Here is a 56,271-nt window from a genome sequence, read left to right as displayed (position 1 = left end):
GGGGAGGGCAGGAGCCAGAGGACGGAGGTGAGAGCGCCGATGGCGGCCACCCACAGGGTGGGGCGCAGGCCGATGGTGGCGGCGAGGGCACCGCCGACGAGCGAACCGAGGGGCCGGGTGCCGAAGTTGACGCAGCGGTAGGCGCCGAAGACGCGGGAGCGCAGGTTGTCCGGGATGATCGCGGCGAAGATGGAGGCCCCGGCGACGTCCAGCCACATCACTCCGAGTCCGGCGCCGAACTCGGCCGCGAAGAGAAGCGCGAGGACGACGGGGGTGGTCCCGTGCGCGGCGGGGATCAGCAGCAGGGAGGCGGGGTAGAGGGCGGTGCCGAGGATGAAGGTCGGCCCGACGCCTATGCGCCTGGTGACGGCGGTGGCGCAGAGCGCCCCCAGGAGTCCGCCGACGGCCCCGGCGCCCAGCACCGCGCCGAGCAGGCCGGGGTCGAGGCGCAGCACGGTGGTGGCGTACAGCACGAGCAGGGCGGTCAGCATGAAGGTGAAGAAGTTGGCAGTGGCGGTGGCGGCGAGCGAGGCGCGCATCATCGGCGACCCGAGCATGAACCGTGCGCCTTCGGCGAGTTGGCCCCGGGCCTTGCGTTCCGCCGGGGGTTCGACGGGGGCGATGCGGGACAGGGCGAAGGCGGAGGCCGCGTAGGAGAGCGCGTCGGCCAGCAGGGCGAGCGGGGCGGAGAGGACCTGCACCAGCACTCCACCGATGCTCGGTCCGGCCACCTGGGCCATGGCGCGGCTGCCGCTGACCAGCGAGTGCCCCTCGACGTACCGGTCGGGCGGGACGAGGGCGTTGAACAGCGGTGCGTCGCAGACGTCGAAGAGGACCGAGAGGGTCCCGGCCGTCAGGGCCACCGCGTACAGCTGGGCGAGGGTGAGCGCGTCGAAGGCGTAGGCCAGCGGGATGGTGGCGACGAGGGCGAACCGGCCGAGGTCGGCGGCGATCATGACCCGGCGCCGGTGGCTGCGGCGGTCGGCCCAGACGCCCGCGTGGAGCGCGAAGAGCAGGTTCGGCAGCCAGGTCGCGGCGGCGAGGTAGCCCATCTGGAGGGCGTCGGCGTGCACGGCGAGGACCGCGACGAGCGGTATCGCGAGGGAGGAGATCTGGTCGCCGAGGCCGGATATCGTCTGACCGGTCCAGTAGCGGCGGAAGGCCCGTTCCCGGAGCAGGACCGGCAACCAGCGCATCCGCGTCCCGGCGGGAGTCCGGTCGGGTGCCGCCGGTGCCCCGTCCGGTACCGCCGGTACCCGGTCCGGCGCCGACCGGCCCGGGGCGGGCCGGTCGGGGGCGGGCGCGGTCACGGGGTCGGCTCCTGGTCGCTCCGGCCGTCGGCGCGGGTGGGGAAGGCCAGCTGCAGCACGGTGACCGGGCGGGAGCCCTCGGGGCGCTTGCCCGCGTCGTCGAGCCGTTCCAGGTAGGGCCGCATCAGGTCCTGGATCCGCCCGCCCAGCTCCTCCAGCTCGGCTGCCGTCAGGTGCAGGAGGGTGTCGCCGAACTGCGCGGCCTGCCGCCACTCGGCCGACTCCTGGGCCTGCCCCTGGACCCAGCGCGTGGTGAGCTCGAAGTAGCGCTCGGCGATGGCCAGTTGGAGCGCCTCCGTGGCCGCGGCCGCCGCCGGGTCCGCGATGGCGCCGGAGTCCCAGCTGGTGAACATGGCGGTGGCCTGCCACGGCTTCTCCCGCCCCCGCCCGCCCCCGGCCTCCTCCACCAGGCCGTACTTCGCCAGCTGGCGCAGGTGGAAGGAGCAGCTGGCGACGCTCTCGCCGGTGGCTTCGGCGGCCTGGGTGGCCGTCATCGGGCCGTCCCGGCGCAGCAGGCCGACCAGCACCAGCCGGGTCGGGTGGGCGTAGGCGCGCAGGGCGCGGGGGTCGGTGAGGCGGATGGAACGCGGTGAGTTCTCCTCGGGCATGCATGTAAAGCTATCTTTAGAAAGAACTCTTTACAAGGGTCGGGGCCGGAGGCTGTACGCCCCCGGCCCCAGGCCCTGACCCTCGCCCCCGCCCCCGCGGCGGCTACGGCCGCCAGATCACCGCCACCCGTGTCGAACCGGTCGACGCCGAGGACCCGATCCGGACCCCGACCGCCAGGCCGGCGTTGTTGACGGCCACGGGGTAGGAGTAGCCCTCCGGCGCCACGTTCAGTTCCGTCAGGGCCCCGTCGGCGCCCCAGCGGAGGGCGTGGCGCTCCTGCGCCTGCGGCACCTTCGTCCCGGTGTACCCGACGGAGACGCCGGCGTCGTTGACGGCGACGGCCGTCGTGTACTCGTAGTCGGCGCCGATCGTCGTGGCGGCGCCGGCCGGGCTCCAGCTCGTGGCGGTGTAGTCGATGCCGTCCGCCCCGCCCTGCTTGCCGACGACCGTGCCGCCGGCGTTGAGGGCCATCGCCGTGGAGTGCCGGCCCAGGTCCGTGACGGTGCCGTCGGCGTTCCAGGTCATGGAGCGCCACTGGTCGTTCGCGGCGCCGGTCGGCGTGCCCTTCCCGAGCACGGTGCCGGCGTCGTTGATCTGGACGACCCAGACGCCGCGGTAGGCCGAGGCCGGGTCGAGCGCGGTGGGGGTGCCGTCCGGGCTCCACTTCACGGGGTGGGCGACGCCGGAGGCCGAGTAGGACAGGCCGGCCACCGCGCCCGAGGCGTTGACCGAGACGGCGGTGCTGTTGACGTCCCCGCTCAGCGGGGCGAGCGGGACGGCCCGGCCGTCCGGGCCCCACTTCACCGCGTGGGAGGCCGTCCCGGCCGCAGAGTGCCCGACCGCCGTACCGGTGCGGCTCATCGCGTAGATGTAGCCCCAGCCGCCGGTGTCCGCGGGCAGCAGCGGCAGTGCGGAGACCGTGCCGTCGGGGGCCCAGCGCACCGCGTGGTTCCCCGAGTAGCCGACGGCGGCACCGTCGGCGGCGACGGCCACGGCGCGGCCGCTCGGGTCCCCGGGCAGCAGGGGGAGTGTCGTGGCGCTGAGGTCCGCGTTCCAGCGGACCGGACGGTCCTGGTTCTGCGGATCGGTGACGTAGCCGACGATCACCCCGTCGTCGTTGACCGCGGCGGGATCGCTCCCGACGGCGCCGGGCGGCAGGGGCAGGTCGACGGCCACGCCGGCCGCCGGATCGGTGTCGGCCGTCGCGCTGCCGGCCGTACCCAGCGCGAGGGCGCCGACGGTGGCCAGGGCGACGGTGGTGGCGGCTGCGGACCGCAGGGCTCGGATGCCGATGCTCATGACGTGCGTTCCTCGTCTCGTGGACTTCCGCGGAATGGCACTGTGCTGATGCTGTGTCATGTTTCGCATGGAGAGTTCCCGTACGCCACACCGTTCGGCGCACGGGAACTTCACCCAGTCTTCACGATTCGCGGCACGGGCGCAGCGGAATCCGGAGTCGGGTGCCCGGATCCCAGGGTCCGGGGTCCGGGGTCCGGAGTCCCGAGGGCGGCGCCCGGCTACTGCGGGGTCACGTACGCGCCGGAGATGCCGCCGTCGACGAGGAAGGTGTTGGCGGTCATGAACGAGGAGTCGTCGGAGGCGAGGAAGGCCACCGCGGCGGCGATCTCCTCGGGCTCGGCGAAGCGGCCCAGCGGGATGTGCACCAGGCGGCGGGCCGCGCGCTCCGGGTCCTTGGCGAAGAGCTCCTGGAGCAGCGGGGTGTTCACCGGGCCCGGGCACAGGGCGTTGACCCGGATGCCCTCGCGGGCGAACTGCACGCCCAGCTCGCGCGACATGGCCAGCACGCCGCCCTTGGAGGCGCTGTAGGAGATCTGCGAGGTGGCCGCGCCCATCACGGCGACGAACGACGCCGTGTTGATGATCGAGCCCTTGCCCTGGCGCTGCATGTGCGGGATCGCGTACTTGCAGCACAGGTAGACGCTGGTGAGGTTGACCTCCTGGACGCGCTTCCAGGCCTCCAGGCCGGTGGTGAGGATGGAGTCGTCGTCCGGCGGGGAGATGCCTGCGTTGTTGAAGGTGATGTCGAGGCGGCCGTACTCGTCGACGGTCCGCTGGAAGAGGTCGCGGACTGCGGCCTCGTCGGTGACGTCGGCCTGGATGAACAGGCCGCCGACCTCGTTCGCGGCCTTGGCGCCGGTCTCGGCGTCGAGGTCGACGCAGACCACCTTCGCGCCCTCGGCGGCGAAGCGGCGGGCGGTCGCCAGGCCGATGCCGCTGCCGGCGCCGGTGATCACGGCCACGCGGCCGTCGAGTCGCTGGGTCATGGTGATCATTCCTCCGTGGAGATGAAGACGTTCTTGGTCTGGGTGAAGGCGTCGAGGGCGTCCGGGCCGAGCTCGCGGCCGAGGCCGGACTGCTTGAAGCCGCCGAACGGCGTGGTGTAGCGCACCGAGGAGTGCGAGTTGACGGAGAGGTTGCCGGCCTCGACGCCGCGCGAGACGCGCAGCGCGCGGCCGAGGTCCCTGGTCCAGATGGAGCCGGACAGGCCGTACTCGGTGGCGTTGGCGATCCGCAGCGCGTCCTCCTCGTCGCGGAACGGGACGACGGCGACGACCGGGCCGAAGATCTCCTCGGTGAAGGCGCGGTCGTCGTGCCGCACGGGCGCGAGGACGGTCGGCGGGTACCAGAAGCCGGGCCCGTCGGGGGCGTTGCCGCGGATGGCGACGGCCGAGGCGTCCGGGACGTACGAGGCGACCCGCTCGCGGTGGGCGGCCGAGATCAGCGGACCCATCTCGGTCTTCTCGTCGGCCGGGTCGCCGACCCGCACACCGCGCACGGCCGGCTCCAGGAGTGCCATGAAGTCGTCGAAGGCGGAGGCCTCGACCAGGATCCGGGAGCGGGCGCAGCAGTCCTGGCCGGCGTTGTCGAAGACGGCGTAGGGCGCGGTCGCGGCGGCCTTGGCGAGGTCGGCGTCGGCGAAGACGATGTTGGCGCTCTTGCCGCCGAGTTCGAGGGTGACGGGCTTCACCTGGGCGGCGCAGCCCGCCATGATCCCCTTGCCGACCCCGGTCGAGCCGGTGAAGACGACCTTGCGCACGTCGGGGTGGGTGACGAAGCGCCCGCCGACGACCGGTCCGCGGCCGGGCAGGACCTGGAGCACGCCCTCGGGGATCCCGGCCGCCAGGGCGAGTTCGGCCAGGCGCAGCGCGGTGAGCGGGGTGAGCTCGGCCGGTTTGACGATGACGGTGTTGCCGGCGGCGAGCGCCGGGGCGAGGGCCCAGGCGGCGATCGGCATCGGGAAGTTCCAGGGCACGATGACCCCGACGACGCCGATCGGTTCCTGGAAGGTGACGTCGATGCCGCCGGCGACGGGGATCTGCCGGCCGAACAGCCGCTCGGGGGCGGCGGCGTAGTACTCGATGACGTCCCGCGCGTTGCCCGCCTCCCAGCGGGCGTTGCCGATGGTGTGGCCGGCGTTGGCGACCTCCAGGGCGGCGAGGTGCTCGCGGTCGGCGTCGACGGCGGCGGCGAAGGCGCGCAGCAGCCGGGCGCGGTCGGCGGGGGCCACCCGGCGCCAGGTGTCGAAGGCGGCGCGGGCGCGGGCGACGGCGGCGTCGGTCTCGGCGAGGCCGGCCAGTTCGACGGTGGTGATCACCTCCTCGGTGGCGGGGTTGACGACCTCGAAGAGGTCCGGTTCGGTCATCGGGGGCTCTCCCTCTGGCTGGTGCCTCGGCCGGCGGGCGGGCCGCCGGTCCGGCCGGTGGTCCGCCCGGCTGTCCGGGCGGCGTTGATGAAGGTGTGGAACAGGCGCAGGTCGTCGGGGTCGGTCTCCGGGTGCCACTGGACGCCCAGGACGAAGCGGTGACCGGTCAGTTCGAGCGCCTCGACCGTTCCATCGGCACTGTGCGCGGTGACCTGGAGCCCGGTGCCGATCCGGTCGACGGCCTGGTGGTGGTAGCAGGAGACCTCGGTGGCGGGCCCCAGCACGGCGGCGAGCCGACTGCCGTCGACGACGTCCACCCGGTGGCGGACGAAGCGGGCGGGGACGCGCTGGTGGCTGCCGTCGGGCAGGTGCTGGACGAGGGTGCCGCCGAGTTCGACGTTGAGCAGCTGCATGCCGCGGCAGACCCCGAGCACCGGCAGGTCCCGGGCGAGGGCGGCCCGCAGCAGCCGGCTCTCCCAGTCGTCGCGGGCGTGGTGGGGCGCGCCGGTGCGCGGATCGGGGGCCGCCGCGTAGCGGGCCGGGTCGACGTCCGGTCCGCCGGCGAGGACGAGTCCGTCGAGGACGTCGAGCAGGTGGCCGGCCCCGCCGGGCTGGGGCGGCAGCAGCACCGGGATGCCGCCCGCGCGGACGACGCTGTCGACGTACGTCTGGGGCACGAGCGAGGCGCGCTGGTTCCAGACCGACCAGGCGGCGGCGTCCTGGTAGCTGCTGATGCCGATGAGGGGCGGTCGGCGGTCCTCGTGGGTCACAGCCGCTCGAATCCGCGGCGCCGCTCCCAGTCGGTCACCGCCCTTTGGTAGGACGCGAGTTCGGTGCGCCCCGCGTGGGTGTAGTGCCGGACGACGTCCTTGCCGAAGGCCTCGGTGGCGACGGCGCTGCGCTCGAAGGCGTCGACCGCGTCGCGCAGGGTGGCGGGCACCCGGGGTGCGTCGGAGGCGTAGGCGTTGCCGGTGAACTCCGGCTGGAGTTCGAGCTGTTGCTCGACGCCGTGCAGTCCGGCGGCGATCAGGGCGGCGACCGCGAGGTAGGGGTTGACGTCCCCGCCGGGGACGCGGTTCTCGAAGCGCAGCGACTGCCCGTGCCCGACGACGCGCAGGGCGCAGGTGCGGTTGTCGCGTCCCCAGGCAATGGCGGTGGGCGCGAAGCTGCCGGGGACGTAGCGCTTGTAGGAGTTGACGGTGGGGGCGAACAGCAGGGCGAAGTCGGCGAGACAGGCGAGCTGGCCGGCGAGGAAGTGCTCCATGGTGCGGGAGAAGCCGTACGGGCGGTCGCCGGCGAACACCGGGGCGCCCTGCTCGTCGCGCAGGCTCAGGTGGATGTGGCAGGAGTTGCCCTCGCGTTCGTCGTACTTCGCCATGAACGTGAGGCTGCAGCCCTCCTGGGCGGCGATCTCCTTGGCGCCGGTCTTGTAGACGGCGTGGTTGTCGCAGGTGGTGAGGGCGTCGGCGTACTTGAAGGCGATCTCGTGCTGGCCGAGGTTGCACTCGCCCTTGGCGGACTCGACGGTGAGGCCGGCGCCGGCCATGCCGTTGCGCAGGCGGCGCAGGAGCGGCTCGATGCGCCCGGTGCCGAGGATGGAGTAGTCGACGTTGTACTGGTTGGCCGGGGTGAGCCGGGTGTAGTCCTTGTCCCAGGCCTGTTCGTAGCTGTCCCGGAAGACGATGAACTCCAGCTCGGTGGCGGCCTGGGCCTGCCAGCCGTAGCCGGCCAGGCGGTCGAGCTGGCGCTGGAGGACCTGGCGCGGGGAGACGGCGACCGGGGTGCCGTCGTGCTGGACGACGTCGCACTGGACCATGACGGTGGCCGGGTGCCAGGGGACGGACCGCAGGGTGGCGAGGTCGGGGCGCAGCGTCAGGTCGCCGTAGCCGTTCTCCCAGGAGGAGACCTCGTAGCCGTCGACGGTGTTCATGTCGACGTCGACGGCCAGCAGGTAGCCGCAGCCCTCCGCGGCGCCGGTCACGACGTCGTCGAGGAAGTACTGGGCGGCGACGCGCTTGCCCTGGAGGCGGCCCTGCATGTCGGTCATGGCGAGCACGACGGTGTCGACGGACCCGTCGGCGACGAGGGTGCGCAGCTCGTCGAGGGTGAGCCGGGGGGTGGTCATCGGGTCTCCTGTTCGGTGTCCCGGGTGCCGGGGGCGGACGGGGTGCCGTGGACGTGCGGTGTGTCGAGGACGTGCGGTGTGTCGAGGCCCGACAGCGGGGACATCGCGGACGGCGCAGCGCCGACGTGCGGCCCGGTGAACCAGTTCCGGGCGGAGGCGAGCCACCAGACGCCCGCGAAGCCGACCACGACGGCCACGGCGACCGGGGTGTAGTTGAAGCTGTCGACGGTGATCGGGCTGGCGGTGGGCAGCATGAACAGGACGGTGATCACCGCCGTCCAGACGACGGCGACGATGCCGATCGGCCGGCTCCAGCGGCCCAGGTGCCAGGGGCCGCGCGGGAAGTCCTCGCCCTGGCGCAGCCGCAGGTACACCGGGATGACGTAGGAGATGTAGAGGCCGATCACGGAGATCGAGGTCACGGCCGTGTAGGCGGTGTTGTTCCAGAGCGCGGGCAGTCCGAGCAGCAGGGCGCCGCCGGTGGCCAGCCAGACCGCGTTGGTCGGGGTCTGGGTGCGCGGGGAGATGCGGTGCCAGAGCCGGGAGCCGGGCAGCGCGCCGTCGCGGGAGAAGGCGTAGATCATGCGGGAGTTGGCGGTGACGGAGGCCATGCCGCAGAAGAACTGGGCGCCGATGACGATGAGCAGCAGGAACTGGGCGCCGCCGGAGCCGATCGCGTCGATGAAGATCTGCGCGGGCGGGACCTGGGTGTCGCTGTTGAGCGCGCCGTCGTAGTCGCGGATCGCGAAGGTGATGCCGAGCAGCAGGATCCAGCCCGCCACCAGGGAGACGGTGATCGCGTTGACGATGCCGCGCGGGCCGGAGCGGGCCGCGTCCTGGGTCTCCTCGGTCATGTGCGCGGAGGCGTCGTAGCCGGTGAGGGTGTACTGGGCCATCAGCAGGCCGAGCATCGCGACGTAGAACTGGCTGTGGAAGCCGGTCCGGTTGACGAACTCGGTGAGCACGAAGGAGGCGGAGGCGTGCCGCTCGGGGAGCAGCGCGAGCGCCCCGACGATGATCGCGACGCCGACCAGGTGCCACCACACGGAGACGCTGTTGAGGACGGCGACCAGGCGCACCCCGAAGGTGTTGAGCAGGCCGTGCGCCAGCAGGATGACCGCGAAGATCTCCATGGTGTGCGCGGGGGTGGCCGCGACGCCGAAGCGCAGTTCGAGGAACGCGTTGGTGAAGAAGGCGGCGCCGTAGTCGACGCTGGCGGTCACCGCGACCTGGCCGAGGAAGTTGAACCAGCCGGTGAACCAGCTCCAGGCCGGGCCGCTGCCACGGCTGCGGGTCAGCTTCGCGGACCAGTAGTAGAGCCCGCCGGCCGTCGGGTAGCTGGAGCAGATCTCGGCCATCGCGAGGCCGACGCAGAGCGTCAGCAGGCCGACCACCGGCCAGCCCCAGATGATCAGGGCCGGGCCGCCGGTCTTCATGCCCGTCCCGTAGAGGGTCAGGCAGCCGGACAGCACCGAGACGATGGAGAAGGAGACGGCGAAGTTGGAGAAGCCCGACATCGAGCGGGCCAGCTCCTGGGTGTAGCCCAGTTCGCGGAGGCGTTGTTCGTCGGCGGAGACCGGGGATCCCTCAGCGGGAGCGGGGGATTCCTCGGCGGGAGCGAGGGATCCGTCAGCGGAAACGGGGGAGGAATCCACCGGAAACACGGCGGGGCCAGGGTGGTCGGGTGAGCGTGCGTCGGTCATGGGCACCCCTGGGGGTTGAGGGTGTGCCGGGGTGCGCGCGGCCACGGCGGCGTGGCGCACCCGCCCCGGCGGGTTCGACGGTCGGACGGCTCTTCAATGGTCTAAAGTCAGACCATTGGGTGGGTGAGCAGCATCGTTCCGGCTGGACGGTGGCCACGTCAAGGGCGGGACGGGAACGAGTGCGGGAGATCCGATCGCAGGTACGATTCCGGCGTGGACGTGGACGTAACACGTGAGCAGGCACGGCTCGACTGGGAGGCCGGGGCGATCTTCCGCCCGATCCGGACCGGCAACGCCTTCGAGGAGACCGTCGAACGGCTGCTCCAGGCGATCAAGCTCGGCGTCTTCCGCCCCGGCGACCGGCTGCCCGCCGAACGCGACCTCGCCGCCCGGCTCGGCGTCAGCCGCGAGACCCTGCGCGAGGCACTCCGCACGCTCCAGCAGGCCGACTGCGTCGAACCCCGCCGCGGCCGCTACGGCGGCACCTTCGTCACCTACCGGATGCCCGAACCGGACGTCGCCGACCTGCGCCGCGCCGCCCGCGACCTCGGCGGCGCCCTGGAGGACGCCCTGACCTACCGGCAGGTCCTGGAGGTCGGCGCCGCCGAGGCCGCCGCCCGGCGCCCCCTCTCCCCCGAACAGCGCGCCCACCTGGAGGACCGGCTCACCGAACTGGACGCAGCCCCCGCCGAGCAGTACCGCCAGCTGGACTCCCGCTTCCACCTCGCCATCGGCGAGCTCACCGGCTCCCCCGCCCTCGCCGCGGCCATCGCCGAGGCCAGGATGCGCCTCAACGACCTGCTCAACGCGATCCCCATGCTGGACCGCAACATCGAGCACGCCGCCGAACAGCACCGGGCCATGGTCCACGCCATCCTCACCGGCGACGGCGCCGCCGCCCGCCGCGCCACCGAGGAACACCTCGCCGCAACGGCCTCCCTCCTCCGCGCCTTCCTGGCCTGACACCGCCCCCGGGCCGATCGGCCGTCCGGACCGGTCGGCCGACGTGGATCAGTCTCCGGGCGTTGCCCGCCTACCCGTCCGCCCCGGGCCCGGGCCCGGGCTCAGGGGTGCCCGGGAGACCGGGCAGGACACGCCCCAGCCCCTGCCTCTCCCCCGCCGGTCGGGGCGGCTGCGGCTCACCTCCCCGGCCCGCCGTCGACTCCGGGCCGCTGGTCGGCAGGGGTCCGAGGTCTCCGTGGACGACGGTCTCCGTGATCAGGGGGCGGTCCCAGAGGGCCAGGATCTCGTTCGCCAGGGCGATGGTCCGGCGCGGATCGCGGTCCCCGTTCACCGTGATGGCAGCCGCCGACAGGCTGTGCGGGACGGCCCCCGCGTCGAGGAGCACGCGCCAGTCCTCCGGGGTGAGTGCCACGAACTCCAGCCCGCTCAACCGGCCGACCTCCCGGGGGTCGGCGAGGGTCCCCCGGGAAGCGCTGAGGGTGCGCAGACGAGGCAGGGCGAGGACGGGGGCGAGACTGAACGGTTCACCGTCCCACACGCCGAGGTTCAGGACCTCCAGGTCGGGGTGGGCGGCGGCCTCGACGCTCGGGACACCGCGGTGATGGACCCTTGCCACGAAGGGCAACCGGTCCCAGCTCCGGCGGGCGGACCAGTCCCGGCCCGGGTTCGCCACCAGGTCGGTGAGGGACTCGGCCAACAGGCACGCGCCGATGCTCTGCTCGTGGTCGACCACGATGACCTGACCGAGGTGGCCGCGCGGGCCGGGCGTCAGGTCGACGGCGACCTGGTCGCCGAAGCCGGTGCCGCCGATGACGATCCAGCCGGGTGAGCCGACCAGGTCCTGCACAGCCGCGTCGGGCAGGGTGACGGAAACCTCCATCGCCCCGTGCTCCCAACTGAAGTAGCGGGACGACGCATCGAAGACCGCCAGGTGATCCAGCGAACTCAGCTCGAAGCCGACCGCCGCGTGGACGGACTCCGCCTCCTCATGCCCGCCCCAGTCCTCCCACCGCGCCCGCGTCACCCGGTAGAGCACCTTGACCTCCTCGGGCAGCGCCACCCCCAGACGGGCCTCCGCGGCGGCGATCTCCTCCTCGGTCGCACCGATCGCCCCGGGTATCCGCTCGCGCAGCGTCCGCTCCAGCGCCTCCGGATCCACGGACGGAGCCGACCGCACCCCGGGCACCGGCTCGGGCCGGCGGCGCCACGGCTCCGGCACGGCACCCTCCACCCGCACCAGAACCCTCGGATGGGCGTTGCCCGGACCTGAACCGGCCGCAGGCCCCAGATCGAACAGGCGCAGCACCGCCCTCCCCTCCGGTGCGATCTCCACCGTGAAGGCGACGCCACCCGAACCCGTGTCAGGGACCACGGCCCGCACTCGCCGGATCGCGTCATGCTGCGCCTGGTAGTCCGACAGCAGACTGGCACGCCCGGGCTCCGGACTCCGCCACTTCAACGGCACGGTGGACGAACCGCGACCGATCACCCCCGCCACGTACCCGCCCGGTGCGGCGAGCTTCTCCGCGTGGGCGGAGCGGAGGAGCCGCAGCAGCGGCTCCCAGGTGGCGAAGTCGTTCAACGCGGACAACGGGGACCTCCTGATCCGGTGATCATGACGACCACGATGATGACCGCCGGCACCGACAGACGGCCTCAGCCGGCGGCGCTCGCCCGGCCGTCGCGCGCGAGCTCGACCGCGTAGCGCGAGGCGGCCTCCGCCAGGAGGTGGGTCATCCGGCGCGGCGGGACTCCGACGTGGTCGGCGACGGCGCGGTCGGCAGCGGTGAGGTCGCCGCCGAGGAGTTCGCAGGTGATCACCAGGGTGTTGTCCGGGAGCATGTGGAGGCGGGCCATCCGTTGCTGGACCTCCTCCATGCCCTCGCTCGCCAGCACGTCCCGCAGTTCCTCGATAAGCGGGGCCAGCCACCGGGCGCGCAGGGCGTACTCGCCGCGGTCGGTGAAGGTCGGGTGGAGCGCGGCGAGCAGGTCGGCCGGGTACTCCTCGACGGGCTCGGCGAACTGCGGGTGGTCCTTGGCGAATTCCTCCCAGTCGACCTCCAGTCCGCTGATCTGCTCCGGGAGGACCGGCCGGCGCGACCAGGACTCGTCGGACTGGGTGAAGACCTGCCGCAGCAGCGCGTAAGGAACCTCGGCGGTGCGGGAGAGCAGGATCGCGTCGTAGAGGTCCTTGCCCTGGGGGTGGTTGTCGGACACCAGCCACAGGAGCTTCCACGCGAGGGAGAGCTCCGGCGTCGCGCCGAGCAGCGGTCCGGTGACGCCCGGGAGCCGGTAGGACTGCGGTGCGACGGGCAGGTGCTCGGTGAAGACGAAGTCGAGTTGGACGCTCCCGCCCGGGACGCCCGGCGCCGACCACGGCAGCACGAGCCTGCGCCCGGGGATCCTGCTGTACGTCCAGATCTCGTCGCTGAGCGCCTGGTCCGCGTGCAGCCGCACCTCGCCCGAGAGGCGTTCGGCGGCGGTGGCGAGTTCGCCGAGCATGCGCTCCGTGCGCTCGTCCTCCAGTTGCCAGTCCACCGGGCGGACCACGAAGTCCAGGTCACCCGGCTCACGGGCCTGTTCGCCGTACCAGGCCCGCAGCAGGACGCTTCCGCGCAGCACCAGGTGTTCGGCCCACGGCGAGCCGGCGACGGCGGACAGCACGGTGTCGAGCGCCTCGCGCCGCGCGGTGAGCCAGCGTTCGGCGAGCCCGGGGTCGGCGAACGCGGGTTCGCTGGGCCGGAGGGCGCGGGCGTACCCGGCGAGGGCGGGGTCGAAGACCGGCTGCTGGGTCACCGTCTCGTCGTCGATCGGGCGCAGGCTCCTGGGCAGCTCCCGGTCCACCCGGACGTCCTCCGACGGCGGCTGTTTGGGCAGCAGGACGCCCCGCCAGGGGCCGTACCGCAGGTCCTCCCATGCCACGGGCGCATCGGGTCGGGGCTGGGACTGGGGCTGGTCCTCGGTCATATCGACTCTCCTGCTCCGTACGGCCGGGCGCTGTGCCTGGGCTCGGTGATCCATCCCGCGTCCAGGGTCTCGTCACTGTCGACGACGACGAACTCGCGCTCCACCGAGGCCACTTCGCGACCGTCGGCGGCGAGGTCCCGCAGCAGCGCGTCCAACCGGCGGCCCGCGGTGTCCAGGCCGACCAGGCGGCACCGCTGGGTCACGAACCACTCGCGCCGGCCGTCCTCGCGCGTCCGGCGCGGGTTGCGCGACAGGTGCGCGCCGTGCCGGACGGCCAGTGCGGTGAGCTCGGCGAACCGGGCGGAGTCGGCCGCCGGGATCCCAGTCGGCAGCAACAGCTTGACGTGGTGCTCGAAGTAGCGCCCGGCCCCGTGCGAGGCGGCGTCCTCGTCCGAGGCCGGGACACCCTCCGCCCACGGCGTGGCCTCGATCTTCGCCCGCAGAACGGTGAATCCGGCCCGCTCGGCCCGGCCCCGGACCCGGGCGGTCAGGACGGCGACCTCCTCCAGCGTGCCGTCGGCGCGCAGGGTGAGCATCGGCTGCGAGGGCGACGTACCGCGCTCCAGCAGGATGTGGGTGAACTTCAGTCCGTGACCGTCGGCCCACGCGGCCAGTGCGTCGGCCGCGCCGGGCCCGACGGTCAGGTGCACCTCGAAGCCTCCCCGGACGGTGGGGGGAGCGGGCCGCGCGGGCCGGTCGTCAAGGCGCTGGTCAGGGTGGATGGCGAGCATGGGGATCATCCTGCCAAGCGCCTCTGACAACGGCCCGCGCTGGTCACGGGCGGTGAGTCCCGGGACGGCCTCCGTGGCCGTCGGCGGCGTCGACCGGGCGGGTCAGGCCCAGGGTGGGACGCCCGTGCCCTCCGCCCAGCGGGCGAGGGAGCGGCGGTCGACGGCGCGGATGCCGACCTGTGCGCAGAACGCGGCGGCGGCCTTGGTGAACGAGCTGGTCGTCACCACGGCGGCCAGGTCGCAGCGGTGCACGTCGCGGTAGGTGCCGTTGACGCGCTGGACGTCCTGGGAGCCGACGAACGTCCGCGGTCCGTAGCGCTTGGCCTGGATCAGGATCCGCTGTCCGGTGGGGGTGGTGGCCAGCACGTCCGCCGCGAGGTCCCCGGCTCCGCCGACCACCGAGACCTTGGTGCAGCCGTCCCGCCGGCACAGGTCGGCCAGCGCGTGCTCGAACGCCTTCGGGCTCATCGCCAGGAACGGCCCGATGTGCCGCAGTTGGGCCGCCCGCGTGTCCAGCTCGCGCTGCCGCGCCCGGACGCGCGTCCGCAGCACGGCGACGCCCGCCCCCGCGCCCGCGAGGAGGAGCAGGGCCACCAGCAGCAGGTGCTGGGCCAGCCAGTGCACCGCCACCGAGAGCAGCACGAGGACGATCACGGCCGCCACGCCCAGCAGCACCGCGTTGTCCCGCGCCTGCCGCAGCCGACGGGCCCGGCGCGCAGCGGTCGACCGGCGTCGCCGGACAGGTCCACGGGCCACGGCATCCCCCTTCGCGCCACAGTGTTCGTGCGAGCGTAGGGTCCACCGGCACCCGGCCGCCTGCGATCTCGGTGAATTCCACCGAGCGCGGTACCGAGTTGACCGGATCCGGGCGGCCGGCGACCGGAGAGCTGCGCGTTCCGGGCCAGGTGGCAGAGCGGCAACGGCAGCGACAGCGGGTAGTCACGGATCGGCAACTGCCGGCTTCCGGACGCGCCCGGAGGGCTATGCTCCGCGTTGCTGACGGTGCATCACAACGCCCGAGGGGGCCGCAATGACGTCGGACCAGGACTCACCAACCGGCCCCGGGGGGCCGACCCGCTTCGTCACCTTCTTCACCACACTGCCGGGGATCATCACCGCAGCCGCGGCTCTGGTGACGGCGATCGGCGGGGCCTTCTACGGTGGCACCCAAGCCGCCACGCCGAGCCCGACGGTGACGGTGACGCAGACCGAGTGGAGGTCGCCCTCTCCCGCTCCCCCGACGGCCCCGGTGCCTCCGGTGCCCTCGGTCTCCGACACCACTACCGTGTCACCCGGGCCGACCGGCGCCGCCGGGGCACTGCGCGGGTCGTACAGCTTCCAGCTCCCCGCGCTCTACTACGCACCGCTGGGGCCCCAGAAGCCCACGCAGCCCGACATCGTCGGCGCCACCAACTCCAGCGGGGACATCTCGTGGAAGGCGGACCAGGGAGGGCAGCAGATCGAAGCCGGCACGTCGGAGAGGATGCTCGCCCTGCCGAACGGGAGCACGCCGACCTACCAGGCCTGCTCCACGGGGACCCAGTTCATCACCGGTGCGCCCAGCACGCCCGGGTCCGTCTTCTGCATCCTCGAGCGGCCGGGACTGATCGCGGGCGTCCAGGTGACGTCCGTCAACGAGAACTCGCCGACCTACGTCACCCTCCAGGTGAGCGTGTGGCAGGGGCCCTGATCCGGCGCGTCGTGGTCCGCGTCGGAGCCCCGGCGCCGGGGCCTGCGCGTCCACCACTTCGGGACCGCCGACCAGTAGCCGTGGCGGTAGCGGTGGACGCGCAGGCGGGTGGGGGTTGCTACTTCTGCCAGCCGATGGTCTCGGGCAGCGGGCTGTAGAAGATGGTGGCGCCGACGTTGGCGAGGCCCTTCTTGATGCCGTAGGTGGAGGGGCCGCTGTAGAGCGGCAGGAAGGCGTACTGCTGGAGGGCCTTCTGCTCGACCTTGTTGACGGCCTCGATCTGCTGCCCGAGGTCGGCGATCTGGCCGGTGGCGCGGATCTCCTGGTCCAGCTCGGGGGTGCCGGCGCCGGTGATGTTGGAGTCGCGGTCCGAGCAGTAGAAGTCGCACAGGTTGCGGGCGCCGAAGGGGTCGGTCGAGCGGTTGCCGGAGATGAACAGGTCGAAGCGGCGCTCGCTGAGCACCTTGGAGAAGTCGTTCGAGGAGACCTTGTTGATGTCCAGCTTCACGCCGACGCCCTTGAGCATCGCGGTGAGCGCGGAGGCGGTGGCCTTCTCGATCGGGTCGTCGCCGAGCAGGGTGTAGCCGAGTGCGAGCTGCTTGCCGTCCTTGGTGCGGATGCCGTCCGGACCGGGCGTCCAGCCGGCCGCGTCCAGGGTCTTCCGGGCCTCGTCCGGGGCGTACTTCAACACGGCGGCGACGTTGTCCTGGTAGCCCTGTTGGAAGCTGTAGAGCACGGCGGAGCCGGGCAGCGGCTCGGTGTAGTCCAGGCCCTGGAACTGGATCTTCGCTATCTGCGGGCGGTCGATGCTCTCCTGCACCGCCTTGCGGACCTGGAGGTCGCCGAGGAGCGGGGACTTGGTGTTGAGGTACAGCGAGTACTCGAAGGGGCTGCCGCCGCTGCGGATCTCGGCGTCCTTGACGGCCTTCACCTGCTTGAGGTTCTCCGCGTCCACGGCGGAGGTGTAGTCGAGTTCGCCGTTCTTGAAGGCGTTGATCGAGGCGCCGCTCTCCAGGTTGACGTAGACCCGCTTGTCCAGCTTGCCCTTCCTGCCCCACCAGTTGGGGTTGCGCACGAAGGTGATGTTGCCGGAGTGGGCGTCCCAGGTGCCGACGGTGTACGGTCCGGTGCCCCACTCGGGGTGGGCCGTCTTGACGTACGCCTTGTTGAAGTTGTCGACGGTGGCGGCCTCGGGGTGCAGGAAGGTGGTGAACAGCGCCGACCAGGAGGGGTTGACGCCCTTGAAGGCGATGACCGCCTGCTTGTCGTCCGCGCCCCGGGTGACGGAGGTGATGCGGTCGTAGCCGTCGGTGGAATTGGCCGCGTAGTCCTTGTTCGAGCCGTTGTTGGCCTTCCAGGTGGCCTCGATGGCCCGCCAGTCGATGGGGGTCCCGTCGTTGAACACGGCCTTGGGGTTGAGGGTGATGACGACCTTCTGGTCGCCGCCCTCGACGGAGACCTTCACGTCGCTGTAGTAGTCCGGGTTGTACTGGACCTCACCGGTGGGCGAGTAGGTGATGGCGTCGGCGTTGTACCAGGACCAGATCCGCACGGAGTTCAGGGTCCCGTTGACATTGAAGGGGTTGCCCTGCTCGTCGAAGGTGCCCGCGGTGGTGTAGGTGCCGCCGTCCTTGACGTTGTCGTACGGCTGCGGGTTGTAGTCGGTGACCGAGGACGCGACCTTGGCGGCGTTCTTGGCGTTCTGCCCGGCGCCTCCGGCGGAGGAGGAACCGCCGGAGGAGGACGAGGAGGAGCACGCGGTGGCCGCGACCGTGACGGCCGCGACGAGCGCGAGGGGCAGAGCGAGCTTCCGACGCATGGGATGTCCTTGTGGGAATCGGTGGGATCGGTGGGATCGGTGAACAGGGGAAGGGGCGGGTGCTGCCGGTGCGGGGTCAGACCGCGTGGCAGGCGTACTGGTGGTCGGAGCCGTCCGGGGCGGCGGCGGTCGCCGGCCGCTCGGTGCGGCAGCGGGTCCGTACGGCCTCGTCGGCCTCCCGGTACAGCGGGCAGCGGTCGACGAACACGCAGCCCTCCGGGAGGCGGGTGGCACTGGGCTGCTCGCCCGCGAGGACGATGCGCTCGCGGTGGCGCTCGCGTGCCGGGTCGGGCACCGGGATCGCCGACAGCAGGGCCTTGGTGTACGGGTGCCGGGGCCGGGCGAAGATCTCCTCGGTGGCGCCGGACTCGACGATGTGCCCGAGGTACATCACCGCGATGCGGTCGGAGACGTAGCGCACCACGGCCAGGTCGTGGGCCACCAGCAGGTAGGCCAGGCCCAGTTCGCGCTTGAGCCGGGCGAGCAGGTTGATGATCTCGGCCTGCACGGAGACGTCCAGCGCGGACAGCGGCTCGTCCAGGGCCAGCAGCTTCGGCTCCCGGGCCAGGGCACGGGCGATGCCGACGCGCTGGCGCTGGCCGCCGGACAGGGCGGCGGGGAAGCGGTCGCCCATGGCGCGGTCCAGGCCCACCACGTCCAGCAGCCGGGTGACCCGGGAGCGGATGGCCGCCCGGTCGGCGCCGGCGGCCTGGAGCGGTTCGGCCAGCAGGTCGAAGACGGTCAGGCGGGGGTCGAGGGCGTCCGTCGGGTCCTGGAGCACGATCTGGACGTCGCGCCGCAGCTCGCGCACCTGGGCCGCCGAGTGGAGGGTGGCGACGTCGGTGCCGGCCACCTCGATGCGGCCGCCCTCGGGGGCGCGCAGCCGCAGCACCTCGCGCAGGGTGGTGGTCTTGCCGCTGCCGGACTCCCCCACCAGGCCCAGGGTCTCGCCCGCGCGCACCTCGAAGCTGACCTGGTTGACGGCGTGCAGGGTGCCCACCCGGCGCTTGAGGAGGGCGCCCTTGGTGACGGGGAACGTCTTGACCAGGTCCTCCACGCGCAGGACCACCTCGCCGACGGTCCGCTCCCCGGCACCGGCCGGCGGTACGGGGGCGGCCTCCCCGGCCGGGTCGAGGGTTCCGTCGGCGATCTCCTGCGCGCGGTGGCAGGCGACACGGCTGTGCTGCTGCCCGCTCAGGGCGGTGGTCGGGCCAGGGGTGGTCAGGCCGGGGGCGGTCAGGACCGGTTCGGTGGTCCGGCACACGTCCTGGGCGACCGCGCAGCGGGGCGCGAAGGGGCAGCCGCCGGGCAGGCCGACCAGGGACGGCGGCTCCCCGCCGACCGGGATCAGGGGCCGTTCGATGCCGCTGTCCACGGTGGGGACGCTGGCCAGCAGGCGGGCGGTGTACGGCATCGTGGGGCGGCGGAAGAGCTCGTCGACGCTCGCGTGCTCGACGATCCGCCCCGCGTACATGACGGCGACCTCGTCGGCGTGGCCCGCCACCACGCCCAGGTCGTGGGTGATCAGGACGAGGCCGGCGCCGGTCTCGCGCTGGGCCAGGCGCAGCACGTCCAGGATCTGGGCCTGGACGGTGACGTCGAGTGCCGTGGTGGGTTCGTCGGCGACGAGGACCGAGGGCTTGTTGGCGATGGCCAGGGCGATGACGACGCGTTGGCGCATGCCGCCGGAGAACTCGTGCGGGAAGGACTTGGCGCGTTCGCGCGGGTCGGGGATGCCGACCAGGTCGAGCAGTTCCACCGCCTGCTCCCACGCGTCCTGCTTCGTGAGGTCCCGGTGCACGCGCAGGGCCTGGGAGAGCAGCCGGCCGACGCTGTAGATGGGCGTGAGCGCGGACATCGGGTCCTGGAAGACCATGCCGATGTCCTTGCCGCGCACCCGGGAGAGGGCCTTGTCGTCCATCGCCGCGAGGTCGCGGCCGCCCAGCAGGATCCGGCCGCCGAGGCGCGCGGTGGGCGGCAGCAGGCCCATGACGGCGAGGGCGGTGGCGGACTTGCCCGAGCCGGACTCGCCGACGATGCCCAGGGTGCGCCCGGGCAGCAGGTCGAAGTCGATCCCGCGCACGGCCTCCACCGGGCCGGCCTCGGAGGGGAAGGAGACGCGCAGGTCGCGTACGGAGAGGACGGGGGCGGGCGCGGAGGCGACCACGGGGGCGGGTGTCGGATCGGCCGTCGGGGCGGCCGCGTGAGCCGCTGCGGGCCCGGTACGGCGGGCGGGTGCGAAGGTCATCGTCGGGCTCCTGCCGCGCCGGTGGTGGACGTGGGGTCGAGGGCGTCGCGCAGGCCGTCGCCGACGAAGGTCATCGAGACGGTGAGCAGGACGGTCAGCCCGGCGGGGAAGGCGAAGAGCCAGGGGGCGCTGGTGATGGTTCCCGCGCCGTCGGCGAGCATCGTGCCCAGCGACACGTCCGGGGTCTGCACGCCGAAGCCGAGGAACGACAGGGCGGTCTCGCTGAGCACGGTGGAGACCACGCCCAGGGTGAGGTTGACGATGAGCAGGGAGCCCAGGTTCGGGATGATGTGGCGCAGCACGATGCGCAGGGGGCGCACGCCCATGTACTCGGCGGCGCGCACGTAGTCGCGCTCGCGCAGGGACGTCGACACCGACCAGACCACGCGCGCGGTGGACATCCAGCCGAACACCGTCAGGACCAGGATGAGGACCCGCCAGTCGCCCGCCAGCCGGTGCGAGACCAGGGCGAGGACGAGGAAGGAGGGCACGATCAGCAGGAAGTGGATGACGGCGAGGGTGGCCTTCTCCACCCGGCCGCCGAGGTAGGCCGCGCCCGCGCCCACGACCGCGGCGATGGCGACGGTCAGCACGGACACGCTCACCGCGATCACCAGCGAGCGCTGGAGGCCGTGCACGACGGCGGCGTAGACGTCGTTGCCGCCCTGGTTGGTGCCGAACCAGTGCTCGGTGCTGGGGGCCTGGGTCAGTGCCGAGAAGTCGGCGTCGGCGTAGCCGTACGGGGTGAGGAGGTCGCCGAGCGCGCTGAACAGCACGAGCAGCAGGAAGATCACCACGCCGGCGACGGCGGTCCGGTTGCGCAGGAAGCGCCGCAGGTAGAGGCGGCGCCGGCCCAGGTAGCGCCCGTCGTGCACGTCGGGCACGCCGGGCCTGCCGGTGGCGGGTGCGGCTGCCGTGGCGAGCGCGCCCTCGGAGGTCGCGTCGGGGCTCACGGGGACGGCCATCTCAGTTCACCCGCACTCTCGGGTCGAGGAGGACGGTGGCGATGTCCGCGAGGATCGCGCCGACCGCCGTCAGGGCGGCGGCGAAGGCGGCGGTCGCCACCGTGCCGTGCACGTCGTTCTTGCTGATGGTCTGGATGAAGTACTGGCCCATGCCGTTCCAGCCGAAGATCGTCTCCGTGAGGACCGCGCCGGTGAAGACCGCCGGGATGCTGAACGCCACGGACTGGGCGGTGGGGATCAGTGCGGTGCGCAGGGCGTGCCGGCGGATCGCCTGGGCGCGGGTGAGCCCGGTGGCCCGGGCGGTGCGCACGAAGTCGGAGCCGATGACGTCCAGCAGCAGGGAGCGCTGGGTGAGGTGGTAGCCCACGTACCCCGTCAGGGTGAGCGTCAGCGTCGGCAGGATCAGGTGCAGCAGCCGGTCACCGAGCGTCGCCCAGAACCCTTCCACGTCGGGCGAGTTCTCCCCCGCGACGTACAGGAAGTGCCAGCCGGCCTGCTCGTTCAGCCGGATGGCCAGCAGCACCAGTGCGAGGGCGGCGATGGACACCGGGACGTTGAACAGCGCCATGGACACGGCCTGGGCCGCCCGGTCCCGCCAGCCGTACTGGCGCGAGGCGGTGTGGACCGCGAGCGCGACACCGACGACGACCGACAGGACCGTCGCGCCGATCACCAACTCGGCGCTGACCAGGGAGCGGTAGCCGATCTCCCCGTTCACCTCGACCCCGACCGGGGAACGGCCCCAGTCGAAGTGCAGGACCACGCCGGTCAGCCAGTCCCACCAGCGGTGGAGCAGCGGTTCGTGCGGGTCGAGGTTGTACGGGGCCAGGGCCCGGGACAGCTGCTCCTCGGTGCGGACCGGGCGCAGTTCCTTGAAGTTCGAGCGCGGGTCGAGGAACCAACTGGCCAGGAAGTAGGTGGCGTTGGTGGCCACGGCGATCACCAGGAGCCAGCCCGCCGCTCTGCGGGTCACGTACCGGAGCACGGAGCGCACCTCCCCACCAGGTGCGGCGGAAGCGCCTGGGGGACGTCGGGTCTGAGGGAGGTGCGCATGGCGGCAGAACTTCCTGGAGCTGGGAGTCGGACGGAGTCGGACGGCACGGTCGTGCGGATCCGAGTCTGTGTACGACTGGTGTCGTAGCGCCAGTGACCAGGGGACATGGACATGAGAACGAAACACCCCCGCAGCAGAGGGGCATCGCGCCCCATCGTCCGTTCACATTCACGGGGGTCGGGGGGGCTCGGGGAGCTCCGAGGGGGGCTGGGGTGCCCACCCGGATCAGGCGGTGGCGACGATGGCCCGGGTGACGGCCTTGACGGTCGGGGTCGGGCGGCCGGGGAGTCGGGCCACCAGGATCCGGCGGATCTCGGGCGGGGCGCCTTCGACGCGCAGCAGGCTCACCCCGGACGGCAGCAGCGGCGCGAGCCGGGCGGGCACCGTCGTCACCCCGAAGCCGCGGGCGACCAGGTGGAGCTTCGTCAGCCAGTCGCGCGCGGAGTGGACGATGCGCGGCCGGCCGGGCAGGCCGGGCCAGACGCCGAGCAGCGGCTCGGAGCCGGACGCGGGGGTGGCGATCCACCGGGCGTCGAGCAGTTCGTCGACGTGCACCGCGGTGCGGCCAGCGAACCCTCCGGTCGAAGGCGCCGCGAGGAGCAGCTCGGTGTCCGCGACGGTCTCGACGTGCAGGCGCGGCGACTCGCCGTCCACAGGGCGGTGGGGCGGGCGGGAGGACAGCACGGCGAGGTCGATCGAGCCCGCGCGCAGGGCCCGGACCAGGGCGGGCGTGGCGCCCTCGGTGGTCGTGACCGTGATCTGCGGGTCGGTTGCCGCGAGGCGGGCGAGCGCAGGGGGCAGGAGGCCCGCGCCCGCGCTCAGGAACAGTCCGAGTCGCAGCACTTCGGCCTGCGGGGCGGTGCCGGTGAGGTCGCGCTCGGCCGCGGCCAGGCTGTCCAGGATCGTCCGGGCGTGGCGCAGCAGGGTCAGGCCCGCGGGAGTGAGCCGCACTCCGTCGGGGCGGCGTTCGAACAGGGCGGTGCCCGCGCTCCGTTCGAGGGAGGCGGCCTGGCGTGACACCGCCGACTGGGTGTAGCCGAGCCGGGCGGCGGCCGCGGTGAAGCTGCCGGACTCCGCGATCTGTCGCAGGACCCGCAGGCCGGTACTGGAGACGTCCATGCCGCATACGCATACCACACATGCTCGATCGTCGCTTCCCGCATGCCCGCCGGGCGCCTAGGGTCGATCACGACGAGCACGGACGGAGACGTCCGAAGACGGAGACAACCGAACACGAAAACGTCCGCAGACGAAGACGACCATGGAGGCTCACACGTGCGAGCAGCAGTCCTGACACGGTTCGGTGCCCCGCTCACGGTGCGGGAGGTGCCCAACCCCGAGGCCGGCGGCGGCGAGGTGGTGGTCCGGGTGCTCGCCGCCTGCGTGGCCCCGTACGCGGCCGAGGTGTTCGGCGGCGAACGGAAGTACCCCCTCGCGCCTCCCGTCGTGCCCGGCATCGGCGGCGTGGCACGCGTCGTCCAGGTGGGCCCGGACGCCACCCGGCTGCGGGTCGGCGACCTGGTGTGGTGCGACTGCACGGTCCGCTCCCGGGACGACGCCCTGACGCCCGACATCACCCTCCAGGGCTGGAGCTCGCGCGGCGAGGGCGGCGCGCGGCTCGCCCGGTACCTGCACGACGGGTCCTTCGCCGAGCTCATGCGGGTCCCGACGGAGAACGTGTACCCGCTGCCCCCGGCGGCCGGGGACGACCCGGCCCGCTGGGCCGCGCTCGGCGTGCACGTCATCGCGTACGGCGGGCTGCTGGCCGGCGGGCTCGCGGCCGGTGAGACGCTGCTCGTCAGCGGGGCGACCGGCAACCTCGGCAGCAGCGCGGTCGCGCTCGCGCTGGCGATGGGGGCGGGCCGGGTGGTCGCCCCCGGCCGCAACCGGGCCGCGCTCGACCTCCTCGCCGACCGGTTCGGCCCCCGGGTGCGCCCCGTCCCGCTCACCGGGGACGAGGCCGGGGACCGCGCGGCGATGGCCGCGGCGGGCGACGGCCCGATCGACATGGTGCTCGACCTGCTGCCGCCGAGCGCACCCAGCTCGGTGGCGCGCACGGCGGCCATGACCGTGCGCGAGTACGGGCGCGTGGTCCTCATGGGCGGTGTCGGCATGCTCGGCGGCGACGACCTCGCACTCCCCTACCCGTGGCTCATGCGCAACTCGGTCACCGTGCGCGGCCAGTGGATGTACCCACGCACGGCGAACGTCGGCATCATCCGGCTGCTCGCCTCGGGTGCCCTGGACCTCGCCCCCGAACGGGTCCGGTCGTTCGGCCTCGACGCGGTCAACGACGCCGTCGCGTACGCCGCCTCGCACGGCGGCCCGTTCGAGCGCACCGTCCTCGTCCCGTCGGCGCGCTGACGGGTGTCGTGGGCCGGTGGCGACGGCGCGGGGGGCGGTCCGTAACCGGCGGGACCGCCCCCGCGCCGTCAGCATCGGCGTCCGTCCGCTCTCCGTCCGCCCTTCGTCCGCTCTCCGTCCGCCCTTCGTCCGCTCAGGCGGCGCCGAGCAGGGACGCCAGGGCGGCGGCCGTCTCGGGGTGCCGGCCGAGGAGCGCCGAGCCCACCGGGGTCTGCGGCGCCGTCCAGGACCCGTCGCAGCCCAGGAGGGCGGCGAGCGCGTCGCAACCGGCGGGGTGCGCTGCGAGCAGGGCGGAGCCCCGGCCGTCGGTGCCGCCGCCGGGCCGGACCGGCTGGGGCGCCGGTGCGAGCCACGGCGGCACCCAGGTGTCCAGTTCGGCGAGCCGACCGGGGAAGATGCGTCCGGCTTCCTTGGTGAGCTTCGGGGCGAGCTCGGCGCCGCCGCTGCGCAGAGTGGTGATCAGGGTCGGCAGCCACGGCAGCAGGACCGGGTCGGGCAGGCGGGCGAAGGCGTGCGAGACCGCCTCGACGACGAGGTCGACCAGGCTGGGCACCGGCTCCAGCGCGTGGAGCAGCCCGCTGAGGTAGCGCGGGTAGGCGGGCAGCAGGAGCGGGTTGCCGAGCAGTTCGTCGCAGCGCTCGCGCAGGTCCTGGCGGGTGAGGTGGCCGAGGTGGACCCGCGCGGCCCACAGCAGGGCGCGCTTGGCCTGGTCCTGCGGGTCGGACCGGGCGACGGCGAGTTCGAGTTGGGCGCGGTCCCCGCCCAGGGACAGGGCCAGGCCCTCCATGCTGAACAGGAAGCTCAGCATGGCCGCGACCTGGCGCACCGTCGCCGTCTCGTCGGTGAACGCGGTGGGCAGCAGGGCGCAGTAGTGGGCGTACCCGGCCTCGGCGAACCGCTCGATCCACCGGGGCAGGACCGGCTCGCCGGTGCGGTAGAACGCCAGCAGCTTCCGGACCCGGCGCAGCACCTCGGGGGCGCCGTCGACGCTGCGCTCGGTGGTCAGCACCTGGAGGGCGCGGGCGCCGAGTTCGTCGGCGAGCCGCCGGCTGCCGAGGTACAGGGTGGCGTCCTCCACGGTCCGCAGGACGACGGCGGCATTGGCCTGCGGGGCGTTGGCCTCCCGGCGCAGGCGCTGTTCGAGGACCTGTTCGAGCGTGACGCCTTCGTAGCCGAGCTCGATCAGGGCGCGCTGGTGGGTGCCGAGCGAGAGGTCCCAGGACTCCTGCTTGGGTTCGTCGCCGAGGGTGCGCTCGCCCATGATCGGGCGGGCGGCGTCGGGGATCAGGTGGCGCAGCATCCAGAGCACGTCGGAGCAGGGGCGCAGGTCGGGCTGGGACTTGATGTCCAGCAGCGCGCGCTTGACGCCGCGGGCCTGGAGGTTGAGGCCGAGCGGGGCGAGGCGGTCGTGGACGTCGCGGGCCAGCGGGGGCAGCGACTCGTAGCCGACCTGGCCGATCCGGTCGCCGCCCATCATGATCTCGACCAGGCGCCGGACGTCGCGCCGGCCGGGCACGGTCTCCTTCTCGATGCAGGTGACGGCCGCGTCCTGGAAGTCGTACGGGGTCGGGCGGGCGCGGTCGCGCATGCCCGCGAGGAGGATGGACGTCTCGTACACGGCGATGGCGTCGGCGGTGGAGGCGAGGTAGCCGTTGCGGCGGGCCGCTCGCACGATCTCCACGGACCAGCCGAGCAGTTCCTCCTGGTCCAACTGGTCGAGGGCGGGCGGTCGTTGCAGGAATCCGGCCAGCTTGTCGGTGCTGTCGCCGTCCGCGGCGGGGGTGGGGGCGGGGACGGCGGCGGCCGCCTTGCGGGCGCGGGTGGCCTTCGCCCCGGCACCGGCCTGGCCCTTGAGCCGGTAGGGCTGGACCCGGGTGCGCTTGAGGTTCTTCTCCCACTGGGCGGCGGCGATCGACACCGACCCGCCTTCGAGGCCGAACTGCCTCTCGATGGCGGCGTGACTGGAGGGGATCAGGCCGTACTGCCACTCGGTGGCGGTGCGCGGGGGCACGGCGAAGGTGTCGGTGCCGTGGAGGCCGAACTCCTCGACCCGGCTGGCGGCGTGGAAGGCGCCGCAGACGTAGACGCTCTGCGCCGGGTCGGCGCCGGTGGCGGCCAGGTGCTCGCGGATGCGGGTCCACATGTACCGCTCGCGGTCCTCGTCCACCCGCACGCGGCCCGGATCTCCGGGCGCCAGGCGGCGGAAGAGGCTGCCGATCAGGAACATGACCTGCCGGTAGGTGTCGTGGTCGGCGTCGCCGAGCGGCCCCTCGACGTACTGGTGCCACCACTCCGACCAGTGCCGCACCTTGCCGTGGCGCAGCAGGTGCCGTTCGAGGTCGGCGAAGCGGGGCCGCAGGTCGCCCAGTTCGACGCCGACCGCTTCGCCGTGCAGTGCGGCCTCCTGGGAGGCAGCCGCGCCCACGTCGGCCTGGGCGGCGGCGGCCGCCGCGGCCTCTGCGGCGTCCGAGCCGTCCCCGCTGTCCGGGGCGTCCGGGCGGGGCTGCCACTGGAAGACGTGGTCCGAGGACCGGTCGACGAGGACCAGGTCCACGCCGGGCGTCTCCAGCGCGTACGCGATGGCCTGGTACTCGGCGGAGGCCTCGGTGATCGGCGCGACCACGGACAGCGGCGCCCAGTCGGCGGGGAACCCGTCGATCCGGGTGGCGAAGGCCTGGACGGCCACCGGCAGGCGGCAGTTGCGCAGCTCGGTGAGCAACGGGGCCATGTCCTCGCACAGTTCGAGGAAGACCGTCCTCGGCTGCCGGGCGCGCAGGTGGCGGGCCATGGCGGTGGCGGAGGCCGGCGAGTGGTGGCAGACCGGGAAGATCTCCAGCGGCTCGCGCAGGGCGCGCTCGACGTCGCTCACGAGGCCGCGGAGGATGACGTCCAGGGCGCCCGGGCCGTCGGCGAACTCGGCGGCAGCCGCGTCGAGTTGGCTCCGCAGCGCGCTGAACGTGTCGGGGCCGGGGTGCCCGCCGGTGGCGGGCACCCGGGTGGTGGCGCGGCTCATGCGAGTGCCTTGAGGGTGTCCAGGCCGGCGGCGAGGAACTGCGGCCACTCGCCGCCCTCCTGCTCACTGCGCTGGTGGACGGTGTTGGCCAGGTACTTGGTGAGGATGCTGGTGTCCTCGGGCGCGCGACGGCTGAGCGAGGCGACCAGGGAGGAGCCGAGGGCGTGGGCGGTGAGCGCGCGCTCGCCGAAGAAGTTGCTGTGCAGGATGGCGTCCTCCAGTACGCCGATCTGCTCGGCGGTGGACAGGGCCGACTCCAGCCGCTCGTCGTCGCTGCCCGCCGCCGTCGCGACGGCGCGCAGGTCCTCGAAGGAGCGCAGCAGTACGTCCAGCAGGGTGGGCGGCACGTCCAGTTCGATCTGGTGGCGGCGCAGCAGCTCCTCGGTGCGGAAGCGGACGATCTCCGCCTCGCTCCGCTTGTCCGTCACCACCGGGATCTGGACGAAGTTGAAGCGCCGCTTGAGCGCCGACGACAGGTCGTTGACGCCGCGGTCGCGGCTGTTGGCGGTGGCGATCACCGCGAAGCCGGGCTTGGCGAACACCGTGCCGTCCTCGCCCTTCAACTCGGGCACCGACACGTACTTCTCGGAGAGGATGGAGATCAGCGCGTCCTGGACGTCGCTGGTGGAGCGGGTGAGCTCCTCGAAGCGTCCGATCGTGCCGGTCTCCATCGCGGTCATGATCGGCGAGGGGATCATGGACGCGCGCGACTGGCCCTTGGCGATCACCATGGACACGTTCCACGAGTACTTGATGTGGTCCTCGGTGGTGCCGGCGGTACCCTGCACGACCTGGGTGGAGTTGCGGCACACGGCGGCGGCCAGCAGCTCGGCGAGCCAGCTCTTGCCGGTGCCGGGGTCGCCGAGCAGCAGCAGGCCGCGGTCGGAGGCGAGCGTGACGATCGCCCGCTCGACCACGCTGCGCTCGCCGAACCACTTCTGGGCCACCTCGCGCTCCAAGCCGTCGGAGGGCTCGGAGCCGAGGACGAAGGTGCGGATCATCTTCGGAGACAGCCGCCACGTGGACGGCTTCGGGCCGGAGTCGACCGACTCCAGGTAGTCCAGCTCATCGGCGTACTTGGTCTCAGCGGGGGCGCGGAGCATGTCGGACATCGGGCAGGAGCCTTTCTGCGGCGTGGGAATGGGGGATGAACAGGTGCGGCGCGGTGCGGCGCTCAGGTCAGGAACGTCTTGAGCTCGTGGACCAGCTTGTTGATGTGGCCGGAGAGCACCGGGGTGCCCTGGTCCTTGAACCGCTGGCGGAACCACGGGTTGACGCTGCCCCGGCCCGCACTCGTGACCGAGCCGACCGGGATGAACTTCACGCCGGAGCGGTGCACGGCGGCCATCTGCGCGAACAGCTCCTCGCCGCGCCACTCGTAGAAGTCGGAGATCCACACGACGACGGTGTTGACCGGCTCGGCGATCTTCGGCTGGGCGAGGGCCATGGCGACCGTACCGTCGGTGCCGCCGCCGAGCTGGGTGCGCAGCAGCGTCTCGAACGGGTCGTGGACCCACGGGGTGAGGTCGACGGCCCGCGTGTCGTACGCCACCAGGTGGACGTCGACCTTGGGCAGGCCGGCGAAGATCGAGGCGAGGATGGTGCAGTTGACCATGGAGTCGACCATCGAGCCGGACTGGTCCACGACCACGATCAGGCGCTGCGGCGTCGTCTTGCGGGTGGTGTGCCGGTAGTAGAGCCGGTCGACGTAGAGCCGCTCGTCGTCGGGGCTCCAGTTGACGAGGTTCTTCTCGACCGTGCGCTTGAGGTCGAGGTTGCGCCACACCCGCTTCGGCGGCACCGAGCGGTCCAGCTCCCCCGCCGTGGCCTTCTCGACCTGGGTGCGCAGCACCTCGGCGACCTCGTCGACGAACCGGCGGATCAGGGCCTTGGCGTTGGCGAGCGCGGTGCCGTCGAGGTTGCCCTTGTCGTGCAGCAGCTGCTCGATCAGCGACATGCTCGGGGTGAGGCGGGCGGCGAGCCTGCTGTCCGCGAGGACTTCGCGCAGGCGCATCCGCTTGACCAGATCGGCCTCGATGGCGGCGAGTTCGGGGCCGATCACGGGGATCAGCGTGGACAGGTCCGGGGTGCCGGGGGTCCCGGGGGTGCCGATGCCGGTGCCGGCGTGACGGCCGTGGCCGGCGTGGCGGCCGAGGCCTGCGTGACGGCCGGCGCGCAGTTCCCCGGGCTTGCAGCCGAGGGCGCGCTCCAGCCATCCCGCGTCGGACTGCCAGCGGGAGAGCTGGCCCGCGGTCACCGTGCCGGAGCCGGTGGCGAGGGCGTTGAGGAGGATCTTGGAGTACAGGGCCGCGCGCCGGACCTCGGCGGCCCGGTCGCGGGCCCCGACCGGGCCTGCGGCGGCGGCATCGGTTTCGGTTTCGGCGTCGGCGGCGGCGGCGGCGTCAGCGTCGGTTTCGATGTCGGCGTCGGCACCCGGCACCAGGAGGCCGTCGAACTCCGCTGCCAGGCCGGGGTGGCGCTGGACGAGCGAGTCCACGGACGTACGAGGGTCCAACAGGCCCGCGGGCAGGCCCAGGTCCTCGACGACGGCCAGACTCGCCGTCTCCAGCGCGGGCTGCTCCGCCGGATCGAACAGACGCGCCAGCAGCTGCCAGTACAGCACCTGTCGGCGGTTCCCCTCGGGGTCCGCGAGAGCACCGCCGTTCCCATCGGTGGTGGTGAAGGAGGTGGAGGAGGAGGTCATGGGTCCGTTCACTTCCGCAGCAGCTTGCCGGCGCGCTCGCGCAGCACGGTCACCGTCTCGGTCGCTGCCGCCTCGGCCTTGCCGCCGCTCTTGTCGGTGGTGCCGCCCGCCCACGCACCGGCGTGCAGGCCCACCGTCCGGCGCTTGACGGTGGATTCGACGGCCAGCGGCTGGAGGACGAAGGCCCCGGCGTCCCAGCGCAGCAGGCCGATGCACGCGGTGGACGCGGCCACCGCCTGCGGCGTGAGCGGGCCCGCCACGGGGATGCGGTCGGTGTCGACGGCGAGCGGGTGGCCGGCCAGGTCGAAGGTCAGCGCCCCGTCCTGCTCCAGGGCGGTGTAGCCCTCCAGGAAGACCGGCTCGGCCAGGCGTACCGGGTGGCGCTCCAGCGGCGCGACCGGCGCGCCCACGGCGGTGGGCAGCACGACCCTGGCGGTGGCGAACGGGTCGGCCTCGGCCGCGGTGCGGGCGAGGTCGTCGCTCCACAGCAGGTCGCCCTCGGCGGTGAGCGGCATGTCCGTCACCGTCACGGCGCGGCCCTCGCCCGCCGCCGCCAGGAGCGACATCCGGGGGCGCAGCAGCTGCCAGACCCCGGCGCCCAGGACGCTGTCCGGCTTCGGGACCGACACCGACGCCCGGACCAGGCGGGGCGCGGAACCGTCGGCCGGCTCGAACACGGCGTGGACCTGGGCCTGCGCGGCCGTCGCGTGCTCGTGCAGGTCGACGCCGAGCGGCAGCAGCCGTCCGGTGACCGTCTGCGGGTCAGGGACGGTGCCCGCACCGGGAGTCGTCAGCAGCAGGGCCCGCGACCACAGGTCGGCCCAGCGGCGGACCGGGACGCGTTCCAGGCTCGCTCCCGGGCAGGACGCGGCGAGTTCGCCCGCGAACCCGTCCAGCAGGACGGCGAGGCGACGCAGCTGCGGGTCCGGGAGCATCGCGGAGACGAGCTGCGCCGAGGCCGACACGAGGTCGTGGTCCATGCCGAGCCAGCCGGTACGGGCCAGGTCCGCGAGCCAGGCGCGGACCGCGGTGAGCACGTTCGACGCGCCGCCCGGGCCCTCGGCGGGCACCGTCCACGGGGCGGTGGTACGGCCGGTCGCCCCGCCCACGACACCGTGGAGCGCGTCGTGGGCCGCACCGAGCAGAGCGGTACGGGCGGCCGCCAGGGCCAGCAGGTGGCCCTCGTCCGCGGTGCCGGCGGCCGCCTTCTCGGCGGCCTCGGCGACGAGGGCGGCCAGCGGCGAGTCCGCGACGGCCCCGGCGAGCTCGGCCAGCGCCTGGGCCTGGGCGGGCCGGGGCCGCACCAGGCCGTCGGACATCGCCCGGTCGAAGGCGTCGACGACGGCGAGCGCCTCGTCGAGGCCGCCGACCGGCGCGTGGAGGAGGTCGGTGCGCATCACGCCACCGCCCGGGTGGTCGGGAACCAGTGCAGGTCCGGCAGCGGAGTGGTCACCGGCTCGAACTCCAGGTACTCCAGGTGGTTCAGGAACCGGGTGAACACCGCCGCCGCGGGGGACTCGGCGGCCTTCACCGGGCGGGTGGCGCTCATGGCACCGGTGACGACCCGGGCGGTGGCCTCCTCCGTACCGGTGTCCACCCGCAGGTAACGGGCGACACGGTCACCGCCGAACTGCACCACCGCCTCGCCGACCAGCGCCTCCAGGTGCTTGCAGTAGCCACCCCGGGCACCGCCGCACGGACGGTTGTTGTTGGTGCTGCACGAGAACGCGAAGGAACCGGCCTCGACGGCCGACACGTAGACCCGGCCGATGTCCGAACCGCTGGACACCACACCCTGCAGCCGACCGTCCGCCAACTGCACGAACGGCACCTTCGCGAGCTTGCGGGGCCGGGCGGGCGGAACCACCCGGACCGTACTCGAACCTTCCCAGGCAGGCAGAAGCACACCATCTCCAATGGGGTTGGGGGGACAGCGCGCCACGACAGGGCGGCAGCGCTTGTGGTGATGAACGTAGTGGTCACCACCGACAACCGGACCCGCCGGGCCTGCTCAACAGCCCTGCGTTCTCCAATGGAGCGTCAGGGCCGGTCGGTCAGGGTGTCAGCTCTCGCAGGGGTCCAGGCGTGGGGCGGATGTCGAGGCGGGTGTAGTACTCGGTGGCGATGATCCGTTCCCGGGCGTCCGGGCTCAGGCGGGACAGGAGGCCGGGCAGCGGGCGGTCCCCGGAGACCTGGCTCGCGTGGGCGAGCACCGCGGACCATTTCCGGTTCAGCCAGGGGCGGACGTCGACGGTCGCGGTGACGTGCTCGTCGGGAACACTGAGGACCGACTTGCCCACCCGGGTCAGCAACGGGCCCAGATCGCCGACGGCGGAGTCCGGGTGGGTCGCGCAGTAGAGGGCGCGGGGCCGCCAGGGCTCACCGGCACCGGGGAAGGCGTGCCGGAGTGCGGCCGCCTGGACGGCGAGCAGGGTGACGCGGTGGGTGTGCACGTGATCGGGGTGTCCGGTCAGCCCGCCGTGGGCGCCGTGCGTGACCACGATCTCGGGCCGCACCTCGCGCAGGATCCTGACGAGTTGCCCGACCACCGCGTCCAACGGCGCGTCGCACAACCGCGGCCGTCCGGGGGCGGAGTCGGGAACCCGGTGGTCGGCCCAGCCGAGCAGCCGGGGCTCCCCCGCTCTGAGGATCCGGACCGCCTCGGCCAACTCCCTTGCACGCTGCGTCCCTTGCTCCCAGGTCGCGGTGACGACGGTGGTCCGGGCTCCGGCATCGGCGTGCTGGGCGAGTACGCCCCCGGCCGCGAGCGACTCGTCGTCGGGGTGCGCCATCACGACGAGCAGGCTGGGCAGGGACACGGATTCCTCCTCTTGGGGTTGCGGCGTGGACGGGTGTCAGTGGCACCGGGCAACCTGTGCGTATGCGTGCCCCGAGAGTTCAGTGCCCGGCCTGCGAACGGCCGGTAGCCCTCATGCCGACCCGCCGTGCCGGTTACGGCGTGATCCATGACCACAAGCGGGACCGCCGCTCCCTCGTCCTCTGCGAAGGCAGCATGAAGCAGGTGCCACTGGCCGACGCCGTCGTCCGGCAGGACGCCCTCCCGGGACTCGGCGGAGCGGACGGGGTCGAGCCCACCCTCTTCTGACCTCGGAAGCCCACGCACTACTTCCCTACCAGCGGTCGTGCTCGACATCGAAAGGTGTCTCCCTCCTGCGCCCAGGATCGTGGTCCCTGGATCGGAGGCGGGGCGGAATCCGCAGGAGGGCTGAAAAGCTTCGCGCCGATGGTCCGGGGGCGACGTGCTCCCGAAGGCCCTGGAGCCGTTCCGAAATCCGATGGATCCTCCCGCCGCGGTCGAGGCACAATCCCGGGGAGCCGCAGCGAGGGGGAGCTTGTTTGGACGTGTTCGTGTGTGCCGATTGCGGCACCGAATTGACGGCACCGGTGTCCCGGGTGGCGCTCCCGGTCCACACCCACCACGGGGCCTGGGAGGAGCTTCATCCCCCGCTGATGGAGCCGGGGACCTACGCCGTCGACCCACAGCCGAGCGGACCACCCTGGCGGTTGTGGCAGGACGTCGGGGACGAGGCCGCCGCCCGGCAGGGGGTGTACGCGCCGGTGTACTCCGTCTCCTTCGGCGCGCGCAACAAGGTCGTCCTCGCACCCGGCGACTCCCGGTCGATGACCCTGATCCCGGAGAAGTGCGAGGGCTACTGCCAGGGTGTGGACGGTCGGGCCGGGCCCAACCTGGCCTGTACGGGGTGCGGACGGGCCGTGGCGACCCGGATGGACGACTGCGGCTCGTGGCAGACGGTGTGGCTGGAGCCCGACTCGGTCATCCGCCGACCGTCGGGGCTCCCGGCCGCCCCGCCACCCGACTGGGCGGACGTCGAGCATGCCGAACACCGCGTCCCGCCCGTCGAACCCGACGGGTCGTGGAGCCGCCGCTGGGAGGCCGCAATCGGCGTCGCGCTGGCCCACCTCGTGGCGGCCACCGAGAACCACCCGGTGACCCTCCCCGCGGGTCCCGTCGCCGAACTGCTCGGCCACGCCGTGTCCATCTACCTCCCGCCCGGGCCCGACCCCCGCTCGGCGGCCCTGGCCGGCCCGGGCATCCCCGACCCCCGGCCCCGCCCCGACGTCATCCTCGTCCCCCGCCACCCCGTCACGGGCGAACCGTGGCGCCCGTCCGACCGGGAGGCGACGGTGGTACCGCTGGACAGCGGAGTCTGGGCGTACCTCACCAGCCCCGGGGAGACCTCCCCGACACCCGCCACCGGAGGACTCCCGGAGGGCGTCCTGCGCGACGACTACCCACTGCCGCCACGCCCCTGGCACCCCCTGGAACCCCATCACTACGCCCTCAGCGACACTCTGGTCAGGCTGCCCGCGATCCGCGGCCCCCGACTGCGCAGGTACCACGACAAGTACCGGCCGTGAACGCCCGCGCGGCGGCAGGCCACCCGGGGGCACGGGCGTGGGCGGCTTGCTGTCGGTGCTCCGCGGGAGACTGGACCGTACGGAGCTGTCCCGACCGCGGATCGGCGGTCGGCTCCGAGGGAGGGAGCCCCCCATGAGGACGTTGCCCGGTGTCGCCGACCACGGCGGATTCGACGCCCTGGTCATCCGCACCGACTACCACGACGAGGCCGGCTGGCTGGCGGTGGTGACGGAACTGGGCTTGCCCTGGGGAGACCGGCGCTACGAGTCGCTCGTCCACTTCGTCGACGACCCCGCCTGGGCGGACGCGACTGCCGACGAGGTGGCAGCAGAGGTCCGCTCCGGCGAGAACCCGAGCGTCGTCTTCCTCGCCGACCGCACGACGATGCGGTCCGCGCCCCGCACGCTCCTCGCGGTCACCGCCGTCCGGCGTGAGGACGGCGAGGACCAGGAGGAGGACGGGGATTACGCCCTGACGACCAGGTACGGCCGTTCCTTCCGCACCCTCCCGACCGGCGTCCACGAGATCCACGCGAACCTGAGCATCGCCAACATGGGCTTCGAGGAGTTCGCCAGGGCCGCACAGGACGACCCGGACGGCATCTTCCGGTCCTTCTGACCGGAACCGGAACCGGACGCCGGGCCCGTGGCGGGCGCGGCGCCGCGGCGCGCGCCCCGTGGACGCTCCCGCGCGCCCACTACCGTGCGGCACCGGGGTGGGCGAGGATGAGCGGCCGACCGTGTCCCCTACGCGACCGAAGGGAACCCGCATGGGCAAGCACGAGAAGCCGGCGCCGGACCCCGGAACGGGCACCCCGCCGCCCGGGAACAACGACGGGCAGGTCCCGCCCCCGCCGCCGGGCACCGGCACGCGCCGCAAGTAGCGCACGGTGACGGACGACGAGGACCTGGCGGGTCGCCGGGCGCACCTGGACGCGGTGATGGAGCGCGACGGGGCGTGGCCGACCACGTCCCCGTGGGTGCGCGAGGCCATGGCGGCGGTGCCGCGCGACCGGTTCGCGCCGGACCGGCTGTGGCGCTGGGACGGCCGGGCCTACGTGCCGCTCGACCGTACGACGGACCGGCGCGGGTGGGCGGACGAACTGTTCGCCGGCGTCCACGACGCGGCCGTCACCCAGGTCGGCAGCAGCCTGTCGGCACCGTCGCTGCCGTCCTCGTCGCTGTCCGCGCCGTCCGTCGTGGCGGACATGCTGGACAGCCTCCGCCTGGAACACGGCCACCGGGTGTGGGACATCGGCACCGGGCAGGGGTGGACGGCGGCGCTGGCCGCGTGGCGGGCCGGTCCCGGGCTGGTGGTCTCCAGCGAGGTGGACGAGCACCTGGCCGCCGCCGCCCGCCGCCGTCTGGCGGACGCCGGTCTCACCGTCGAGGTGGTGACCGGCAACGCGACCGGCGGCGGGGTGCCCGGCGGGGTGCCCGTCGACCGGATCCACGCCACCTACGCGGTGGAGGCCGTCCCGTGGGCCTGGGTGGAGGCGGTACGGCCGGGCGGCCGGATCGTCTACCCCTGGGGCCTGTTGGGGCACGTCGCCCTCGTCGTCGCCGACGACGGCAGGAGCGCGACCGGCTGGGTCCAGGGCCTCGCCCAGTTCATGGCCGACCGCACCGCCCCCACCCCGGCACCCGCCGGCCACGCCGCCTACACCGCGGTGCGCGGCGGCACGGCCGAACCGGACGCGGAGCGCCTGCTCCCGGCGTACGACCTGGGCCCGTTGGAGAACGACTGGGACCTGCGCTTCGCCCTGCGCGTGGCCGTACCGGACGCGGCACTGCTCACCGGCCGGGACGAGGACGGCGTCAACGCCTGGGTCCACGACGGCGACCGGTCGTGGGCCGCGTTCACCGCGCGCGGCGACGGCTCCGTGATGCTGTACCAGGGCGGGCCGCGCCGCATCGGCGACGAGGTGACGGCCGCCCGGTCCGCGTGGGAGGAGCTCGGCCGCCCGGACCGGTACGACTACGGCATCACCGTCACCCCCGACTCCCAGTGGGCGTGGCAGGGCGGCCCGGACGGACCGCGCTGGCCGATCGGACGGTCGGTGTCGGCAGGACACTGACCGGCGCCCGACCGGCGCCCGACCGGCGCCCGACCGGTGCCCGACCGGTGCAGGTCAGACCGTCGCCCGGGCGATCGCGTCCACGGCGATCGTGCGCATCCGGTGGAAGGCCGTCTGCGGGTCCTCGTAGGCGCTCCAGGGGCCGGCCACCTCACGGCCCATCACCTCGAACATCTCGAAGGCGTGCGCCACCCGGGCGTTCATGACCAGTGACCAGGCGGCCCAGCCCCGGGCGGCCTGGAGCTGCGGGTGCGCCGGATCGGCCTGCTCCAGGTCGGCCAGCAGGGCGTCCACGGCCGCGGTGAACTCCGGCGTCCGGTAGGCGGCCGCCCCGGCGCTGTCGCGGGTGTACTGCTCGAAGAGCGCCCGCACCCGCAGGGTGGTCAGCAGACTGCCGGCCGGTGCGTCGGCGAGCGCGGCGTCGACGAAGGCGTGCATCAGCTCGTGGCTGCCGTGCCACTTGGCGCACCAGTACTGCAGCGCGCCCTCGTGCGCCCGCAGGTGGTGCGGGTCACGGGCCGTCACCTCGGCCCACAGCTGACGGAAGTCCTCGTTCGACCTGCCCAGTCCCATGGCGATCGCGATCTGCGCCACCCAGGGATTGGGGTCCTCGGCCGGAGCCAGCTCGACGGCCTCCCGCGCGGCCTGCTCCGCCTCCCCCAGTACGCGGTGGAACCCGCGGGCCTGCTCCCTGGTCACCTCGGAGGCGTACCTGCCGGTGCGGATCTCCCAGGCGAGCTGCACCAGTGCGTCGGTCTGCAGCAGGGCGGCCGCCGCGTCGCGCGGCTCCTCCTCGCGCCACCGCCGCAGCCAGTGGTCCTCCTTGGAGGCCGCCGTGCTGAGCGGCTCCATCCGCATCCAGCGCCGGTTGGCGCGGCTGTCAGCACCGCTGTCGGCTCCGGCTTCGGCCAGGTACTTCGCCACCGCCCGCCAGTCACCGCCCCCGGCCCCATCGAGCACGGCCGCCAACTCCGCGGACGGCTCGTCCCCCTTGACCACGAGCTGCTCGCGCGGGGCCAGCCTGCGCCACAGCTCGGTCTCCAGGAGGCTCCGCCGTTCCCGGGCGCGCTGCGAGACGATCACTTTGCCCACGACGGCGACGAGCACCACGAGCACGACGAGCACCACAAGCGAGAAGACCATGAACTGCTTTCCTAGCGGGACGGGGAGAGGCGCCGCCCACCCGCACCGAGCGGCCCGTGAGCGGGCACCGGGCACCCGGCACCGGGCACCGACGAAGGCACAAAGGCACGAAGGCGTGAAGGCACGAAGGCGGCGCGGACACACCTCGCCCCGATCCCCCCGCCCCCGCACCTGGGTGCGCGGCGAGCAGGATCGTACCGGCACGGTGCACCGCCCCGCCTCAGCTTTACCCGGTCGGGGGTCTTGGAGGTCCCGCCGCCCGATCCGCAGTCACCGAACCCGCCCGAGGTCAGCAACAAGCCCGGGGTTCAGGAGAGGGGTGGGCGCAGCATGCGACGCGGGTGGGAGATCGCTTCCCGGACGGCCTGTGGCCGTTTCCCGGACTCTGAAAGCCCTACGATTCCACCGGAGTTCCCAAGGCGGCGGCCCGCATGGCAAGAATCCGACGGCGGGTCTGCTCGACGCCCTTCCGGTCGTACCGCGCCGTTCCCCGCAGCAGCAGGACGTCACCACCGCGGACGGTCAGCGCGATCATCACGACTGCGGCCACCCCGGCGTTCGTCCCGCCCTCGACCCTGACGTCCTCGATGTCCTGCCAGGAGATGCGGTTCGGACGTCCCATCGAGCGCTCGACGATGCCCTGGGGCCCGATGACCAGTCCCAGCCGGGCACCCTGGTGACACCAGATCACCGAGAACACCAGCACGAACGAATAGAACACCTTGGAACCGATCGGGGTGATGATCACACCGGCGACCGCGTACGAAAGGAACACCAGCCCGCCCGCCACGATGATCATCCGCTGGTACTTCGGGTAGATCCGTATCGGCTTCATCGAACCTCACTGTGGTCTTCGAGCTCTCCGCAACTTTGGCATTCTTGTGCCGGACGCCTTCGCTGTCGACCTTCTGCTCCGAACGCGCGCCGTAGGCAGCCGGCCGACCGTTCCCGCGGGGAGTGTCCCCGAAGGTGACACGGATGGGCGGCGTTTCGCGGTTTCGGTGGTCCGCGAGCCCCTGCTGCGGGATCGTCGGTGCCGCGCCCGGGGGCGGGCGTTCCGCGTAGGCGGACCACTGGAGAGGCAGGCTCGTCGTGGTCAAGCAAGAGACATGGACGACGGACGAGTTCGGGGCCTCGCACACCGGGTCGGTCGGCGTGCTCCTCGCCGGCGGGACCGTGCCGAAACCCGCGTACATCATGATGACGGAGCACGGGGCCGGACTGACCACCGCGCAGTGGACCGTGTACGACGGGCACTCACGCCTCGCCCCGCGCGCGCACGCCCTGCGCGCCGTGTGCTCCTGCGGCTGGTCCGGCCCCGAGCACCCGCTCGACTGGGGGCAGATCGGGGAACAGCGGCTCGGCGAAGCGGCCGCGGAGCCGGCGGACACCTGCGAGCAGGAGTGGGACCAGCACACCGTCGAGGTCGAGAAGTCGGCCGTGGCCCTGCCCGAGGACCTCGCCGAGGTGCTGCACGGCCTGGGCGAGGCCATCGAGAAGCTGGCGCAGAACTCCCCGTTGGCGGCGCTGCGGGCCGCCCGGTTGCTGGAGGTGACCGCGGAGCGGACCGCGTACTGGCCCGCCCACGACGCCCGGCGCGACCTGGGCCTCGCGGCGACGGCCGCCGCACTCGGCCTGGACGAGGACGGCGCCCGCCACCTGCTGGCCCGCTTCGGGCGCTGGAGCCCGTACAGCTGAGGGCTGCCACCCGGGCGGAGACGGGCGCGCGGGCGGGCGCGTCGGTGGGGTACGAGGGAGGCCCGGGCGCCCCGGACCTCACGGCTCCGGAAACACCGGCATCGGCTCCGCGCCCGGGCAGCACACGGCGTCCTCGTCGGCGACTGGCTCCCGGCACCCCTCGCACAGCCAGGCCGGGTCCGGGAGTTCGGCCGCGGAGACGGAGACCTCGTTGCCGCGCACCAGGAGCTGCCAGGTGTCCCAGGGCTCCTCCCCCTGTGCGTCGATCGTGCCGTCGGCCACGTGGTCGAACGTGAACTCCTCGAAACCGGGCGTGCCTTGGGCATGGGCGCGGGGCTTCAAGAAGTGGTCGATCAGATAGGTCATCCACTCGGGCGCGTCGTAGAACTTCTCCACCTGGCTCCACTCGATCGCCGCACCGTCCGCCGTCGTCACCCAGCGGCACCAGAGGCCGGGCTGACCCGCCGGGGGCTTGTCGAAGTCGCGGATGTCGGCGTCGCGGCCCTGCCCCGCGTAGCCGCTCCCGTCGACGTAGTAGGGGCCGCCGGCACGGTCCATGCGGCGGGTGCCGGCGAACTTCCGCAGGTACGCGATCTCGGCCGGGTTGAGCGGTGGGGTGACGGCGACCCGGCCGGTGAAGTCAGTGGTGTAGCCCATGCCGGGGATGCTAGCCACGCCCTCCGACACCTCCGTGCGGTCGGCCCGGTCAATCCGGTCAGTCCGGTCAGCCAGGTCAGCCAGGTCAGCCAGGTCAGTCCGGCAGGTCGATCAGGGCGATGCCCTTGTCCTGGGCGACGGCGAGGCGGCGGCCGTCCGGGCTGAGCGCGGCGACGGGGGTCGGGATGTGCTCGGCGCCGTAGCTGCCGTTCCGCCGCGTGAGCGTCACCTCGGGCCACTGGGCGACCAGGGCACCGGTCGCGGCGTCGAGCAGGCGGGGGTGCCCGTGGAGCGAGACCACCTGGGCGGAGCCGCACCGGCCGAGCAGGGTGCCGGCGCGGTGGCCCAAGGGGCTGTGGTGCAGCCAGCGCCGGGCCGACATCGACCACACTCCGAGGTGGTTCGCTCCAGGGGCCGGGGCCGCCGCGCGGCCGGAGGCGTCGGCCCCGTCGTCGGCCCCGTCGTCGGCTCCGTCGTCGGCCAGGTAGTCGAGCTCGCCCGTCGTGGCGATCGCCAACCGGTCGGCGTCCAGCCAGCAGCCGGAGACCACTTCGGCGTCGGCCTCGGGGGACGCCGGGAGAACCCCGTCGCCGTCCAGCACCGCCGGATCGGCGAGCGCCGCCGCGAGGTCGTACACCTCCGCGACACCGTAGGGGTGCCACACCCACCCCGTCACCAGCAGGTACCGGCCGTCCGGGCTCACCGCCGGCCGCGAGTGGAAGATGTCCACGGGCTCCCGGGCACCTCCGGTGAGGCGCCGTCCGGACTCCAACTCCTCGACCTGGAGCACGTTGTACTCCTCGGGGCAGTGGACGAGCACCTCGCGGCCGTCGGGCAGCGCGCCGAGCGCGACCGGGTAGTCGTAGGCGTCGGCGCAGTGGTCGGCCCGGGCGAGCTCGCGCAGCACGCCCCGTCCGTCGAGGCCGACGACCACACCCCTGGTACCCCGCTCCTCGTGGACGACGGCGTAGCGCCCCGAGGGCGAGACCACTGCCCGGTCGAACCCGGGGCCGAAAGCGGCGGCGACAGCTCGGCCGGGACGCTCCGTCCCGTCCGCGCTCCACCGCCGACCACCGCCGACCGGATCGATCAACTCGCCGCCCTCCCAAGCCAGGGAGCTCACCTTCCCCCGGACCGGCCACCAGTCCACCGTCGACACCCGCCGTCCCCCACTCCCCGAGCGCCCGCCACCCATCGGCGGGCCTGCCAAGGCGGGCAAGCTAACAGGCCTTCCCCGCGGCGCGCACACGAATAATGCGGCTGCGGGTGCGGACGGCGGGTGGCAGGAAGCGGGCATGGACGACCTGGTCACCGAACGCCTCGTCCTCCGCCCGCTGACCCCTCGCCAGGCCCGCCGCATCCTGGACGGTCCGCGCGGGCCTCACGGGAATTGGGCTCGCGGGGTGGCCTCCGCCGGGTCCACAGCGGCCGCAGCCGCGTCCTCCAGGGCCTCGGGCACGGGCAGGGCGTGCTCCCCGGCGGCGCACCCCGGGCATACGGCGTTCATCGAACGGTCCACTCCTCGCGGCGACTTGTGCGCGAACGATCCGGCACGCAGTAGACCACGCGGAACTGACGATGCGTCACCGAATTCGCACAACCGCCGGTGGCCCGGCGGGCGGCCCGGCGGTCCTCAGGACGGCGCGACCGCGCCGCCCGGACCGTACGCCCCCAGGTAGCCCTCCACCTGCGCACGCCGGTAGCCCCGGGGCACCACCGCGAACACCGCGGCCGCCGGGCGCCGATGCGCGGCCTGCGCCAGGTGGGCGTCCACCTGTGCCGGGTCGTAGCCGCGCCACGCCGTGGCGAACACCGGCACCGCGCCCGCCGCCACCAGGTCGACCTGCGCGGGGTGGTAGCCGCGCCGCACGACGCGGAACCGCGGCCCGCCCGCACGCCGCCCCGGCCCCGACGCCGACTCCAGGTAGGCATCCACCTCGGACCGCTCGTAGCCCCAGCTCACCAGGTCGAACCCGCGCCGGGCGACCGCGTCCACGGGCACCGCACCAGCAGGTGCGGCGGCCAGCGCGCGGTCGACCTGCGCCCGGTCGTAGCCGCGCCGGGCGATGGTGAAACCCGGGGCGTCCGGGCGCCGGGAGGGCGGCAGGGCCAGGTAGGCGTCCACCTCCGCGCACGCGTAGCCGCGCCGTACCACGTCGAACCCGCTCCCGCCGCCCTCGGCCATCCGCCCCTCCCCCTGTCCCACCGGCCGTCTGCCGTCTGCCGTCCCGTCAGCATCGCACAGCCCCGCCCACCGGCCTCAGGTCCAGAATCGGGCCGACTCCCCCAGCGCCGGGCGGGAGGGTGTCCGCTCCTCGGTCACCCCGCGTCGGGCGCGGGGTGCGGGCAGTAGGATCGACGGCGTTGTCTGTCGTACACCGCTGGTAGGAGGCTTTTCATGGCTCAGGTCACGCTCAAGGGGAACCCGGTCGAGATCGGCGGCGCACTGCCCGCCGCCGGCAGCCAGGCCCCCGCGTTCACGCTGGTCGGCGAGGGCCTCGCGGACACCTCGCTCCAGGACTTCGCCGGCCGCCGCAAGGTCCTCAACATCTTCCCCAGCATCGACACCCCCACCTGCGCCACCTCCGTGCGCACCTTCAACGCCAAGGCCGGCTCGCTCGACAACACCGTCGTGCTCTGCATCTCCGCCGACCTCCCCTTCGCCCAGGCCCGCTTCTGCGGCGCCGAAGGCCTCGACAACGTCAAGACCCTCTCCACCCTGCGCGGACGCGACTTCCACGACACCTACGGCGTCGCCATCAACAACGGCCCCCTCGCCGGCCTCACCGCCCGCGCCGTCGTCGTCCTCGACGAGAACGACACCGTCCTGCACACCGAACTCGTCGCCGAGATCGCCGACGAGCCCGACTACGAGGCCGCCCTCACCGCCCTCAGCTAAACCCCGCACACCCCACGCACCACGGGCCCGCCCCGCACCGCCACCCACAGCGGCACGAGGCGGGCCCTGCCTGTTCCCGCAGGCAGGGCCGCTGAGCCCTCACCGCCGCTCCGGGCCCCGGAAACCAGGTGACCGCAGCCGCCGCCGTCCTCGACAATGGCGCATGTTGATCGATCACTGGCCGCTGCTGGGGCTGCGCCTGGACACTCCCCGCCTGGAGCTCCGGCTCCCCACCGACCGCGAGCTGGCCCAGTTGGCCGACCTGGCCGCAGAGGGCGTCCACCAGCCGGACCGCATGCCCTTCCTCGTGCCGTGGACCGACCTTCCTCCGGCCGAACGGGCACGGTCCGTGGTGCAGCACCACTGGTTGTGCCGGGGGAACTGGTCACCGGGCGACTGGGCCCTGAACCTGGCGGTCTTCGAGAACGGCCGGGTCGTCGGCCTGCAGACCATCGCCGCCCGGGACTTCGCCGTCCTGCGGGAGGTCACCACGGCCTCCTGGCTCGGTGTGCGCCATCAGCGGCAAGGGATCGGCACCGAGATGCGCGCCGCCGTCCTGCACCTGGCCTTCGCCGGCCTGGACGCGCTGGAGGCGACATCGGGGGCCTTCGAGCACAATGCCTCCTCGTTCGCCGTGTCCCGGAAGCACGGCTATGAGCTCGACGGCGTCGACCGTCATGTGGTGCGCGGCGGGCCCGTGACGAACAGGCGGCTCCGGCTCACCCGCGACCGCTGGGAAGCCCATGCCGAAGTCCCTGTCTCGGTCAGCGGGCTGGCGCCCTGCCGGTCGATGTTCGGACTGTCAGCGAACGCGTGATCCCTCACGGGGCAGGTTCGAACGGCTCGGCGCCTCGGCGTGCGGGTGGGCAGGAACAGGTGGGACAGCCGCGGCCGGCCCGGCGTTCGCTGCGGCTGCGGCTGCGGTCGGGGTCGTGGTCGGGGACAATCTCGGGATGTTCGGCAAATGGATCACCCATCGCACGGCGGACGGCGTCCGCGTCCCCGGCACCTGGCGGCACGTGTTCATCCGCAACGGCGGCCACCACTTCCTCATCGACCTCTTCATCTATGCGGACGGGCTCATCGACTGCGGGGGCCTGGTCACCGTCGAGGAGTTCGAGGAGAAGGTGCGCACCGGGTGGGTGGCCACCAGCCTGCCCGAGGGTGGGGAGGCCTCCGCGGACGAGCTGGCGGAGTGGCGGTTCGGCGAGCCGCGGAGCTGGCGGACTCCGGAGCAGTTGGTCGCCGAGGTCCGCGACACCGTCGACCTGCTGAACGGGCGGCCCGACTCGACCCGCCGGTGCCTGGCCGCCGTCGAGGTCTTCCTCGCCGACCGGACCGAGGAGAACCGGGCCGCGGCCCGGGCCGCGTTCATGGCCGTGCCGGCCCCGCAGCGGTGCCGGGTGCTGGGCGACATGGATCGGAAGGACGCCCCGCTGCGCGCGCTGGTGGCCGGGCCGGGCGGCCGGACCTACCTGCCGGGCGAACCGCCGGTCACGCAGGAGGTCTACGACCGCGCTCTCGCGTACTTCGAGGGGCGGGCGGCCTGGAGTGCCGAGCGGCCCGCCCGTGTCCCGGCGGACGGGCCGGTGGCGTCGCACGCCCCAGCGGTCCGGCTCTGCCGCTTGTCCCCGAACGAGCCGGTGGAGGATCCCGGCAGGCTGGGGCTGCGCAACGACTACCCCGCTCCGATCACGGTGGGAGAGACCGGCTACCCGTCCGTCACCCACGCCTACTGGGCCTTGTCGGTGGCTCAACCCGAGGTCCGGGCCGCGGTCGCGACGGCCGGGACCGCCTCCGCCGCATGCAAGGTGGCAGCCGGGGCGCCCCGCCGCGAGGGCTGGGAGCACCTGCGGACCGCCGTCATGACGCGGCTGCTGCGCGCCAAGTACGAGCAGCATCCCGAGCTGGCCGAGATCCTGTTGGCGACGGGCGACGGCACCCTGGTCTACGACGACCTGCACTCGGCCTTCTGGGGCGACAACGCCGGCCAGGGGCGCAACTGGACGGGGCGTCTCCTCGAACTCGTCCGTTCCGAGCTGCACGCACGGCGGGCCGGGATCCCCGGGCTGTGACCGGATCGGGTGGGGAGGCCCGGGGATCCCCGGCGGCACCGGTCAGATGAACGGCACCGGTCAGATGACCGGCGGCCCCGCCTCGATGCGGCGGAGGACGGGGGGTAGGCGGTCGAGGTCAGGGCCGGTCTGGAGCTGCCGCTCGTCCCACCAGGTGGCGCCGGCGTCGTACAGCGGGCCGACCACGTCCTTGGCCCTGGCCGGGTGCAGGGGCGTGGCGCCGCCGAGCACGAACTCGAAGGGGCGCTCGGCCCCGGTCGTACGGTGTTCGCGCACGTAGCCGACCAGCTCCCGTACCTCCGTCACGTCCGGCGGGTGACCGTGCCGGGCCGTCTCGAAGAGCGGCACCGCGCCGTCCCACCGTGCTGCCCGCCGCATGGGCGCGCGGCGCGGCCAGAAGCCGCCGATCCACACCGGCGGACGGGGCTGCTGCACGGTGGCGGGCACCAGCGTCACGTCGCGGACCTCGTAGTGCCGGCCGTGGTGGTCCACCGGCTCGCCGGACCAGAAGCGGCCCAGCAACTCCAGCCCCTCGTCGAGCCGTTCGGCGAGGATGCGCGGCTCGGCGGGGTCGCCGAAGCTGCGGTACTCGTCGTCGAGCGGGCCGCCCAGGCCTGCGGCGAAGATCGCCCGGCCGCCGCTGAGGTGGTCCAAGGTGGCGACCTGGCGGGCGAGTTGCTGCGGACGGTAGCGAGGGACCGGGGTGAGCAGGGTGCCCAGTCGGATCCGGGAGGTGGCCAGCGCGGCGGCGGTCAGCAGCATCCAGGGGTCCCCGAAGGGGCGGCCCTGGTGCCGTCGGTGCAGGACGTGGTCCCAGACGAAGAGCCCGTCCCAGCCCGCCTGTTCGGCGGCGGCGGCCACGGTCGCGACGTTGCGCGGGTCGGCGAAGTCGCCGAAGTTGGGGATGTTCACGGAGAACCGCATCCCAGCAGGATGCGCGGCCGACCGCGACGTGGCAATCGAATTCGGACCGGCGGGGTCGCCGCGGGGTCGGGCGGGTCAGGGGTCAGGGCGCCAGGGGGCCGCCCGGGGTGAGGGCGAGGTCGGTGAAGCGGGTGGCGATCAGGCGGTGGGCCTCGGGGGTGGGGTGGACGGCGTCGGGGTGCGGGTGGATCTCGTGGTCGGGCTCGCCGTACAGGGCGCGGCCGTCGAGGTAGTGGAGGTTGGGGTCGCCGTCCGCGACCCGGGCTTCGACGATGCGGGCCAGTTCGTCGCGGACCACGGTGAGGGTGAGGCGGCCGGGGCCGGGTTCGCCGGTGGCGCGGAAGCGGAGGGTGCCGGCGGTGAAGTCGGGGGCGAGCGGGCCGGGGGTGTGCTCCTGGACGGGGCAGAGGATCGGGGAGAGCACCAGGAGGGGGGTGGTGGGGTGGCCGTCGCGGATGGTGTCGAGGAAGCCGTGGACGGCCGGGGTGAAGGCGCGCAGGCGCATGGCGTCGGCGTTGACCACGTTGATGCCGAGCTTGAGGCTGATCAGGTCGGCGGGGGTGTCGCGGATGGCACGGGCGGTGAAGAGGTCGAGCAGGGCGCTGCCGCCGAAGCCGAGGTTGGTGAGGTCGAGGCCGGCGGCGAGGGCCACGAGGGCGGGCCAGGTCCCGGTGGGGTGGGTGGCGTTGGAGCCGTGGCTGATGGAACTGCCGTGGTGCAGCCAGCGGTTGCGGGTTCCGGCGGCCACGGGGGTGAGGGGCGCGTCGGAGTCGAGGGCGATGAGTTCGGTGGTCTCGGTGTGCGGGAGCCAGATCTCGACGGTCTTGTCGCGGGCCGGCAGGCCGGTGAAGTGGGCGGCACCGGGCGGGCCTTCGGTGAAGGTGGTACGGCCGGTGGTGAGGTCGATGGTGCGCAGGTTGCCGCCGGGGACGGTCGCCTCGGCGGCCTGTCGGCCGTCGACGAGGAGGTCGTAGACACCGTCGGGCAGGTCGGGCACGCCGGGGTAGGCGCGCTTGGTGGGGACGGTGTGCAGTGCCAGCGTGGTGGCGCGGGTTCGAAAGGTGAGCCGGACGCCGGAGGGCTGGGACTGGGCCATCGCGAGCTGTTCGTCGGGGATCTGGCGGCGGGCGCGGGCGGGCAGTCGGTGCGGGATCAGGCCGCGGCCGGTGCGTTCGACGTCCAGGTGGCCGTGCAGGAGGGCTTCGGTGACGGGCGTGGTGATCATGGCGTCTCTTCGTTCTGCGGTGTGGAGCTCTGCTTCCTATGACGAGTATGGGATTTCCTAGATGGTTTAGGCAAATGGAAAGCCTGTGTAGGTGCAAGCAGGGATCCGGTACTTCTCGGCTTGAGGGAGTCTTGAGCGGTCGAGCTGGTCCGAACGGACCGGATGCCGGATGATCGGGCCCGCGGGGCCGGACCGGACCGGAACTCCGGCACGAGCGGCACGAACGGCACGAGCGACGCAAGCGGACGAACGGCACGGGTGAGCAGAGGGGCTGCGGACATGGAAACGGCACGCACACTCGTCCTGGTGGCGGCCACCGTCACCTGCGGACTGACCGCCGGGTTGTTCTACGCCTACGCGTGCTCGGTGATGCCGGCGCTCGCCCGGGTCGAGGACCGGACGTTCATCGAGGTCATGCAGCGCGTCAACGTGGCGATCCTGAACGGCTGGTTCGTGCTCGGCTTCGTCGGCGCGCTGCTCACCACGGCCGCCGCGGTCGCCCTGCACCTGCCCTCGGACGGTCACCGCGCACTGCCCCCCACGATCGCCGCCCTGGTGCTGTACGGGGCGGCGCTCGTGGTCACCCGTGCGGTCAACATCCCGCTGAACGACGAGTTGGAGAAGGCCGGGGCGCCGCAGCGGATCACCGACCCGACGGCGGTACGCACCCGCTTCGAGGCGCGCTGGGTGCGCTTCAACGTGCTGCGCGCGCTGCTGTGCACGGCCGCACTGGGCTGTCTCGCCTGGGCGCTGGTCCTCGACGGGCCGCACTGAGCGGCCCGTCGACCTTGCCGGACTCCCGTGCGGCCCACCGGCCGGCGTTGCACCGGTGGGCCGCATGGGAGGCGCGGCGGTACTCGTCCTTACCCGCCCGCGACCCGCGCCACGAGGGGCTCGCGCCTCGGTGTACGGGAGGCCGCCCGGGGGCGGCTCGGGTCCACGCGGCTGAGGTCCGCTCGGCCCAGGTCCGCGGCTGTGGCGGCCGGAACGGGCGCGGCAACCCCGGCCGACGTGGCACGCCGGACCGCGGCGGGCCGCTGGAGGGTGAGGGCGAAGTCCCGGTGCGCCTTGGCCGTCGGCGTCAGGGCGGGCGGCAGCTGGATCCGCCCGTCCTCGACCATCCGTCGCACGGCGGTGCGGCTGAGGCCGAGCCCGAGCATCAGCAGCCGTTCGACCCGGACCGGCACAGGCAGCTCGAAGGCGACCAGGACGGTGAGCGGCGTCGGGTCGTCGAGCGCGTGCAGGGGCGTCCGGACCTCCAGCTCCCAGGTGCCGGTCCAGTCGAGGCGGTAGCAGTTCCGGGCGGCGAGCGAGGCACTCGTCGCCAACTCCCGCACCACGGCGGCGTCGTTGGTCTCGTAGGCCACCAGTCGGGCCGGGTCGAGCGAGGAGACGTGGGCGCGTTCGTGGACGGACACCTTCGAGGTCCGGTCGCAGCCCGCGCAGCTCAGCAGCAGCCAGACGTCCAGCAGCTTCCCGCTGGCGTTGACGCGGATCTTCCCCGAGGGGCGGTGCCGGGTGCCGGGGCAGTCCGGGCAGGGCCGGACGACGGTGGGCAGGGCGGACTGACGCACGGCCCAGCGGGCCTTGCGGTCGGTATTCATGGTGGTGGTTGCTCTCAGGACTCTGCAGGAGCGCCCCACGGGCCCCGCCCCCCAGCGGCCCCGACCGTGGCAGGCCGGAGCAGGGCAGGGCAGGGCGGATCGCGGGCGCTCCCGGGATGACGGATGCACACGTGGGCGCGGGTCATCGCCTCGGTACCGAGCCGTCAGGCTCCGAGGTCGATCGCGCGACAGGGTTCGTTGGTGCTACGTGGCAGCCGTTAAAAGTCCATGCGGATGATCGTGGTCGAGGATCGGCCCGCGGGCAACCGGTTTTCCGGCAGGCCCGGCGGGCCCGGTCGGGGCCGGGCCGACCGGGTCGGGCCCGGTCAGCAGAGGGTCGCGAAGCGGTACCCGCGCGCCTTGAGGGTGGACAGGATCGTCGGCAGGGCCGCCGCGGTCTGACTGCGGTCCCCGCCGCCGTCGTGGAGCAGGATCACCGAACCGGGGCGGACGTTGTTCAACACCCGCGACCGGATCGCCGCCGCCCCCGGCCTGGACCAGTCGGCCGGGTCCACCGACCAGAGCACGACCTGCTTGCCGAGCGCCGCCGCCCGGGAGCGCACCGTGCCGTTGACCGCCCCGTACGGCGGGCGCAGGCATGTCGGGGTGTGTCCCGTCCGGGCGCGGATGACCCGGTCGGTGTCGCCGACCTGGGCGGTGAAGGAGGAGCCGGAGAGCCGGCGCAGGTCCGGGTGCGACCAGGAGTGGTTCTGCACGCTGTGGCCCTGCCGGGCGACCTGGGCGGTGAGCGAGGGGTGGGCGGCGACGTTCTCGCCGAGCTCGAAGAAGGTCGCGCGGACGCCGTAGCGGTCGAGGATCGAGAGGATCTTCGGGGTGTAGGCGGGGCTGGGGCCGTCGTCGAAGGTGAGGTAGACGACCTTGGCGCCGCCCTTGCTCCCGGCCGGACCGGCGAGCCCTGCGGGACCGGCGAGCCCCGCCGGCCCAGCAGCGTCCGCGGTGCCGACGGGGCCCCCGACCACCGCACCCGCCGCCAGCGCGGCGACGGCGAGCGCGCCGGCCACCCCCCGGAGCCGTCCACCCTTCCGTCGCCCAACTCCGCTGCGCCCAAAGGCTCGTAAGGCCATGCCTGCCCCCTGGTGTCGGAACTGCCGTGTACCGACCAGTCTGCGCCGCCGACCGCCGGCACCGCGACCGGCCCGAGCACGAAAGGGGACGAAATCGGCCAGCCGGACGGCGGGTTGACCGCGTGCACGCTCCGCCGGACGCGCCCGGGGTCAGCGCGCGCCGCGCCCGTGCAGGACGAGCGCCCGGCCGAGCGCCAGCAGCCCCGCCGTGCAGAGCGCCGTGCGGCACACGTTGGCCGCGACCCACGTCCCCTCGAACGTCGCCCGCACCGCGGCGAGGTCGAGGATCCGGGACGGATCGCCGGCCGCCGCCAGGTCGTTGTTCAGCGGGATGTTGACGCCCATGGTGACCATCAGCGCCACCCCGTACAGCAGGGTCGCCCCGGCCGCCCAGAGCGCCGCCCGCCGCCGGCCCGCCCGGTGCTGGAGCCAGGCCGCGACACCCGTCGCGACGAAGGCGCCGACGAAGACCAGGCCGAACACGCCGTTCTCGATCGACGTGTTGATGTGCTGCATCGCCGTCACGTACGTCCGGTCGTCACCGGCCGCCAGGCCCGGCATCACCGCCACGTCGAAGGCGAAGAACAGCCCGGCCATCAGGCCCATCGCGAGGGTGGCACCCATCAGGACCGGACCGGCGGCCCTGCCACGGTCAGCGGGCACCACCGGCGGGGCACCTCCTCGGGTGGGGCCGTCGAAGGCCCCTGGAGCGTTGCGGTGATCGGGAGTTGAGGTCTGGCTGGAGCGCATCGGTCATCCTTCGGTTCTCCCCGGCGCCCAGGCGCATGCATGAGCGTCCACGGCACCGGCCGGCCCCGGGGCCCGGGGCCGTACCTCCTCCGGCGTCCACCAGAGCACGGCGCGGCCGCCGCCGACCACCGCCCTCGACCCGTCCTCCAGCGGTCCTTGAGCACACCCAGCGGGCGCGCGGCGGAAGGACGGCTCTCGCGGCGAGACCGCGACGACCGCGACGAAACCGCGGCGGAAAGCGGTGGCGCGGCGGCGACGGCGGGCGCTATGCTCCCCGGCGATGAACACTTTCGCTGCTCTCGGATCGGAGGTCCCGTTCGCCCAAGGTGAGTGCTGATGCTCACTCACACCGCGAACGAGGATGCCTCCCGCTTCTCCTTCTGGCGGCGCGTACGCGAGTACGCCGTGCCGCCCTCCATGATCGAAACCGCCACCGCGCGCCGACTCGCCGGTGACTGGGCCGGGGCCTGCGCCGCCGCCAACGTCGAGGTCGACTTCCGCCTGCGGGACGTCGCGCACACCCACGGGCACACCCTGGCCGAACGGGTCCGCGAGGACCTGCGCCGCCTGGCGCCGGACCTGCTGCGCTGGCACCTGCCGCGTACCGCCCCCGCCGGACTGCTGCGCGCCGGGCTGACCGTGCCGCTCGCCCGCTACCCGGGCGAACGGCCGGTGCACCTCGTCGTCCGGACACCGCCCGCCTGGGCGGAGTACGGACAGCGGATCAGCCTGGCGCTCTGGGACGGTTCGGATCCCGGCCCGGCCCCGCACCCCCATCCGCGCCCCAGCCGCCGCTACCGGCTCGACCTGCACCGGCATCTGTGGGACGCGGGCCGCAGCGGGGAGTTGGCGACGAGGGCCGGGTCGTGTCCACCAACCGGCCCACCGGGCACCGGAATCGGGTCGCACGGGCTGCGCCGGGCGGTCGACCGCTGGGCCGCCGAGGCCGAGCTGCTGCTGCGCGCCGAGGGGCTCCCGCCCGGGCCCGTCGCGGTCCGGCTCGGGCACAGCGAACGGCTGGTGCTCGCCCCCGACGGCCGCATCGGCGCGGCCGTCGGGGACCTCCGGGCCCTGCCCCTGCTGCCCGACGCGGCGACCTGGGTACCGCCCGACCTCGACCTGCTGCACAGCGGGGAGCTCGACGCCGGCCGGCTGCACCCCCTGGTCGCGGCCGCACTGGCGCCCGGCCACCGACCGGGGCGGCAGGACCGACCACCCGCCGGACAACGGCTGGTGGAGTGCCGCGGCGCCCGGCACCGGATCGCCGTGGTCGACGGGGTACTGACCGCACTCGACCACGACCCGGACCAGCTGCGCCGCGAGGAACTACTGGCCGCGCTGTCCGGAACCCCGCTGCCCTGCCTGCGCGCCATCGACCAGGCGCACCGCGATCCGGCCGAACTGGACGACGTACGGGAGCGGTTGAACCACGGCGACACCGCCGGGGCCCTCGCCGTGGTGGAGGACCTGCTCGGCCGACAGGCGTCACTGCGCGACGGCCCCTTGCGGGACGAGCTCGCGGCGACCGCCGAACGCCGGGTCGCCTACGGCCTCTACCGCTCCGGTCTGACCGTCGACGGGCGGGCCAAGGCCGTGGCCGGCAGGACCTCCTACGCGCTCTACCGGTTCGGCAGGCCCAGCCACCTGCGCGGCGGTTACCCGTTCCCCCGTCCGCCGCGGATCGCCACCACCGCTCGCTGAACACCGCTCGACCGCACGCGACCTGCGCACCCCGTGCACCCCGCGCATGCCGCGCACGCCGTGCATCCCGAACGACCCACTGACTTCCGACCTCCCAAGGTGATCACCCATGCCCATGACCATGCCCATGCCCGTGACCATGCCCGCACCCGCCCGGCTCGACGTGGCCCGCCGACTCCTCGACCTGCTCGCCGACACCCGCACCGAACCCCGCCCGGACGACCAACTGGAGGCGCTCACCCTGGCGGTGGCCGCGGACCTGCCCGTGCTGCTCTGGGGCGAGCCCGGCATCGGCAAGACCGCCGCCCTCAACCAGCTCGCCGAGGCCCTGGACCTGCCGCTGACCACCGTCATCGCCAGCGTCCACGAGCCCTCGGACTTCTCCGGGCTGCCGGTCGTCGGCGACGACCCCGCGCAGCAGGGCATCCCGCTGGCCCCGCCGGACTGGGCGGTGCGCCTGGTCCGGGCCGGGCACGGGCTGCTGTTCCTGGACGAGTTGTCGACCGCGCCGCCCGCCGTCCAGGCGGCGCTGCTCCGGCTGGTCCTGGAGCGGCGCATCGGTTCGCTCCAACTGCCGCCGGGCGTACGGATCGTGGCGGCGGCGAACCCCCGCTCCTCGGCGGCCGACGGGTGGGAGCTGAGCGCGCCGCTGGCGAACCGGTTCGTCCACCTCCAGTGGGTGCACGACCACGAGGTGGTGGTGCGCGGCCTCGGCGGGGTGTGGCCGGTCGCCACCCTGCCGGAGCTGGATCCGGCGGAACTGTCCGCGGCGGTCGGCTTCGCCCGCCGGGCGGTCTGCGAACTGCTCACGGTCAGGCCGGAGCTGGTGCACCGGCTGCCCACCAGCGAGACCCGGCGCGGCGGCGCCTGGCCGTCCCCGCGCAGCTGGGACATGACGCTGCGGCTGATCGCCTTCGCCACCGCGGCCGGCTCCTCCCGGGAGGTGCTGTCGCTGCTGGTCCGGGGCACGGTCGGGGACGGGCCGGGGCTGGAACTGATGGCCAGCATGGACCGGATGGACCTGCCGGACCCGGAGCTGCTGCTCGCCGACCCGGCCGCCGCCGTGCTGCCCGAACGCGGGGACCTGCGCCAGGTGGTGCTGGACGGGGTGGTGGCCGCGGTGCGCAACCGGCCGGAGCGGGCGCGCTGGGACGCGGCCTGGGCGCTGCTGGTACGGGCGATGGCGACCGGCGCGCCGGACGTCCTGGTCGTCCCGGCCACCACGCTGGCCTCCCTGCGCCGGGAGGACTGGGAGGTCCCGGCGGCGATCGAGCACCTCGCCTCGACGGTGGCACTGTCCCGGCGGGCCGACCGCGCCGCCGTCCGGACGGCCGCCCGGACCGACGTGACGGCCGGCCGATGAGCACCCGCCGCACGCCCGGGGCGAGCGCACCCAGGGGAAACACCCCGCCGGACACCGGTTGGAGCGCCCGGCCAGCCGCCACACCGCTGGACGTCCGCAGGCACGGCAGACCGCTCACCGCCCGCCCACTGGCCGTACCGGTGACCGCCCCGGGGTCCCTACCGGTGCGGACCCCGGTGTCCGCGTCGGCGGACCCGCGCCCGCTGGACCTCGACAAGCTGTACGCCGCCCGGCTCCAGGCCGCCCGGGCCCGCCCCTACCTGGCGACCGCACTGTTCGCCCTCCACCTGGTGGAGGACCGCCAGGTGCCGACCATGGGCGTGGACCGCCACTGGCGCTGCTACGCCTCCCCCGCCTTCGTCGAACGCACCGCGGTGGAGGACCTCGCCTCGATCTGGGTCCACGAGGTCTCGCACCTGCTGCGCGACCACCACGGGCGCAGCGACCGCCTGGCCCGCAGCCTCGGGCTGACCGGACCCGCGGACCGGCTGCGGATGAACATCGCCGCCGACTGCGAGATCAACGACGACGCCTTCGGCGACGGCCTGGTCACGCCCGCGGGCGCGCTGACGCCGAGCCGCCTCGACCTGCCGGAGGGGAGGCTGATGGAGGACTACGTCCGCGGCTTCCGCTTCGACCTGCGCCGGCTGAACCTGGCCTGGCTGGACTGCGGCAGCGGCGCCGACGGCGTGGACCGCCCGTGGGAGCTGGGCCCGGACGGCGCCCACGGGCTGACCGCCCAGGAACAGGACGCGGTCCGCTTCCGGGTCGCCGAGGGCATCCGGGGCCGCCCCGGGGATGCCCCGGCGGGCTGGCGGCGCTGGGCCGAGGAGGCGTTCCACCCGCCGCAGCCGTGGCGCCAACTGCTGGGCGCGGCGCTGCGCTCGGCGGTCTCCGGGCCGGGCGCGGGCGGGGACTACAGCTACGGCCGTCCGGCCCGCCGCTCGGTCTCGCTGCCGGGCGTGGTGCTGCCGAGCCTGCGGCGGCGCCCGCCCCGGGTGTCGGTGGTGATCGACACCTCGGGGTCGGTCTCGGACCGGGAGCTGGGCAGTGCGCTGCTGGAGGTCGCGGCGATCGGCCGGGCGGTCGGCGGCCGGCACGACCTGGTCACGGTGCTGTCCTGCGACGCGGCCCCCCAGTCCGTCGGCGCGCTCTGCCGCGCGGCGGGCATCCCGCTGGTCGGCGGCGGCGGGACGGACCTGCGGACGGGCTTCGCGGCGGCGCTGCGGACCAGGCCGCAGCCGGACGTCGTCGTGGTGCTGACGGACGGGCAGACGCCCTGGCCGGCGGTCGCGCCCTCGTGCCGTACGGTGGTGGGCCGGTTCCGGCGCCCGGTCCGGTACGACGAGAACAACGGCGAGTACCGGCCGGACACACCGCCGAGCTGGGCCCGGGTGGTCGACATCGGCTGAGACGGCCCGACTGCGGCGGCGCTGAGCCACCGACCGACGGGGGGCGGCCGGCCCCCGCTGGTGCAGGGCGCCGCGCCGAGGGCCGGCGACCGCCGGTACCGGAGCTGATGCCGGACGGCGCCCGGCCCCGGGGAGGATCCGGGGCCGAGCGCTGCTCGACGGGGGCGCCGTCAGCCCACCATGGCCGCCAGCACGCTGCGCCAGTCCTCGCCCGGCTCCGGCTGGAGCGCGGCCGCGAGGGTCTCCGCCCGGTAGTGCCACGGGCGGCGCAGCTCGGGGTCGGCGTCGGGGCGCAGGTCCAGGGCGCTGTCCGAGCCGAGCAGCCGGATCAGCTCGGTGCCGAACTCCGCCCAGGAGACGTGCCCGGTGATCGCGTTGACGATCCGGCCGGCGGCGGGGCCGTCGGGCAGGGCGCAGGCGGCGAGGGCGCGGGCCAGGGCGGCGGAGTGCACCCAGGCGGCGCCGTGCCACTCCTGCGGCTCGCCGTCGGCGGCGGCCGGCAGGGCGATCGGGCGGCCGGCCAGGGCGGCCTGGTAGAGGTCGCCGGTGGAGCCCCAGCGGAGCTGGTCGCGCAGGCGGTGGTGCGGGCCCCAGACGATGGGGGCGCGCACCACGGTGGCCGGGCCGTGGCCGGTGGCCTCGGCGGTCTCGAACAGCATCCGCTCGCAGTCGAGCTTGGCCTGCCCGTAGGCGGTGACGGGTGCGCCGCTGGGGCCTCCCTCGGCGACCTCGGTGCCGGGCGGGCGTCCGTAGGCGTCGATGCTGCTGACGAAGACGAACGGGCCGCCGGACCAGCCGTCCAGCAGGGCGCGCATGGCGGCCGTGTCGACCTCGTGGTCGGTGAAGGTGCAGGCGGAGTGGATGACGGCGTCCACGCCCTTGACGGCGCGCTGGAGGCTGTCGAGGTCGGCGAGGTCGCCCTCGGCGATCTCGGCGCCGTGCAGGGCCGGCAGGTGGGCCGACTCCGGACGGACCAGGACGCGTACCGGCCGCCCCTGGGCCATCAGTTCCTGGAGCACGGCGGCGCCGACGCCGCCGGTGGCGCCGGTGAGCAGCACGGTACCGGTGCGCGGCTCGGTGCTGTGGAGGCCGTCGACGCGGGTGAGGGCGGCGCGGCGTTCCTCCTCGCGGGCGGCGAGCAGGGCGGCGAGGGCGCGCGGGGTGCGGTGCTCCAGGATGTCGAGGCCGGTGAGCGGCACGCCGACGCGGGTGCGCAGGCGTTCGGCGAGCTGGACGGCGATCAGCGAGTGGCCGCCGAGGGCGAAGAAGTCGCCGTCGGCGGGCGGGACGCTGCCGAGCAGTTCGCCGAAGGCGGTGCGGACCAGGT

Annotated in this window: 49 protein-coding genes (1 of these 49 only partly in view); 15 read left to right on the top strand and 34 right to left on the bottom strand. The window is 73.7% G+C overall.

Annotated elements, in window-relative coordinates; genetic code table 11:
• From ACFC1T_RS30805 to ACFC1T_RS30770, 8 genes are all read right to left on the bottom strand, one after another.
• Positions 1-1,196 carry the 5' portion of an MFS transporter gene (locus ACFC1T_RS30805; RefSeq protein WP_375893797.1) on the bottom strand. Its footprint begins 67 nt before the window's first position, so the window shows 1,196 of its 1,263 coding nt (coding positions 1-1,196); the start codon lies at positions 1,194-1,196; its stop codon lies beyond the left edge, outside the window.
• 110 nt (positions 1,197-1,306) lie between these two features.
• A complete protein-coding gene (locus tag ACFC1T_RS30800) occupies positions 1,307-1,918 on the bottom strand; it encodes a winged helix-turn-helix domain-containing protein (protein WP_375893794.1) in 612 nt (203 codons plus the stop codon).
• Between the two features lie 103 nt (positions 1,919-2,021).
• Entirely contained in the window at positions 2,022-3,218 is a 1,197-nt protein-coding gene (locus ACFC1T_RS30795) for a hypothetical protein (RefSeq protein ID WP_375893792.1), read from the bottom strand.
• 218 nt (positions 3,219-3,436) lie between these two features.
• Complete coding sequence (locus ACFC1T_RS30790) at positions 3,437-4,204, bottom strand: 3-oxoacyl-ACP reductase (protein ID WP_375893790.1); 768 nt, start codon at positions 4,202-4,204, stop codon at positions 3,437-3,439.
• A 5-nt stretch (positions 4,205-4,209) separates the two neighbouring features.
• Positions 4,210-5,583 carry an aldehyde dehydrogenase family protein gene (locus ACFC1T_RS30785; RefSeq protein ID WP_375893787.1) on the bottom strand — a complete coding sequence of 458 codons (1,374 nt, stop codon included), beginning with the start codon at positions 5,581-5,583 and terminating at the stop codon, positions 4,210-4,212.
• On the bottom strand, positions 5,580-6,353 hold the full coding sequence (locus tag ACFC1T_RS30780; protein WP_375893785.1) for a gamma-glutamyl-gamma-aminobutyrate hydrolase family protein: 774 nt from the start codon (positions 6,351-6,353) through the stop codon (positions 5,580-5,582). The genes ACFC1T_RS30785 and ACFC1T_RS30780 overlap by 4 nt, the downstream gene beginning before the upstream one ends.
• Positions 6,350-7,708: a glutamine synthetase family protein gene (locus ACFC1T_RS30775; RefSeq protein WP_375893782.1), complete on the bottom strand. Its 1,359-nt coding sequence runs from the start codon at positions 7,706-7,708 to the stop codon at positions 6,350-6,352. Before ACFC1T_RS30775 ends, ACFC1T_RS30780 begins: the two co-directional genes overlap by 4 nt.
• Positions 7,705-9,411 carry an amino acid permease gene (locus ACFC1T_RS30770; RefSeq protein WP_375893779.1) on the bottom strand — a complete coding sequence of 569 codons (1,707 nt, stop codon included), beginning with the start codon at positions 9,409-9,411 and terminating at the stop codon, positions 7,705-7,707. Before ACFC1T_RS30770 ends, ACFC1T_RS30775 begins: the two co-directional genes overlap by 4 nt.
• 213 nt (positions 9,412-9,624) lie before the next feature.
• On the opposite strand from ACFC1T_RS30770, the gene ACFC1T_RS30765 reads away from it, so the two are divergent.
• Positions 9,625-10,374 carry a FadR/GntR family transcriptional regulator gene (locus tag ACFC1T_RS30765; RefSeq protein WP_375893777.1) on the top strand — a complete coding sequence of 250 codons (750 nt, stop codon included), beginning with the start codon at positions 9,625-9,627 and terminating at the stop codon, positions 10,372-10,374.
• Between the two features lie 70 nt (positions 10,375-10,444).
• Here ACFC1T_RS30765 and ACFC1T_RS30760 read toward each other — a convergent pair whose 3' ends face one another.
• The 4 genes from ACFC1T_RS30760 to ACFC1T_RS30745 form a co-directional block, all read right to left on the bottom strand.
• Positions 10,445-11,965: an SMI1/KNR4 family protein gene (locus ACFC1T_RS30760; RefSeq protein WP_375893774.1), complete on the bottom strand. Its 1,521-nt coding sequence runs from the start codon at positions 11,963-11,965 to the stop codon at positions 10,445-10,447.
• A 65-nt stretch (positions 11,966-12,030) separates the two neighbouring features.
• Complete coding sequence (locus ACFC1T_RS30755; RefSeq protein WP_375893773.1) at positions 12,031-13,341, bottom strand: nucleotidyl transferase AbiEii/AbiGii toxin family protein; 1,311 nt, start codon at positions 13,339-13,341, stop codon at positions 12,031-12,033.
• Positions 13,338-14,072 carry a hypothetical protein gene (locus ACFC1T_RS30750; RefSeq protein WP_375893771.1) on the bottom strand — a complete coding sequence of 245 codons (735 nt, stop codon included), beginning with the start codon at positions 14,070-14,072 and terminating at the stop codon, positions 13,338-13,340. The genes ACFC1T_RS30755 and ACFC1T_RS30750 overlap by 4 nt, the downstream gene beginning before the upstream one ends.
• Positions 14,073-14,174: 102 nt before the next feature.
• Positions 14,175-14,828, bottom strand: a complete 654-nt coding sequence (locus ACFC1T_RS30745; protein ID WP_375893770.1) for a restriction endonuclease — start codon at positions 14,826-14,828, stop codon at positions 14,175-14,177.
• Between the two features lie 274 nt (positions 14,829-15,102).
• Here ACFC1T_RS30745 and ACFC1T_RS30740 point away from each other — a divergent pair, with 274 nt between their 5' ends.
• Positions 15,103-15,762 carry a hypothetical protein gene (locus ACFC1T_RS30740; protein ID WP_375893767.1) on the top strand — a complete coding sequence of 220 codons (660 nt, stop codon included), beginning with the start codon at positions 15,103-15,105 and terminating at the stop codon, positions 15,760-15,762.
• Positions 15,763-15,880: 118 nt separating this feature from the next.
• Here ACFC1T_RS30740 and ACFC1T_RS30735 read toward each other — a convergent pair whose 3' ends face one another.
• The 5 genes from ACFC1T_RS30735 to ACFC1T_RS30715 form a co-directional block, all read right to left on the bottom strand.
• Complete coding sequence (locus tag ACFC1T_RS30735) at positions 15,881-17,581, bottom strand: ABC transporter family substrate-binding protein (protein WP_375893765.1); 1,701 nt, start codon at positions 17,579-17,581, stop codon at positions 15,881-15,883.
• A 76-nt stretch (positions 17,582-17,657) separates the two neighbouring features.
• Positions 17,658-19,829 (bottom strand): dipeptide ABC transporter ATP-binding protein, encoded by a 2,172-nt coding sequence (locus ACFC1T_RS30730; protein WP_375893762.1) that lies wholly within the window; start codon positions 19,827-19,829, stop codon positions 17,658-17,660.
• Positions 19,826-20,794 carry an ABC transporter permease gene (locus ACFC1T_RS30725; protein WP_375893760.1) on the bottom strand — a complete coding sequence of 323 codons (969 nt, stop codon included), beginning with the start codon at positions 20,792-20,794 and terminating at the stop codon, positions 19,826-19,828. Before ACFC1T_RS30725 ends, ACFC1T_RS30730 begins: the two co-directional genes overlap by 4 nt.
• A 1-nt stretch (position 20,795) precedes the next feature.
• Positions 20,796-21,779, bottom strand: a complete 984-nt coding sequence (locus tag ACFC1T_RS30720; protein WP_375893758.1) for an ABC transporter permease — start codon at positions 21,777-21,779, stop codon at positions 20,796-20,798.
• A gap of 294 nt (positions 21,780-22,073) precedes the next feature.
• Complete coding sequence (locus tag ACFC1T_RS30715) at positions 22,074-22,967, bottom strand: LysR family transcriptional regulator (RefSeq protein WP_375893756.1); 894 nt, start codon at positions 22,965-22,967, stop codon at positions 22,074-22,076.
• A 156-nt stretch (positions 22,968-23,123) separates the two neighbouring features.
• Between ACFC1T_RS30715 and ACFC1T_RS30710 the strand changes: the two genes are divergently transcribed.
• Positions 23,124-24,212 carry an alcohol dehydrogenase catalytic domain-containing protein gene (locus ACFC1T_RS30710; protein WP_375893754.1) on the top strand — a complete coding sequence of 363 codons (1,089 nt, stop codon included), beginning with the start codon at positions 23,124-23,126 and terminating at the stop codon, positions 24,210-24,212.
• A 133-nt stretch (positions 24,213-24,345) separates the two neighbouring features.
• Here the strand turns inward: ACFC1T_RS30710 and ACFC1T_RS30705 are convergent, their stop codons facing one another.
• The 6 genes from ACFC1T_RS30705 to ACFC1T_RS30680 form a co-directional block, all read right to left on the bottom strand.
• Positions 24,346-27,225 carry a hypothetical protein gene (locus ACFC1T_RS30705; RefSeq protein ID WP_375893751.1) on the bottom strand — a complete coding sequence of 960 codons (2,880 nt, stop codon included), beginning with the start codon at positions 27,223-27,225 and terminating at the stop codon, positions 24,346-24,348.
• Positions 27,222-28,337 carry an AAA family ATPase gene (locus ACFC1T_RS30700; RefSeq protein ID WP_375893748.1) on the bottom strand — a complete coding sequence of 372 codons (1,116 nt, stop codon included), beginning with the start codon at positions 28,335-28,337 and terminating at the stop codon, positions 27,222-27,224. Before ACFC1T_RS30700 ends, ACFC1T_RS30705 begins: the two co-directional genes overlap by 4 nt.
• A gap of 62 nt (positions 28,338-28,399) precedes the next feature.
• A complete protein-coding gene (locus ACFC1T_RS30695; RefSeq protein ID WP_375893746.1) occupies positions 28,400-29,929 on the bottom strand; it encodes a VWA domain-containing protein in 1,530 nt (509 codons plus the stop codon).
• A gap of 8 nt (positions 29,930-29,937) precedes the next feature.
• Positions 29,938-31,326 (bottom strand): hypothetical protein, encoded by a 1,389-nt coding sequence (locus ACFC1T_RS30690; protein WP_375893744.1) that lies wholly within the window; start codon positions 31,324-31,326, stop codon positions 29,938-29,940.
• Complete coding sequence (locus ACFC1T_RS30685) at positions 31,326-31,829, bottom strand: hypothetical protein (protein ID WP_375893867.1); 504 nt, start codon at positions 31,827-31,829, stop codon at positions 31,326-31,328. Before ACFC1T_RS30685 ends, ACFC1T_RS30690 begins: the two co-directional genes overlap by 1 nt.
• A 154-nt stretch (positions 31,830-31,983) precedes the next feature.
• Positions 31,984-32,748: a PIG-L deacetylase family protein gene (locus tag ACFC1T_RS30680; RefSeq protein ID WP_375893741.1), complete on the bottom strand. Its 765-nt coding sequence runs from the start codon at positions 32,746-32,748 to the stop codon at positions 31,984-31,986.
• A 113-nt stretch (positions 32,749-32,861) separates the two neighbouring features.
• Here ACFC1T_RS30680 and ACFC1T_RS30675 point away from each other — a divergent pair, with 113 nt between their 5' ends.
• The 4 genes from ACFC1T_RS30675 (at position 32,862) to ACFC1T_RS30660 (ending at position 36,408) form a co-directional block, all read left to right on the top strand.
• The gene (locus tag ACFC1T_RS30675) at positions 32,862-33,035 is read left to right on the top strand and encodes a hypothetical protein (protein ID WP_375893740.1); all 174 of its coding nucleotides are present in this window, start codon (positions 32,862-32,864) and stop codon (positions 33,033-33,035) included.
• Positions 33,036-33,286: 251 nt separating this feature from the next.
• The gene (locus tag ACFC1T_RS30670; RefSeq protein WP_375893738.1) at positions 33,287-34,330 is read left to right on the top strand and encodes a hypothetical protein; all 1,044 of its coding nucleotides are present in this window, start codon (positions 33,287-33,289) and stop codon (positions 34,328-34,330) included.
• A 133-nt stretch (positions 34,331-34,463) separates the two neighbouring features.
• Positions 34,464-34,949, top strand: coding sequence for a DUF6924 domain-containing protein (locus ACFC1T_RS30665; RefSeq protein WP_375893736.1), 486 nt, complete (start codon positions 34,464-34,466; stop codon positions 34,947-34,949).
• A 271-nt stretch (positions 34,950-35,220) separates the two neighbouring features.
• Positions 35,221-36,408 carry a protein-L-isoaspartate O-methyltransferase gene (locus tag ACFC1T_RS30660; RefSeq protein ID WP_375893733.1) on the top strand — a complete coding sequence of 396 codons (1,188 nt, stop codon included), beginning with the start codon at positions 35,221-35,223 and terminating at the stop codon, positions 36,406-36,408.
• Positions 36,409-36,462: 54 nt separating this feature from the next.
• Here the strand turns inward: ACFC1T_RS30660 and ACFC1T_RS30655 are convergent, their stop codons facing one another.
• Together ACFC1T_RS30655 and ACFC1T_RS30650 are read right to left on the bottom strand one after the other, a co-directional pair.
• Positions 36,463-37,551 (bottom strand): hypothetical protein, encoded by a 1,089-nt coding sequence (locus ACFC1T_RS30655; protein WP_375893730.1) that lies wholly within the window; start codon positions 37,549-37,551, stop codon positions 36,463-36,465.
• 394 nt (positions 37,552-37,945) lie between these two features.
• Positions 37,946-38,386: a hypothetical protein gene (locus tag ACFC1T_RS30650; RefSeq protein ID WP_375893727.1), complete on the bottom strand. Its 441-nt coding sequence runs from the start codon at positions 38,384-38,386 to the stop codon at positions 37,946-37,948.
• A gap of 257 nt (positions 38,387-38,643) precedes the next feature.
• Between ACFC1T_RS30650 and ACFC1T_RS30645 the strand changes: the two genes are divergently transcribed.
• Positions 38,644-39,249 carry a hypothetical protein gene (locus ACFC1T_RS30645; RefSeq protein ID WP_375893724.1) on the top strand — a complete coding sequence of 202 codons (606 nt, stop codon included), beginning with the start codon at positions 38,644-38,646 and terminating at the stop codon, positions 39,247-39,249.
• Between the two features lie 78 nt (positions 39,250-39,327).
• Here the strand turns inward: ACFC1T_RS30645 and ACFC1T_RS30640 are convergent, their stop codons facing one another.
• The 3 genes from ACFC1T_RS30640 to ACFC1T_RS30630 form a co-directional block, all read right to left on the bottom strand.
• Positions 39,328-39,906, bottom strand: a complete 579-nt coding sequence (locus tag ACFC1T_RS30640) for a hypothetical protein (RefSeq protein ID WP_375893722.1) — start codon at positions 39,904-39,906, stop codon at positions 39,328-39,330.
• 94 nt (positions 39,907-40,000) lie between these two features.
• Entirely contained in the window at positions 40,001-41,029 is a 1,029-nt protein-coding gene (locus ACFC1T_RS30635; RefSeq protein ID WP_375893719.1) for a hypothetical protein, read from the bottom strand.
• A gap of 510 nt (positions 41,030-41,539) precedes the next feature.
• A complete protein-coding gene (locus ACFC1T_RS30630) occupies positions 41,540-42,091 on the bottom strand; it encodes a DivIVA domain-containing protein (RefSeq protein ID WP_375893716.1) in 552 nt (183 codons plus the stop codon).
• A 213-nt stretch (positions 42,092-42,304) separates the two neighbouring features.
• On the opposite strand from ACFC1T_RS30630, the gene tpx reads away from it, so the two are divergent.
• From tpx to ACFC1T_RS30615, 3 genes are all read left to right on the top strand, one after another.
• Positions 42,305-42,805 (top strand): thiol peroxidase, encoded by a 501-nt coding sequence (tpx, locus tag ACFC1T_RS30625; protein ID WP_375893714.1) that lies wholly within the window; start codon positions 42,305-42,307, stop codon positions 42,803-42,805.
• A gap of 163 nt (positions 42,806-42,968) precedes the next feature.
• Positions 42,969-43,622 carry a GNAT family N-acetyltransferase gene (locus ACFC1T_RS30620; RefSeq protein WP_375893711.1) on the top strand — a complete coding sequence of 218 codons (654 nt, stop codon included), beginning with the start codon at positions 42,969-42,971 and terminating at the stop codon, positions 43,620-43,622.
• A gap of 136 nt (positions 43,623-43,758) precedes the next feature.
• Complete coding sequence (locus tag ACFC1T_RS30615) at positions 43,759-44,880, top strand: NADAR family protein (RefSeq protein WP_375893708.1); 1,122 nt, start codon at positions 43,759-43,761, stop codon at positions 44,878-44,880.
• A 60-nt stretch (positions 44,881-44,940) separates the two neighbouring features.
• On the opposite strand, the gene ACFC1T_RS30610 is transcribed toward ACFC1T_RS30615, so the two are convergent.
• A complete protein-coding gene (locus ACFC1T_RS30610) occupies positions 44,941-45,804 on the bottom strand; it encodes an LLM class flavin-dependent oxidoreductase (protein WP_375893705.1) in 864 nt (287 codons plus the stop codon).
• Between the two features lie 82 nt (positions 45,805-45,886).
• Positions 45,887-47,029, bottom strand: coding sequence for a GDSL-type esterase/lipase family protein (locus ACFC1T_RS30605; protein WP_375893703.1), 1,143 nt, complete (start codon positions 47,027-47,029; stop codon positions 45,887-45,889).
• Between the two features lie 279 nt (positions 47,030-47,308).
• On the opposite strand from ACFC1T_RS30605, the gene ACFC1T_RS30600 reads away from it, so the two are divergent.
• Positions 47,309-47,803, top strand: a complete 495-nt coding sequence (locus ACFC1T_RS30600; protein ID WP_375893701.1) for a DUF1772 domain-containing protein — start codon at positions 47,309-47,311, stop codon at positions 47,801-47,803.
• Positions 47,804-47,892: 89 nt separating this feature from the next.
• Here ACFC1T_RS30600 and ACFC1T_RS30595 read toward each other — a convergent pair whose 3' ends face one another.
• From ACFC1T_RS30595 to ACFC1T_RS30585, 3 genes are all read right to left on the bottom strand, one after another.
• Positions 47,893-48,633: a DUF1062 domain-containing protein gene (locus tag ACFC1T_RS30595; protein ID WP_375893699.1), complete on the bottom strand. Its 741-nt coding sequence runs from the start codon at positions 48,631-48,633 to the stop codon at positions 47,893-47,895.
• Between the two features lie 326 nt (positions 48,634-48,959).
• Positions 48,960-49,655 (bottom strand): polysaccharide deacetylase family protein, encoded by a 696-nt coding sequence (locus ACFC1T_RS30590; RefSeq protein WP_375893696.1) that lies wholly within the window; start codon positions 49,653-49,655, stop codon positions 48,960-48,962.
• Positions 49,656-49,868: 213 nt separating this feature from the next.
• Positions 49,869-50,381 (bottom strand): DUF1772 domain-containing protein, encoded by a 513-nt coding sequence (locus tag ACFC1T_RS30585; protein WP_375893694.1) that lies wholly within the window; start codon positions 50,379-50,381, stop codon positions 49,869-49,871.
• A 423-nt stretch (positions 50,382-50,804) separates the two neighbouring features.
• On the opposite strand from ACFC1T_RS30585, the gene ACFC1T_RS30580 reads away from it, so the two are divergent.
• The 3 genes from ACFC1T_RS30580 (at position 50,805) to ACFC1T_RS30570 (ending at position 54,944) form a co-directional block, all read left to right on the top strand.
• The gene (locus ACFC1T_RS30580) at positions 50,805-52,169 is read left to right on the top strand and encodes a hypothetical protein (protein WP_375893692.1); all 1,365 of its coding nucleotides are present in this window, start codon (positions 50,805-50,807) and stop codon (positions 52,167-52,169) included.
• Between the two features lie 109 nt (positions 52,170-52,278).
• Positions 52,279-53,532 carry an AAA family ATPase gene (locus ACFC1T_RS30575; RefSeq protein WP_375893690.1) on the top strand — a complete coding sequence of 418 codons (1,254 nt, stop codon included), beginning with the start codon at positions 52,279-52,281 and terminating at the stop codon, positions 53,530-53,532.
• Entirely contained in the window at positions 53,529-54,944 is a 1,416-nt protein-coding gene (locus tag ACFC1T_RS30570; protein WP_375893688.1) for a VWA-like domain-containing protein, read from the top strand. Before ACFC1T_RS30575 ends, ACFC1T_RS30570 begins: the two co-directional genes overlap by 4 nt.
• A gap of 170 nt (positions 54,945-55,114) precedes the next feature.
• Here ACFC1T_RS30570 and ACFC1T_RS30565 read toward each other — a convergent pair.
• A partial coding sequence (locus ACFC1T_RS30565) for an NAD-dependent epimerase/dehydratase family protein (protein ID WP_375893686.1) occupies positions 55,115-56,271 on the bottom strand: 1,157 nt, incomplete at its 5' end.

It is taken from the genome of Kitasatospora sp. NPDC056076, assembly GCF_042266305.1.
Lineage (GTDB): Bacteria > Actinomycetota > Actinomycetes > Streptomycetales > Streptomycetaceae > Kitasatospora.
Note: the sequence above shows the minus strand (reverse complement) of the source record. Positions and strands in the feature narration are given on the sequence as shown.

What these genes read in the sequence shown, in the direction of transcription:
- ACFC1T_RS30800 (WP_375893794.1), bottom strand. Translation starts at nt 1,918, where the DNA reads ATGCCCGAGGAGAACTCACCGCGTTCCATCCGCCTCACCGACCCCCGC.
- ACFC1T_RS30795 (WP_375893792.1), bottom strand. Translation starts at nt 3,218, where the DNA reads ATGAGCATCGGCATCCGAGCCCTGCGGTCCGCAGCCGCCACCACCGTC.
- ACFC1T_RS30790 (WP_375893790.1), bottom strand. Translation starts at nt 4,204, where the DNA reads ATGACCCAGCGACTCGACGGCCGCGTGGCCGTGATCACCGGCGCCGGC.
- ACFC1T_RS30785 (WP_375893787.1), bottom strand. Translation starts at nt 5,583, where the DNA reads ATGACCGAACCGGACCTCTTCGAGGTCGTCAACCCCGCCACCGAGGAG.
- ACFC1T_RS30775 (WP_375893782.1), bottom strand. Translation starts at nt 7,708, where the DNA reads ATGACCACCCCCCGGCTCACCCTCGACGAGCTGCGCACCCTCGTCGCC.
- ACFC1T_RS30770 (WP_375893779.1), bottom strand. Translation starts at nt 9,411, where the DNA reads ATGACCGACGCACGCTCACCCGACCACCCTGGCCCCGCCGTGTTTCCG.
- ACFC1T_RS30755 (WP_375893773.1), bottom strand. Translation starts at nt 13,341, where the DNA reads ATGACCGAGGACCAGCCCCAGTCCCAGCCCCGACCCGATGCGCCCGTG.
- ACFC1T_RS30750 (WP_375893771.1), bottom strand. Translation starts at nt 14,072, where the DNA reads ATGCTCGCCATCCACCCTGACCAGCGCCTTGACGACCGGCCCGCGCGG.
- ACFC1T_RS30740 (WP_375893767.1), top strand. Translation starts at nt 15,103, where the DNA reads ATGACGTCGGACCAGGACTCACCAACCGGCCCCGGGGGGCCGACCCGC.
- ACFC1T_RS30735 (WP_375893765.1), bottom strand. Translation starts at nt 17,581, where the DNA reads ATGCGTCGGAAGCTCGCTCTGCCCCTCGCGCTCGTCGCGGCCGTCACG.
- ACFC1T_RS30730 (WP_375893762.1), bottom strand. Translation starts at nt 19,829, where the DNA reads ATGACCTTCGCACCCGCCCGCCGTACCGGGCCCGCAGCGGCTCACGCG.
- ACFC1T_RS30725 (WP_375893760.1), bottom strand. Translation starts at nt 20,794, where the DNA reads ATGGCCGTCCCCGTGAGCCCCGACGCGACCTCCGAGGGCGCGCTCGCC.
- ACFC1T_RS30715 (WP_375893756.1), bottom strand. Translation starts at nt 22,967, where the DNA reads ATGGACGTCTCCAGTACCGGCCTGCGGGTCCTGCGACAGATCGCGGAG.
- ACFC1T_RS30705 (WP_375893751.1), bottom strand. Translation starts at nt 27,225, where the DNA reads ATGAGCCGCGCCACCACCCGGGTGCCCGCCACCGGCGGGCACCCCGGC.
- ACFC1T_RS30700 (WP_375893748.1), bottom strand. Translation starts at nt 28,337, where the DNA reads ATGTCCGACATGCTCCGCGCCCCCGCTGAGACCAAGTACGCCGATGAG.
- ACFC1T_RS30695 (WP_375893746.1), bottom strand. Translation starts at nt 29,929, where the DNA reads ATGACCTCCTCCTCCACCTCCTTCACCACCACCGATGGGAACGGCGGT.
- ACFC1T_RS30690 (WP_375893744.1), bottom strand. Translation starts at nt 31,326, where the DNA reads ATGCGCACCGACCTCCTCCACGCGCCGGTCGGCGGCCTCGACGAGGCG.
- ACFC1T_RS30675 (WP_375893740.1), top strand. Translation starts at nt 32,862, where the DNA reads ATGCCGACCCGCCGTGCCGGTTACGGCGTGATCCATGACCACAAGCGG.
- ACFC1T_RS30665 (WP_375893736.1), top strand. Translation starts at nt 34,464, where the DNA reads ATGAGGACGTTGCCCGGTGTCGCCGACCACGGCGGATTCGACGCCCTG.
- ACFC1T_RS30655 (WP_375893730.1), bottom strand. Translation starts at nt 37,551, where the DNA reads ATGGTCTTCTCGCTTGTGGTGCTCGTCGTGCTCGTGGTGCTCGTCGCC.
- ACFC1T_RS30650 (WP_375893727.1), bottom strand. Translation starts at nt 38,386, where the DNA reads ATGAAGCCGATACGGATCTACCCGAAGTACCAGCGGATGATCATCGTG.
- ACFC1T_RS30640 (WP_375893722.1), bottom strand. Translation starts at nt 39,906, where the DNA reads ATGGGCTACACCACTGACTTCACCGGCCGGGTCGCCGTCACCCCACCG.
- ACFC1T_RS30630 (WP_375893716.1), bottom strand. Translation starts at nt 42,091, where the DNA reads ATGGCCGAGGGCGGCGGGAGCGGGTTCGACGTGGTACGGCGCGGCTAC.
- tpx (WP_375893714.1), top strand. Translation starts at nt 42,305, where the DNA reads ATGGCTCAGGTCACGCTCAAGGGGAACCCGGTCGAGATCGGCGGCGCA.
- ACFC1T_RS30620 (WP_375893711.1), top strand. Translation starts at nt 42,969, where the DNA reads ATGTTGATCGATCACTGGCCGCTGCTGGGGCTGCGCCTGGACACTCCC.
- ACFC1T_RS30615 (WP_375893708.1), top strand. Translation starts at nt 43,759, where the DNA reads ATGTTCGGCAAATGGATCACCCATCGCACGGCGGACGGCGTCCGCGTC.
- ACFC1T_RS30610 (WP_375893705.1), bottom strand. Translation starts at nt 45,804, where the DNA reads ATGCGGTTCTCCGTGAACATCCCCAACTTCGGCGACTTCGCCGACCCG.
- ACFC1T_RS30605 (WP_375893703.1), bottom strand. Translation starts at nt 47,029, where the DNA reads ATGATCACCACGCCCGTCACCGAAGCCCTCCTGCACGGCCACCTGGAC.
- ACFC1T_RS30600 (WP_375893701.1), top strand. Translation starts at nt 47,309, where the DNA reads ATGGAAACGGCACGCACACTCGTCCTGGTGGCGGCCACCGTCACCTGC.
- ACFC1T_RS30595 (WP_375893699.1), bottom strand. Translation starts at nt 48,633, where the DNA reads ATGAATACCGACCGCAAGGCCCGCTGGGCCGTGCGTCAGTCCGCCCTG.
- ACFC1T_RS30580 (WP_375893692.1), top strand. Translation starts at nt 50,805, where the DNA reads ATGCTCACTCACACCGCGAACGAGGATGCCTCCCGCTTCTCCTTCTGG.
- ACFC1T_RS30575 (WP_375893690.1), top strand. Translation starts at nt 52,279, where the DNA reads ATGCCCATGACCATGCCCATGCCCGTGACCATGCCCGCACCCGCCCGG.
- ACFC1T_RS30570 (WP_375893688.1), top strand. Translation starts at nt 53,529, where the DNA reads ATGAGCACCCGCCGCACGCCCGGGGCGAGCGCACCCAGGGGAAACACC.